Raw genomic sequence first — 56,896 nt, 5'->3', positions numbered from 1 at the left:
CGGCGGCGCGGGCACGGGCCAGCATGTCGCGGCGGATGTCCTCGTCTTTCGGGGGATACATCTGAAACCAGGCTTGCGCGCCAAGATGCCGGGCGATGTCTTCGGGGCTCTGCGTCGCCACCGTACTCATCGAATAGGGGATGCCGGCGGTGGCGGCGGCCCGGGCCAGATGCCCCTCAGCATCCGGCCAGACCAGTCCGGACATGCCCACCGGAGCGATACCGAAGGGCAGGGGATAGTTCTGCCCCAGAAACCGGCAACTCAGGTCGGGAGTCTGTGGGCCATGCAGGATCGAGGGCATGAAGCCGAGCCGATCCAGCGCGGCGCGGTTGCGGGCCTTTGTTGCTTCGACCCCGGTGCCGCTGTCCAGATATTCCCAGACGAATTTGGGCAGGCGCTTTTGCGCCCGCCACTTGAGGTCCATCACGCCGGGATATGTGCTGTGCAGATCCATTCCGGTATGTGGCGGAGTGCCCGGCATCTTGTCCAGCCCGGTTGCCCGTCAGGCCGGTTCGGGACGTGCGATTCCGGACAAGGGTATCTCTTTCAGCAGGAACGAGAAGCAGAGACCGACAAACCCAAGCGCCGCGGCGATCCAGAAGATCGGATGAAGGGCGGCCGTGACCTTGGAGCCAAAGGCGAGCCGCGCCGACTCGGGCAGAGTGGTAATGGTTTCGGGGGAAAGTGTGCCATGGCCGGCCGCCTCCATCCCCAGTCCGGCGGCGAAAAGCGCGCCGAACACCGCAACCGCCAGCGCGCCGCCGACCTGGCGAAACATGATGCCGCTGGCGGTAGCGGTTCCGAGCTGCGGCCGCGGCACGGCGTTCTGAACCGAGGTCGTGACGACGGGAAAAATGCACCCCATTCCAAGTCCGACTGTAGCGATGGAGGCAAAGACATAGAGCGCCGGCGAGTCCGCCTCGATCTGGGTCAGCAACAGCATTCCCAGCGTCAGCAGCGCGGTGCCGATACGCGGCAGAATGCCGTATCGGCCGGTACGGCGCATATATTGGCCCGAAAAGGTGGAAGCCGTCAGGATTCCCAAGGTCATCGGGATCAGCATCAGGCCCGATTCGGTGGGCGTGGCGCCTCGGGCGATCTGAAGGTAGACTGGCAGGAAGGTGATGGTACCGAACATTGCTGCCCCGGCGATGAAGCCGACTACGCTGGTGACCCAGAAAACGTTCAGGCGAAACAGGCTCAGTGGCAGGATTGGCTCGGCTGCGCGGGTTTCGGCGCGCAGGAAGGCCAGCGTCGCCAGCAGTGATAGCGCCGCGAGGCCGATCGCCTGGGGCGAAGCCCAGGAGAAACTGCGTCCGCCAAGGCTTGTCACCAGCGTCAGCGCTGCCAGCGCGATGGTAAGGAAGGCCGCTCCGGCCCAGTCGATCTTGTGGCTGACCCGCCGGCCTGTCGGTTTGAAGGAGATGGCGAATGTCACCAAGGCGATCAGCCCGACCGGCAGGTTGATGTAAAAGATCCAGTGCCACGAGAAGACATCGACGAACCAGCCGCCGATCAGGGGACCAATCACCGATGAGAGCGAGAAGACCGCGGCGAAGACGCCCTGCACCTTGCCGCGTTCGCGTGGCGGGATCACCTCGCCCACGACCGAAAGCGCCAGCACGAACAGCCCGCCGCCGCCCAGCCCCTGAAGCGCGCGCGCCAGGATAAGGCCCATCATGCTTTGGGCTAGCCCGCAGAGGGCCGAGCCGAGCAGGAACATCGTAACCGACACGAAGATGGTGTTCCGACGGCCGTAGAGATCGCCCAGTTTGCCATAGATCGGCGCCACGACGGTGGAGGCGAGGAAATAGGCCGTCACGACCCAGCTCAGGTGTTCCACCCCGCCGAGATCAGACACGATGGTCGGCAACGCGGTCGAAACGATGGTCTGGTCCAGCGAAGCGAGCAGCAGGAGCAGGGCGATCGAGAACAGGATCAGGCGAACCGAGTGAATATCGACGTGGGGATGGTGCGGTTCTGGGTCTGGATGAGTCATCTGCGGATCCTGGAATCGGGTTGGGATCTCAATGGCGCAAAATATGTGCCAATGTCAATAATGTGGGTTTATCAACTTATTGACGAAGTCATTATCCGGGCATAGTCTTGGGGGCATGACAGAACCGCGCCCAAAAAAGAACTTTCGAGGAAAGACCTACTTCGACGTCTTCGAGGAAAACCTGCGGGCGTCGCGGGTGCCGTCCGGCGCTGCCGATGCGTTGCTGTCGCTCGACATGACCCTGTTCCAGTTGATGCGGCATACGGTGAAAGCAGATCTTGTCGTGGCCTTTCTCAAGCAGGGAAATACTGGTCTGGAACCGGCGGTCTTTCAGGGGCTTGCCGCCGTTCTGCGGATCGGCAACGGGGTTGGGCGGCCCGCGCCCGGCGAGCCGACAGTCGGTGCGGTTGCGGAAGAGTTGAACATTGACCCCTCGCGCGCCTCGCGCATCACTGCCGCACTGATCGAACAGGGGTATATCAGGCGCGTGGCGGCGCAGAAGGACGGACGCAAATCCTTGCTTGAGGTGACTGAAACCGGCTGGGAACTTCTGTTCGACTTCTTCCAGTTCAAATGGCTGCGGATGGTGCGGATCTTCGAGGACTGGAGCGAAGAGGAAATCGTCACCTTCTCGCGACTTCTCGGCCGTTATGGTAGCCAGATCGCCAACCTGGGCAGCGAAGGAACATAGCGCGAACTCTCTTTCCCTTGGTCAGGGGCGCTGTTAAGGTGCCGACATGAGCAGTTTCGACGATATCGACGCCCCTGCGGCGGAACCGCTGTCCCGTCGCGCGATGGCGGCGCGGCCTGCCCCCTATCTTGACGGCCTGAACGACGAACAGCGTGCTGCGGTCCTGCAACTGGATGGGCCGGTGCTGATGTTGGCCGGGGCGGGCACGGGCAAGACGCGGGCGCTGACGGCGCGGATCGTGCACCTGCTGGCCACGGGCAAGGCGCGGCCGAACGAGATTCTGGCCGTCACCTTTACCAACAAGGCCGCGCGCGAGATGAAGAATCGCGTCGGCTCGATGCTGGGCGAGGCGGTCGAGGGGATGCCATGGCTTGGCACCTTCCACGCGATCTGTGTGAAGCTCTTGCGGCGACACGCGGAATTGGTCGGGCTCAAGTCGAACTTTACCATCCTCGATACGGACGACCAGATTCGCCTGCTCAAACAGCTGGTTCTGGCCAACAACATTGACGAGAAGCGTTGGCCGGCGCGGATGATCGCCTCGCTGATCGACGGCTGGAAGAACCGCGCGCTCGTACCCGAGAAAGTGCCGGTGTCGGACGCCAGCGCCTTCAATCATCGCGGCACAGAGATATACGCGCAGTATCAGGCGCGGCTGAAAGAGCTGAACGCCACCGATTTCGGCGATCTTCTGTTGCATATGGTGACGATCTTCCAGACCCACCCGGACGTGCTGGAGCAATACCAGCGCTGGTTCCGCTACATTCTCGTGGACGAATATCAGGACACCAACGTCGCGCAATATCTTTGGCTGCGCCTGCTGGCCGGGGCGCACAAGAACATCTGCTGCGTCGGTGATGACGACCAGTCGATTTATGGCTGGCGCGGTGCCGAAGTCGGCAACATCCTGCGGTTCGAAAAGGATTTTCCGGGCGCACATGTGGTGAGGCTCGAGCAGAACTATCGCTCGACCCCGCATATCCTTGCGGCCGCTTCCGGCGTGATTCGGGGCAATCTCGGGCGGCTGGGCAAGGAACTGTGGACCGAAGCCGCGGAGGGCGAAAAGGTTCGCTTGATTGGTCATTGGGACGGCGAGGAAGAGGCGCGCTGGATCGGAGAAGAGATCGAGGCGATGCAGAGAGGCGCGCGCGGCATGCGTCCCTTCGACCTCGATGCCGTGGCGATCCTGGTGCGCGCCAGCCATCAGATGCGCGCCTTCGAGGACAGGTTCCTGACCATCGGACTGCCCTACAAGGTCATCGGCGGTCCGCGTTTCTACGAGAGGCTCGAGATCCGCGATGCGATGGCCTATTTCCGGCTGGTGGTTTCTCCCGAGGACGATCTGGCCTTCGAACGGATCGTGAATACGCCCAAGCGCGGACTGGGCGACAAGGCACAACAGAAACTTCAGGTGAAGGCACGCGAGCACGGGGTGTCCCTTATAGATGGTGCCCGCCTGGCGCTGCAGGATGGCGACATCGGCGGAAAAGGCGCGGGCGAACTGCGCTATCTGGTCGAAAGCCTGGACCGCTGGGGCCGTATGGCCGGCGACAGGAACATCCCCCATACGGAACTGGCCGAGATCATTCTGGACGAATCCGGCTACACGGCCATGTGGCAGAACGAAAAGACACCGGAGGCGCCGGGGCGGCTGGAAAACCTCAAGGAACTGGTCAAGGCGCTGGAAAATTTCGACAATCTCCAGGGATTCCTTGAGCATGTCGCGCTGATCATGGACAACGATCAGGCCGAGGATGGCGCCAAGGTATCGATCATGACGCTGCACGCGGCCAAGGGGCTCGAATTTCCGGCGGTCTTCCTGCCAGGCTGGGAAGATGGGTTGTTTCCGTCACAGCGCTCCATGGACGAGAGCGGAATCAAGGGGTTGGAAGAAGAGCGGCGATTGGCCTATGTGGGAATCACCCGTGCAGAAGAACTGTGCACGATCTCTTTCGCCGGAAACCGGCGGGTGTTCGGGCAGTGGCAGTCGGCCTTGCCCTCCCGGTTCATCGATGAGCTGCCGAGCGAACATGTCGAGGTGCTGACTCCGCCGGGTCTTTACGGCGGTGGTTTCGGTGCGGCGGCGCCCCGTGCCTCGGACGGGATGGCCGACCGGGTGGCCGCGGCGGACGGCTACAACTCGCCGGGCTGGAAACGGTTGCAGTCCCGGGCCGGGCAACGTGGGATGTCGCAGCCGTCGGAGAGCCGGAATACGGTGATCGATCTCGATGCCGTGAGCGCCTTCAGTACGGGCGAGCGGGTCTTCCACCAGAAGTTCGGCTATGGCGCGGTTGTGGCAATCGAGGGTGACAAGCTGGAAATCGACTTCGAAAAAGCCGGCACCAAGAAAGTCGTAGCCCGTTTCGTCAGCGCGGCTGACAATATTCCCTTCTAGTTCGTCCGTTTCGATCCGCAGTGCCATGCCGTCCCATGCGAGCCGTGCGTTGCGCAGGGGGCTGTGTTGATCCATGACGGGTCACGTTTCCGGCGATACCATGCACGGCCCTGGCGCATGCTGCCACGCAGCATGATTTCGCATATTGTTTGACTGGAAAAAAGAAAACGGCGGCACCAGGGAGGAGGAGGGGTGCCGCCGTCTCTGTCGGCAACCGGTCGCGAGGGAGGAGGAGCGAACCGGAAGCGTCGTTCCCACGGCTTTCGCCGGTGGTATGGGGTGCGGCGGCATCGGGGAGGAGGATGATGCCGCCGCTGGTTACAGACGCCTCAGGGAGGAGGAGAGAGACGCCTGATCTCTGAATTCTCGGTCTTTACGACCAGTTAGCACTTTTTCGGGCCGCCGAGCAGATGCCCATACGGTCCAGACCGATGTCCGCCAGCTCCCGGTCGTCCAACTGCGACAGCGCGTCCACCGTTTCATGGTAGCGCCGCGTCGCGGCCAGTTTGGCAGCAAACCTGTCGATAACTTCGACGATTTGCATCGCCATACCGGCGCGGGGTTGAATGAAGGCACTGTAGGTCGTCATGGTCTTCTCGGTTCTTCCGGAGGCTTGCGTTAGCGCCTCAACTTGATCCTCAACATAATCGAATGCTGCACCTGCACAATACAGAAATGCTCAATGCTGCTATGCAGAAAGTGCATGGCCGGAGAAAGATGTGGCTGGGACGCAGGAAATCGATGAGGGGCTGGGCGGTTCGGATCCTCCACGCCCAAAATCCAGGCGCTTCCGAGATGCGGGGCGGGGAAAGTGGGAAATCATGGCACTGCTCTCTCTGATGCGCGGGTGAGGCGTCGGGTTTCCTTGATTCGTCACGATTCGCGCCCCTGTCGCGCCAAATCTGCGCCTAAGAACGAGAACAAATTATGAACGATCGCGAAGACCTCACGGCCCGGTGAAATTTTACGGGAAATTATGGGAGAAAGTGGCCTTGCTCCCACTGTTCTACATGTAGTGGTTGGCGCGGCCGAGGAAACAATTTGTGTGCCGTTGTTGAGGGGTTTGTCCCGGTATTGCGGCTTGTTTAAGTGGAGGAAGGGCGCCCTGAAGCCCGATTGGCAAAATTTCCCGTTGATTTCCATAAATTCCCATGGCATCCCTTGTTCATCGGATGAGGACGACACCGGGGTCACCCCAAGGCCCCGATAACAAAAAGAAAAACCTAAGGTTTCATACAGGCAAATCGACTTCATCAGACAACAGAGATCCGGCGTGTGTGCGAGCAGCATCCCCCCAGGTGGCACGCGCAGCTGGACACCCCGCGAAGCGGGACGAGGGCGGCGGGTTGATCAGTGGCAGCAGATCAACTCGCCGTTTTCCATTCTGGGGACCGGTTAACTGGACGCGGGGGCGCGGACAAAAGGGCAGGCGAACGTGAGCCGCAGCTTCAGGGGCGAAGCCCATAACAAGATCGACGGCAAGGGGCGGGTATCCATTCCGGCCTCGTTTCGCCGTGTGATCGAAGCCTGCGATCCGAACTGGCAGACCGGACAGAACCCCGAGTTTGTCATTGTCTATGGCGACCACCGTCGCAAATACCTCGAATGCTACACGATGGAGGCGATCGAAGAGGTCGACGCCAAGATCAAGGCCAAGCCGCGCGGCTCGAAAGAGCGCAAGTTGCTGGAGCGGCTGTTCAACGGCCAGAGCCTCAACGCCACCGTCGATGACACCGGCCGCATCGTGATTCCGCAGCGCCAGCGCGAAAAGATCGGCCTGGAAGGCGAGGCCTTCTTCATCGCCGCCGGCGACACCTTCCAGATCTGGAACCCGGTGACCTATGACACCGAGGAAAATCCGCTGATCGAGGAAACCCTCGACGATCTGCCCGAAGATTTCGATCCGCTGAGCCTGCTCGACGAGCCCATCCCGCAAGAGGGTGGCTGAAGGCAATGGATGACAAGGGAGACCGCCATGATACTGATCCTCACATCCCTGTTCTGCTACGTCCTCTGCTGGCGGCAGTCGCGCCGGTTTCGGGCACGTGGCTTGACGGCACCTTTGGTGCTGGAGGCTATACCCGGGCGCTGCTCGACGCGGGCGCAGAGCGGGTCATCGCGGTGGATCGCGACCCGCTTGCCTTCGAAATGGCGGCGTCCTGGGCCGACCGCTATGGCGAGCGGCTGGTAAAACAGCCGGGAGTCTTTTCGCAGATGGACTCTTATGCGCAGGATCTCGACGGCGTGGTGCTGGACCTCGGGGTTTCTTCGATGCAGCTCGACCAGGCCGAACGCGGATTCTCCTTTCTGCGCGACGGCCCTCTCGACATGCGCATGTCGCAGGATGGCATATCTGCCGCCGATATCGTGAATACCGCGTCCGAAGCGGATCTGGCCGACATCCTGTTCCAGTTCGGCGAGGAACGCGCCAGCCGCCGCATCGCGCGCGCGATCGTGCGCGCCCGGGCAGAGGCGCCAATCACCCGAACGCTGGAATTGGCAAAGCTGGTCGAATCCTGCCTGCCGCGTGCCAAGCCCGGCCAGTCACACCCGGCGACACGCAGCTTCCAGGCGCTGCGGATTGCCGTGAACGCTGAATACGACGAATTGCACCAGGGTCTCATGGCCGCCGAGCGGGCGTTGAAGCCCGGGGGAATGCTGGCCGTGGTCACCTTCCATTCCATCGAGGATCGCATGGTCAAGCGCTTCTTCGCTGCACGCGCCGGCCAGACCGGGCGGGCCAACCGCTATGCGCCCGAACTGGTCGAAGAGGCGCCACGCTTCACCGATGTGACCCGCAAGGCAATCGGTGCGGACGATGAGGAACTGGCCAGCAATCCCCGCTCGCGCTCGGCGCGGCTGCGTGTAGGCCGTCGCACGGATGCGCCGGCGGGACCCATCGCCGCCCGTGACATCGGCATGCCCGAAATCGAAAGGAGACCGTCTTGAAGAGCCTGATCTACATGCTGACAGCCCTGTCGGTCTTTGGTCTGGCCTTCTGGGCCTATCGAGAGAATTATGCGACCCAGCAGGTGCTGCGAGACACTCAGCAGCTGCGGCGCGAGATCGGCACCGCGCAATTGCGCCTGGGCGTGTTGCGGGCCGAATGGGCCTATCTCAACCGGCCGGAGCGGCTGATGCAGCTGGCCGAACTGAACTTCGACCGGCTTGGTCTGCTGCCGCTGCGCGCCGACCAATTCGGCCGGATCGACGAGGTGGCCTATCCGCCCGAGCCCGAATCCGCCTTGCCGCTCGAGATCGTCAACGGGGTCGACGTGTCGAATATCGGACAGGAGCAGAACCCATGATCCGCACGCCGCTTCGCCCCCTAGCGCGAATCCTGCCCGCACGGGACCGGGGCGAGAACCCCGAGGAGATCGAACGCGAGAACCTGCGCCACCGCCACGCCGAGATGCGCGATCGGGCCCGGGTGCGGGCCGAAGGTCGGCTTCTCATGCTGGGTGCCTTCTTCACCGTGGCCTTTGCTGTGGTGGGGATTCGCATGGGTGTGCTGGCGACGACCGTTCCTGTCGAGCCTCTGGCCAGTGCAGGCGGCAGCGCGATTGCGGCGCAACGCGCCGACATCGTCGATCGCCAGGGCCGGATTCTGGCAACCAATTTCGAGACCAACTCGCTTTATGCGCAGCCGCCCATGCTGATCGATCCGGTCGATTCCGCCAAGGCGCTGGCCAAGATTTTCCCCGATCTGGATGAAGGTCGCCTGATAAAGCAGTTCACCGGCAAACGGAAATTCGTCTGGATCAAGAAACGCATCAGCCCCGAGCAGAAGCAGGCGGTGCATGATATCGGCGATCCGGGCCTCCTGTTTGGCGGCCGTGAGATGCGGCTTTATCCAAACGGAAAGCTGGCCTCACATGTGCTGGGCGGCGCGCGGTTTGGCGAAGAGGATGTCACCACCGCGCAGCTGGTGGGCGTCGCCGGCGTGGAAAAGCAGTTCGACGGCTATCTCGCCGATCCGTCGAATGCGGGCAAGCCGCTGACGCTCTCGCTGGACCTGACGGTTCAAGCCGCATCCGAACGCGTTCTTTACGGCGGGATGCGTCTGATGAACGCCAAGGGCGCGACATCGATCCTGATGGACGTGCACACGGGAGAGATCGTCTCGATGGTCAGCCTGCCCGATTTCGATCCGAACGATCGCCCGGCGCCACCGACGTCGGGATTCGACCCGTCGGTCAGCCCGTTGTTCAACCGGGCCGTGCAGGGCCTTTACGAGCTGGGCTCGACTTTCAAGATCTTTGCAGTGGCGCAGGCCATGGACCTGGGCCTCGTGCAACCCGACACTCTGATCGACATTCGCGGCCCGCTGCGCTGGGGCAAGTTCCGGATCACCGACTTTCACAACTATGGGCGCGAGTTGACGGTCTCGAAAATCATCGTCAAGTCTTCCAACATCGGTACCGCCCGTATTGCACAGATGATCGGCGCCGACCGTCAAAAGGACTTCCTGGGCGGTCTCGGCCTTCTTGAGCCAACTCCGCTGGAACTGGTCGAATCGCGCGGCGGGCAGCCGCTGACGCCGAAGAATTGGTCGGAACTCAGCGCGATGACGATTTCCTATGGGCACGGCCTGTCTGCCAGCCCGATGCACCTGGCCGCCGCCTATGCGGCAATTGCCAACGGCGGTCACTATGTCAGCCCGACGATTCTCAAGCAGTCCGGTCCCCAATACGGTCCGCGCGTAATGTCCGAAGCCAGCGCCGCGGCCTCGCGCACCATGCTTCGCCAGGTGGTGACCGAAGGAACGGCCAGCTTTGGCGATGTGCCGGGCTATCAGGTGGCCGGAAAAACTGGATCCGCCGACAAGCCCAAGCCGCAGGGCGGATATTATGAAGACAAGGTTATTGCCACTTTTGCGACAATGTTCCCGGTGAGCGATCCGAAATATGTCCTGATCGTTACTCTGGACGAAGCGGTCGAGACCTCGGGCACCGAGGCGCGGCGCACCGCCGGCTGGACCGCGGTGCCCGTCGCCGCCGAGATGATCGCCCGGATCGCGCCGCTGCTGGGTCTGCGACCAGAGATTGAACCCGCCCGTCTCGCTGAGGTAAAGCTGACGTCGAACTGAACGGGGGGCGGGCATGGCGTCGGACGGAACTTCCAAGCGGCTGCGTCAGCTGGCCCTTACCGCTATCGGCGGCCGGGATCCGCTGATCACCGGCCTGTCGGTGGACAGCCGCGACACCCGGCCTGGGCACCTCTTCGCGGCTCTGCCCGGCACGAAGGTCCACGGCGGCGAATTCATATCCTTTGCACTCGGCAAGGGCGCGGCGGCAATCCTGACAGACGCCCAGGGCGCCAAAATCGCTGCCGAGGCGCTGGCCGACTCGCAGGCCGCGTTGATCGTGAGCGACGATCCGCGCCAGACGCTGGCCTACACTGCGGCTCTCTGGTTCGGCGCGCAGCCGGCCACCATGGTTGCCGTGACCGGCACCAACGGCAAGACCTCGGTGGCCACCTTCACCCGGCAGATCTGGGCGGAACTGGGTCATAGCGCGGTCAATGTCGGCACCACCGGCGTCGAGGGCGCCTGGAGCGCGCCGCTCAAGCATACGACGCCCGAACCGATCACCCTGCATCGCGTTCTGGCGCAGGCCGCCGCTGCGGGGGTCACCCATGCGGCAATGGAGGCGTCGTCCCACGGGTTGGAACAGCGTCGCCTTGATGGCGTCAGTCTGACGGCCGCCGGGTTTACGAATTTCTCCCAGGACCACCTCGACTATCACACGAGCTTCGAGGCCTACTTTGCAGCAAAGGCGGGACTTTTTCGACGGGTTCTGCCCGAGGAAGGCACCGCTGTCATCAATATCGACGACCCGCGCGGTGCCGAAATGCGCGCCATCGCGGCCGCACGCGGGCAGCGGGTGATCACCGTGGGCCATGGCGTCGGCGATCTGAGCCTGCTGGCGCAGCGGTTTGACGCGACCGGGCAGGATCTGAGATTTTCCTTTGGCGGCAAGACGTTTCAGAGCCGACTTGATCTGATCGGCGGTTTCCAGGCGTCGAACGTGCTGACGGCCTGCGCTCTGGCCATCGCCTGCGGCGACGAGCCGGCGGATGTGTTCAATACCCTGCCGCATCTGACGACGGTGCGGGGCCGGATGCAATTGGCCGGGAGGCGTCAGAATGGTGCCGCTGTCTTCGTGGATTTCGCCCATACCCCCGACGCCATCGCCACCGCTCTCGCTGCGGCGCGTCCGCATGTTATGGGACGGCTCATCGCGATCATCGGCGCCGGGGGCGACCGAGACAGGGCCAAGCGCCCGCTGATGGGCAAGGCCGCGACGGAATACGCCGATGTCGTGATCGTCACCGACGACAATCCCCGCTCCGAAGTGCCGGCGACGATCCGCGCCGCCGTGATGGACGGCGCGCCCCACGCAACCGAGGTGGGCGACCGGGCCGAGGCGATCCTGCGCGGGGTCGACATGCTGGAGCCCGGCGACGCGCTTATGATCTGCGGGAAGGGTCATGAGACAGGTCAGATCGTTGGCGACGACGTGCTGCCCTTCGATGATGTGGAGCAGGCCAGCATGGCCCTTAGCGTTCTGGACGGGGGGCTGCCATGACACTCTGGACCGCGGCCGAGGCCGCTGCCGCCACCGGCGGGAAGACTAAGGCAGATTGGACGGCAAGCGGTGTATCCATTGACACGCGGACGCTGCAGCCCGGCGATCTCTTCGTCGCGCTCAAAGCCGCACGCGATGGACATGACTTCGTGGCCCAGGCGCTCGACAGCGGCGCGGCGGCGGCACTTGTGACACATGTGCCCGAAGGCGTGGCGGCAGATGCGCCTTTGCTGATCGTCAAGGACGTGCAGGCGGGGCTGGAAGCGCTGGGCCGTGCGGGTCGGGCGCGCACCGGAGCCAAGGTGGTCGCGATCACCGGCAGCGTGGGCAAGACCTCGACCAAGGAGATGCTGGCGCAAATCCTGTCCGACCAGGGCCGCACCCATGCCTCGGTCGCCAGTTACAACAATCACTGGGGTGTGCCGCTGACTCTGGCGCGTATGCCCGCGGATACCGAATTCGCGGTGATCGAGATCGGCATGAACCATCCGGGCGAGATTGCACCGCTGGCGCGTATGGCACGGCCGCATGTCGCCATGGTCACCAATGTCGCTGCGGTGCATCTCGAAGCCTTCCCGAACGTGCCGGCCATCGCGGTGGAGAAAGCTGCGATCTTCGAAGGCCTCGAGCCGGGCGGCGTCGCGGTGATCAACCACGATATCGAAACCGCTGCGATTCTCGCCGCCAAGGCAGTTGACCTGCGGATGCGCGACATCGGCTTTGGCTGGCATGGACACGACTACGTGCTGAAAGACGTGCAACTGGCCGGGGACACCACAGTGGTTCAAGCCACGGCTCGGGGCGAACCGGTGCTGTTCAAGCTGGCGACACCGGGCAAGCACTTTGCCATGAATGCGCTGGGCGCCCTGGCCGCGGCCGAGGCGCTGGGCGCCGACCTGGCGCTGGCCCTTCAGGCGATCGGACGATGGCGGCCGGTCTCGGGCCGGGGCACTCGCGAAGTGATCCGTCTCGACCCGGTCGAGACCGATCTGACGCTGGAGCTTTATGACGACGCCTACAACGCCAACCCCACTTCGACGGGCGCCTCGCTCGAGGTGCTGGCTGCGGCGCGTGTGCGCCACGATACGGGGCGGGTTTCGCAGGGGCGCAGGATCGCCTTTCTGGGCGACATGAAGGAACTCGGCCCCGATGCGGCCGCGTTGCATTCCGCGCTGGCCGATCATCCCGCGATGGTCTCCATCGACACGGTGCATTGCATCGGCCCCCTGATGCGGCACCTCTACGACGCGCTGCCGGAAGCGCGGCGCGGGGGCTGGTGCGCCACGTCCGAGGAGATGGCCAAGGGCGTGCGCCACAAGCTCGACAGCGGCGATGTTGTGCTGGTCAAGGGCTCGTTATCGATGCAGATGGCGCGGATCGTTGACGCGATCCGGAAAATGGGTCATGGGGCGCCCGGCGATTCCGGGGCCGGTGGCCCTGACGATGATGAGTAGGATCTCTTCAACATGCTCTATTGGCTCACCGCGCTCAGCGATGGCGGGGACTTTTTCAACCTCTTCCGCTACATCACGTTCCGCGCGGGTGGAGCCTTTCTGACGGCGCTGCTGTTCGGCTTTGTCTTTGGCCGCCCGCTGATCGCGGTGCTGCGCCGCCGGCAGGGCAAGGGCCAGCCGATCCGCGACGATGGTCCGGCGGGGCACTTCGTCAAGGCGGGCACGCCGACAATGGGCGGGCTGCTGATCGTCGGCGCGCTGACAACGGCGACACTGCTCTGGGCGCGGCTTGACAATCCCTTCATCTGGCTCGTCCTTTTCGTGACGCTGGCCTATGCGCTGATCGGCTTCGCAGACGACTATGCGAAGGTCTCGAAACAGAACACCAAGGGCGTGCCCGCCAAGGTCCGGATGCTGCTCGGTATCCTGATCGCGGGTATCGCGACCTTCTGGGCCGCGCAATATCACCCGGCCGCGCTGCAGGGCCAACTGGCCCTGCCGGTGTTCAAGAACACGCTGATCAACCTGGGTCTGCTCTACATTCCCTTCGGGATCTGCGTGATCGTGGGAGCCGCCAATTCGGTGAACCTGACCGACGGGCTGGACGGGCTGGCCATCATGCCGGTGATGATCGCTTCGACCACGCTTGGGGTGATCTCCTACGCCGTCGGCCATGCGGTGTTTTCGGAATATCTGGACGTTCACTATGTTCCCGGCACGGGCGAAATCCTGATCTTCACCGCGGCGCTCTTCGGCGGGGGGCTGGGGTTCCTGTGGTACAACGCCCCGCCCGCGGCGGTCTTCATGGGCGATACCGGCAGCCTCGCGCTGGGTGGGGCGCTGGGTGCCATCGCGGTGTCGACCAAGCACGAGATCGTGCTGGCCATCGTTGGCGGTCTGTTCGTGGTCGAGGCTCTGTCGGTGATCATTCAGGTTCTCTACTTCAAGCGGACCGGCAAGCGGGTGTTCCTGATGGCGCCGATCCACCATCACTATGAAAAGAAGGGCTGGGCCGAGCCGACCATCGTGATCCGCTTCTGGATCATTTCGCTGATCCTCGCGATGATCGGGCTGGCGACGCTAAAGGTCCGCTAGGGCGTCCCAGCTAGGACGGGGGGTCAAGTGGCTGAAAATGCTTGATTTTTCTGGGGTGGGGTTGTTCTGCCGCATTTTCTGGCCCTGCGGCTGCCCTTTCACGCCGCCACATCAGGGCACTGTCAGCGCATAGACGTTGTTCAGATAGCTCCGGTCCTGAATGCGAAAATGCGTCTCGCCAACCTTTTCGAAACCGAGGGCGAGATAGAAGGCGATGGCCGGATCGTTCTCCGCATTGGTGGTCAGCCAGACCGAATCGGCGCTCATCTTGGCGCAATGCTCCAGCGCTGCGGCCAGCAGGCGCTTTCCGATCCCTTTGCCGTGATGGCGCGGCTGCACGTAGAAGGTCGCGATTTCCACGTCCGAGCAACCGGGAACCGGGGCCGGGCTAGCGCGTGACACCCGGATGAACCCGTCAATGCCTTCGTCGTTCTCCGAAACCAGAATGAACTGTCCGGGGTCGCGCAGCAGCGCCCGCATCTTTGCCGGTGTGAAGTTCTCCAGCGCATAATCGGCAAAAAAGGCGCTGACGCCCTTCTTGAGATAGGTGCCGATCCAGACCTCGATCGCGATGGCGGCAAGGCTGGAAGCGTCGGACTGGGTCGCTCTGCGAAGGGTCATGGCCGATAGACGTCCATCGCCGGAGCGAGGTCAATGCCGAACCGTTGGCCGCTCAGAACACCGACCAGTCCATCCGCGCCGCGACGCGCTCCATCGCCTCGGTGCCCAGCTTGGAGTTGCCATTGGCGTTCAGTCCCGGCGACCAGACCGCGACAGAGGCCTGTCCGGGCACGATGGCGAGGATCCCGCCGCCGACCCCGCTCTTGCCGGGCAGACCGACGCGAAAGGCGAAATCGCCCGAGGCGTCGTAGTGGCCGCAGGTCAGCATCACCGCGCAAAGCCGGCGCAGGCGCGCCTTCGAAACCAGGCGCGGCATTCCTGGCGCGGCGATCAGGAAGCGGCCGGCGAGGGCCAGTTGTTTTGCTGTCATCTCGATGGCGCATTGGTGGAAATAGGTGCCCAGCGTCATCTCGGGCGGATTCTTGAGGTTCCCGCAGGCGTAGAGGAAATTCGCCAGCGCGGCGTTGCGGTGACCATGCGCCTTTTCCGAGGTGGCGACCGCCTCGTTGATGTAGATCGCGTCGTCGCCGGCGGCGGTGCGCACGAAGGTCAGCAACTCGGCCAGCGCCTCGCGCGGGGGGCGGCCGCCGAGGATCTCGTCGGTGGTAACGATGGCGCCAGCGTTGATGAAGGGATTGCGCGGGATACCGCGCTCGTATTCCAGCTGAACGATCGAGTTGAAGGCGCTGCCCGAGGGTTCGCGCCCGACTCGAGTCCAGAGCTGGTCGCCCGACCGGCCCAGCGCCAGCGCAAGGGCAAAGACCTTGCTGACCGACTGGATCGAAAAGCGGGTATCGGCGTCGCCCGCCGTGATCAGGCGGCCGTCGGCAGTGGCGACGGCGATGGCGAGCTGATGCAGCGGAACGCGGGCAAGTTCGGGGATATAGGTGGCGACATGGCCCCAGTCCGCGCTTTCGCGCAGTTCGGCGTCGACGTCAGTCAATACCTCTTGCAGTCGGTCGGTCATGGTGCGGCTCCTCGTGGTGCGCTTGTTCCACGGGCGGGTGAGGCACGCAACCGGGCACCTTGTGGCGGCCCGCGCTTGCCCGCATTGTGCGGCCGGGCGCAAGGCAGGAGACGGGCATGATTCCGGTACAGGGTGTCAACGGGCAAAAAGTGGCGGTGCTGGGTCTTGGCCGGTCGGGCCTGGCTACGGCGCGCGCGCTGGTCGCGGGCGGGGCCGAGGCCATCTGCTGGGACGACAGTCCGGCCGCGCGCGAGAAGGCCGAGGCCGAGGGCTTCGCCTGCACCGATCTTCTGCGCGCCGGCGCCTTCGATGCCATCGCCTCCCTGATCGTTTCGCCTGGCATCCCGCATCTCTACCCCGCGCCGAATCCGGTGGTGGCGGCGGCGCTGGCCGCCGGCGTGCCGGTCGACAATGACATCGGGCTGTTCTTCCGCTCCTTCGCGGTGGAGGACTGGGAGGGCTTCGATGTTGCGCCGCGTGTGGTGGCGGTCACCGGCTCGAACGGCAAGTCGACGACCTCGGCGCTGATCCATCACATCCTGGACTCGTCCGGGCGGCCAACACAGCTGGCGGGCAACATCGGACGCGGCGTGCTCGACCTCGAGCCGGCGGCGGATGGCGAGGTGGTGGTGCTGGAGCTGTCGTCCTATCAGACCGATCTGGCCCGCTCGCTGACACCCGATATCGCGGTCTTCACCAATCTCTCGCCAGATCACCTGGACCGCCACGCCGGCATGGGCGGGTATTTCGCGGCCAAGCGGAGGCTGTTCGCCGAGGGCGGACCGGACCGGGCTGTGATCGGCGTGGACGAGGTGGAAGGGCGGTTCCTGGCCAACCAGATGGCCGAGGGTGCGGCGGACGACCGGGTGATCCGGGTCTCCTCCGGGCAGAAGCTGAGCGGACCGGGGTGGACCGTCTTCGCGCGCAAGGGGTTCCTGGCGGAATGGCGCAAGGGCCGGCAGGTCGCGGCGATCGACCTGCGCGGCATCCCCGGCCTGCCGGGTGCGCACAACCACCAGAACGCCTGCGCCGCCTATGCGGTGGCGCGTGCGCTGGGCCTGCCGCCCAAGGTGATCGAGGGGGCGATGCACAGCTATCCGGGCCTGCCGCACCGCAGCCAGATCGTCGCCGCGGCGGGGGGCGTCACCTTTGTCAACGATTCCAAGGCCACCAATGTGGACAGCGCGATCAAGGCGCTGGCGGCCTTCCCGCGCATCCGCTGGATCTGCGGCGGGCTCGAGAAGGAAGGCGGCCTGGGCGCCCTGAAGGGCCAGACCGGCGCGGTGGCCAAGGCCTATGTCATCGGGCGCGAGGCCGCGGCCTTCGCGCTGCAACTCGACGTCGACTACGAGGTCTGCACCACCATGGCGCGGGCGGTCGAACGCGCGATGGCCGAAGCCCAGCCAGGCGATACGGTCCTGCTGGCCCCGGCGGCCGCAAGTTTCGACCAATACGACAACTTCGAGAAGCGCGGCGAGGATTTCATGGCCGAAGTCCGCGCCCGGCTGCCCGCCTGACGGGGCGCCTGCACCTTCCTCTTGCCTGAAATATCCCGGGGAGTCGCGCCGCAGGCGCGGCGGGGGCAGAGCCCCCGATTGTCCGTCGCAATGCCGCGCACGGCGGGGCGTTGCACATCCGCGGTTTCGGGCAGAAGATGCCGGCGACGTCAGAACCCCGAAAGGACCGATCATGCCCGTCAAGAACCGCTTTGCCGAACTCCAGCCCGAAATCGCCGCCTGGCGTCAGGACATTCACGCCCATCCCGAGATCCTGTTCGAGACGCACCGCACCTCGGCGCTGGTGGCCGAGAAGCTGAAGGAGTTCGGCTGCGAGGAAGTTGTGACGGGCATCGGACGGACCGGGGTCGTCGGCGTGATCCGGGGCAAGAGCAATACCTCGGGCAAGGTGATCGGCCTGCGCGCCGACATGGATGCGCTGCCGATCCACGAACAGACCGGCGTGGCCTATGCCAGCAAGACCGCCAATGCGATGCATGCCTGCGGTCATGACGGGCATACCGCGATGCTGCTCGGCGCGGCCAAATACCTGGCGGAGACGCGCAATTTCGATGGTACCGTCGTGGTGATCTTCCAGCCCGCCGAAGAGGGCGGCGGTGGCGGCAAGGAGATGTGCGACGACGGGATGATGGAGCGCTGGGGCATCCAGGAGGTCTATGGGATGCACAACTGGCCAGGCCGCCCGGCGGGCAGCTTCTCGATCCGCCCCGGCGCCTTCTTTGCCGCGACCGACCAGTTCGACATCGCCTGGGAAGGCCGGGGCGGCCACGCCGCCAAGCCGCACGAGACGGTGGACACCACGGTGATGGCGGCGCAGGCGGTGCTGGCGCTGCAGACCATCGCCAGCCGCAACGCCGATCCGATCGACAAGGTGGTGGTCTCGGTGACTTCATTCGAGACCTCCTCGAAAGCCTTCAACGTGATCCCGCAGAAGGTGCAGATGAAGGGCACGGTGCGCACGATGAGCAAGGAGATGCGCGACCTGGCCGAGCGTCGGATCAAGGAGATCTGCGCCGGCATCGCCGCGACCTTCGGCGGATCGGTCGAGGTGAAATACAATCGCGGCTATCCGGTCATGGTGAACCACGAGGAACAGACCGCATTCGCCGCCGAGGTGGCCCGCGCCGTTTCAGGCGGCTGTGACGAGGCGCCGCTGGTCATGGGGGGCGAGGATTTCGCCTTCATGCTCGAGGAGCGGCCCGGGGCTTATATCCTGGTCGGCAACGGCGACACGGCGATGGTGCACCACCCGAAATACAACTTCAACGACGAGGCGATTCCGGCGGGCTGTTCCTGGTGGGCCGAGATCGTCGAGCGGCGGATGCCGGCGGCGTAACGGCGTTCCTGCGCGCGCAGATCGCCCCGCCTGGAGTCCCCTCAGCCCCAGAGCTGGTCGTAGACCGCGCCGATGCCATCGGCCTCGGCGCGGGCACTGAACTGCGCCTCGGCCACCTCGCGCGCGGCGCGGGCGGCGGCGCCGTAGCGGGCGGGGTCGCCCAGCAGGGCGCGGGCGGCCTCGGCGGCCGCGGTGGCGGCCTCCTGCGGAACCACAGTGCCGGTGCGGCCCTGCGCCGAGAAGGCGGTGTAATAGCCCGCCTCCGAGGCGACGAAGGGGGTCCCGGCGGCCATTCCCTCCAGCGGCACCATTCCGTAGCCCTCGTATCGCGGCAGCTGCATCACCAGCGACAGCGCCGGCATCAGCGCGGCCAACCGCTCGGGCGGCAGTTCGCCGACAAAGCGGATGCGGTCGGCCAGACCGGCGCGCTGCACCCGGTCCTTCAGGGTGAGGTCGAATTTCTGATGCTCGCGCCCGGCGCGTCCGACCACCAGGGCAGTGACGCCGGGCAGGTCGGGCAGCAGGCGCAGCATCGCCTCGACAAAGAGGTCGGTGCCCTTTTCCGGGCGCACGCGACCCACGGTGGCTATGCCCATCGTGCCGCCGTATCCCAGCGCAGCCCAGGCGGCGGCGCGGTCGGACGCCGGGCGGAACAGGTCGGTATCGACGCCATGCGGAACCACGGCGCGGACATGCGGAACGAAGCGCGCCGCCGCCTCGGTCGTCGCGATCACCGCATCCATCCGCGAGATCAACCAGCGCGGGAAGGCCGAATGCCGCCGTTGCGCAGCCGATGTGAAGACCAGCCGGATCGGCAGGCGCAGCACGTCGCGCGCCCAGATCCCGGCGCGCATCTCGGGGTTGCGGCGGACATGCCAGATAGCGAAGGGCCGCCCCGGAGGCGGTAGACGGCTGTTTCTCCGCGCCTCGGCGACCGAGATCGGCGCGGGACAGCCGGGCAGGGGATAGCCCACCAGCGACAGGTCATGGCGCGCGGTCTGCTGACGAATGACATTGGCCGCGGTTGCCGAAACGCCTGTGAAATTGGGATTGAGGTTGGTGACAAACAGCTCGGTCATTGCGCGAGTTCCAGCGCCGCGCAAAGTCGGTCGGCCAGACCGTCGAGCGACGCACGACTGTCGGCCGCAAACCGACGCGCGGCGTCGCGGGCCTGCGCCAGCTTATCGGGCTCGTCCAGCCACGCGGCGACGGCCCCGGCCAGGCTGGCGGCATCCTGCACCTCGCGCGCGGCACCCGACGCCACCAGCGGCGTGAAGGTCTCGGTGAAGTTCGTCACATGTGGCCCGGTCAATACCGCGGCGCCAGCCTGGGCAGGCTCGAAGGGATTGTGCCCGCCGATCGGCTGCAGCGAGCCGCCGAGAAAGACGATGGGCGCGGCGGCATACCAGGTACCCGTCTCTCCCAGCGTGTCGGCGAGAAACACCTGCGCCGTGTCGGGCCATTCGCCAAGGCTGCGCCGGGCGACGGTTAGCCCGCTCTCGCGGATCAGCCGCGCCACCTCGCCGCCGCGGGAGGGGTGGCGGGGGATGAGGATCAGGCAGAGGTCGGGCCAGCGGGCGAGCAGCGTCGAGTGGGCGGCAAGCGCGACCGCCTCTTCGCCCGGGTGGGTCGAACTCGCGGCCCAGACCGGGCGGGTCCCAAGCGCATCGCGCAACTGCGCCAAAGTTCCCGAGTCGACCGGCGGCGGAGGGGAGAAGGACTTGAGATTGCCGCCCGTACTGACGCGGGCCGGGTCTGCGCCCAAGGCGCGCAGGTTCTGGGCGGCTTCGTCGTTCTGGGCGATCATCAGGCGAAATACGGAGAGCACACGCGCCGCAGCGGCGGGAAAGCGGGCCCAGCCCTTGACCGATTTCGCCGAAAGCCGCGCGTTCAGCAGCGCCATGGGGATCGCGCGCCGGCCCGCCTCTGTCAGCAGCAGCGGCCAGAGCTCGCTTTCCACAAATATCCCCGCGTCTGGGCGCCAGTGGTCGAGAAAGCGGGCGACCGGACCCGGCGCATCGAGCGGCGCAAACTGATGGCGGCACCGTTGCGGCATCCGGCGGGCCAGCATCTCGGCCGAGGTGGCGGTGCCCGAGGTGATGAGGAACTCGTGACCGGGCAACCGGGCGGCCAGCTTGGCGAGCAGGGTCAGCACCAGCAGGCTTTCCCCGACGCTGGCGGCATGGAACCAGACCAGCGGTGCAGCCGGACGGGGCAGGCTGGCGCGGCCGTCCTTTTCGCCGAGACGAACTTCGTCCACATGGGCCTCGCGCAGCTTGGCGGTGGTCGAGCGCAGGAAGAATGGCAGTGCGGCGGAGGTAAGCCAGCGGTAGCCGCGCAGCGACAGCGGCTCGCCGGCCAAGGGCGCCGACATCAGCCGCCCGTATGGCTCATGTGGCGCGACATCTGCCCGTCGAGCCGCTGACGCGAATAGTCGAAGTCGTGGCCCTTGGGCTTGTGCGAAATCGCTGCGCGGATCGCCTCCTGCAGCGGGATGTCGCTGTCGGGATGGGCGCGCAGCGGGGCGCGCAGGTCAGCCATGTCTTCCTGCCCGAGGCACATGTAGAGTTTACCCGTGCAGGTCAGCCGCACACGGTTACAGCTTTCACAGAAATTGTGGGACAGGGGCGTGATGAAGCCGATCTTCTGCCCGGTCTCTTCCAGCCGCACATAGCGCGCCGGGCCGCCGGTGCGTTCGGCGAGATCGGTGACGGTGTAATTCTGCGCGTAGGCCGCGCGCACGTCCTTCAGCGACCAGAACTGGCCAAGCCGGTTCTCGTTGCCGATGTCGCCCATCGGCATGACCTCGATCCAGGTCAGGTCCATGCCGCGCTCGGCGCACCATTCGGTCATGCGCGGCAGCTCGTCCTCGTTGAAGCCCTTGAGCGCCACGGCGTTGATCTTGATCCGCAGGCCCGCCGCCTGGGCCGCGTCGATCCCGCGCAGCACCTGGGGCAGGCGGCCCCAGCGTGTGATGTCGGCGAACTTCTTCTCGTCCAGCGTGTCGAGCGAGATGTTTATACGCCGCACCCCGGCATCAAAGAGATCGGTCGCGTATTTCTCGAGCTGCGAACCGTTGGTCGTCAGCGTCAGCTCTTTCAGGGCGCCCGATTCCAGATGGCGGGTCATGGCGCGGAAATAGGTCATGATGCCCTTGCGCACCAGCGGCTCGCCGCCGGTGATGCGCAGCTTCTGCACGCCGAGACCGATGAAGGTCGTGCACATGCGGTCCAGCTCTTCCAGCGTCAGGAGGTCCTTCTTGGGCAGGAAGGTCATGTTCTCGGACATGCAGTAGACGCAGCGGAAGTCGCAGCGGTCGGTGACCGAGACGCGCAGATAGGTGATCGCGCGGGCAAACGGGTCGATGAGCGGTGCAGGGGTCATGCCGCTATACGTAAAGCGCGCCGGTGTGGGCGACAAGGGGGAACGGCGTCAGCGCAGGTGGCGCAGGGCTTCCTTGCGGGCAAAGGGCTTCATCCGCTCGCCATAGGTCGCGATGAAGGCGCGGGTCCGATCTGGGTCGTGCTTGGACAGTTCGCGCAGCCACCAGCCGACGGCCTTCTGGATGAACCAGTCGCGGTCGTCGACATAGGTGGCGGCCCAGCCCAGAACCCGGTCGCGGGTGGCAAGATCCTCGGGCGAGGGGTGGTTCTGCTTGGTCCAGGGCAGGGTGATGACAAGCGCGGCCCGGCGCGACCACATGTGGTCGGAGCTTGTCCAGGTCTCGACCTCGTCCAGCCGCGACGGGTCGGCGACAACCCGGCGCTGGCCGGCGTCGCAGGCGTGATCGGCGATGGCCCAGGCGTCGAAAGTCGGGACCCAGGAGGCGATCAGCCGCCAGACGCCCTCGTCGGGCCGGATGCGGGCCTGGGCCAGAAGCTTGGCTGCCAGCAGGCGCGCCTCGTGGATATCGGTCTGCCAGAGGCCGTCGGCCAGCGCGATACGCCGATCGACATCGGCGTCGAGGTTCAGCTCGCTGCGCAGGTCTTTCGCAAGGTCCGTCAGCACTGGCACCGCAACCCCCAGATACACCCGCGGGGCCTTGTGATAGTCGGCATTGTGGGCCGCGCGCTCGGGGTCGGCGAGGGCCTGCAGGCGAGCGAGGGTGGTTTCCAGCATCCGGGCGGTCTCCGATGGCCGTCGAGTCGGCGCAATCTGCCTGTCTTCCGGGCGGGGGTCGAGTGCGGATCGACCGGTTTTCGCCAGATATTGTGCCCCCCTTTTCCCCGGTGACAAACCGTGCGATAGGGTTGCCGCCAACGGGACACTGCTTGAGGATTCGGGTATGCAGATTCGTGAGGCGCTCACATTCGACGACGTTCTTCTGGTGCCGGCGGCAAGCTCTGTCCTGCCATCGACAGCCGACACGCGCACCCGCGTGACGCGCAGCATCAGCATGAACATTCCGCTGCTTTCCAGCGCGATGGATACGGTGACCGAGGCGCGGATGGCCATTGCCATGGCGCAGGCCGGCGGCATCGGGGTCGTGCACCGCAACCTCGACATCCTGAAACAGGCCGAGGAAATCCGCCGGGTAAAGCGGTTCGAATCCGGCATCGTCTATAACCCGATCACCCTGCGCGCGGATCAGACGCTGGCCGATGCTAAGGCCCTGCAGGAACGCTACAACGTTACAGGCTTCCCGGTGGTCGATGAAAGCGGCCGCGTGGTCGGGATCGTTACCAACCGCGACATGCGCTTTGCCAGCGACGACCGCACGCCGGTGCGGGTGATGATGACCAGCGACAATCTGGCGGTCCTGACCGAACCGGCGGACCGCGACGAAGCGATCAGCCTGATGAAAGCGCGGCGGATCGAAAAGCTGCTGGTCACCGACAAGAATGGCAAGTTGACCGGCCTGCTGACGCTGAAGGACACCGAACAGGCCGTGCTGAACCCGACCGCCTGCAAGGACCAATTGGGGCGGCTGCGGGTCGCCGCCGCCTCGACCGTGGGAGACGCGGGATTCGAGCGGGCCGAGGCGCTGGTGGACGCGGGCGTGGACATGATCGTGATCGACACCGCCCACGGCCACAGCGAAGGCGTCGCCAAGGCGGTGGAGCGCGCCAAGAAGCTGTCGAATGAGGTGCAGGTGGTGGCCGGCAACGTCGCCACGGGCGAAGCCACGCGCGCTCTGATCGGTGCAGGGGCTGATGCGATCAAGGTGGGGATCGGCCCCGGCTCGATCTGCACCACGCGGATCGTCGCCGGTGTCGGTGTGCCGCAGCTGACGGCGATCATGGATTGTGCCGCCGCGGCGGGCGATGTGCCCGTCATCGCGGACGGGGGCATCAAGTTCTCGGGTGACTTCGCCAAGGCGATCGCGGCGGGGGCCTCCTGCGCGATGGTCGGCAGCATGATCGCCGGAACGGATGAATCTCCGGGGGAAGTCATTCTGTATCAAGGACGTAGCTTCAAGAGTTACCGTGGCATGGGAAGTCTCGGCGCGATGGCACGCGGATCGGCTGACCGCTATTTCCAGAAGGATGCGGCCAGCGACAAACTGGTCCCGGAAGGGATCGAAGGCCAGGTGCCCTACAAGGGTTCGGCAGCAGCGGTCATTCACCAGCTGGTTGGCGGCCTGCGCGCGGCGATGGGCTATACCGGCTGCGCCACGGTCGACGAGATGCGCCAGAACTGTCAGTTCGTGAAGATCACCGGCGCCGGGCTGAAGGAAAGCCACGTGCACGACGTGACGATCACGCGCGAAAGCCCGAACTACCGGGTGATGTAATGACGCCTGCCGCGCGGGTGCAGGCGGCGATCGACTGCCTGGACCGCATTCTGGACGGCGCGCCCGCCGAGAAGGTTCTGACCTCCTGGGCCCGCGCCAGCCGCTTCGCCGGGTCTGGTGACCGGGCGGCGGTGCGTGATCTGGTCTTCGACGGGCTGCGCGCGCGGCGTTCGCTTGCGGCGCTGGGCGGCGCCGAGACCGGACGCGGCATTCTGCTGGGGCTGCTGCGGCGCAGAGGGCAGGACCCCGATTCCCTTTTCACCGGAGGCGGTTACGGGCCAGAGGTGATGTCGGACATCGAGCGGGCGGCGGGACACGACCCGGAACCGGGGGCGGAGGCGGCGGATGTACCCGACTGGCTCTGGCCCCGGTTCGTTTCCAGTCTGGGCCATCAGGCCGTCGCCGCTGCCGAAGCGCTGAGACATCGTGCGCCGGTGCATCTGCGGGTGAACATCGCCCGCACCGACCGAGACGGCGCCATCGCGGCGCTGGCACGGGACGGCGTCGAAGCGCGACCGCATCCGGCCGCCGCGACAGCCCTTGAGGTCACGGACGGCGCGCGCAGGCTGCGCAATGCGGCGGCCTATATCGACGGTCTGGTTGAATTGCAGGACGCCGCTTCGCAGGCGGTGGTCGAGGCGCTGCCGCTGCGGCGGGGGATGCGCGTTCTGGACTACTGCGCCGGAGGGGGCGGCAAGACGCTGGCGATCGCGGCGCGCGGCGGCGTGTCGGTTTTTGCGCATGACGCCGCGCCGCAACGGCTTGCGGATCTGCCGGCGCGGGCCGACAGGGCCGGCGCACAGGTTGCACTTCTGGACGGTGCTGCGTTGAAACGGGCGAGTCGGTTCGATCTGATCCTGTGCGACGTGCCCTGTTCAGGCAGCGGATCGTGGCGGCGGGCTCCGGATGGCAAGTGGCGCCTGACCGCCGAGCGGCTTGATGCGCTTCGGGAAGTTCAGCGCGATATTCTCGACGCGGCGGCAGGCTTGTTGACGCCGGGCGGTGTGCTGGCCTATGCGACTTGCTCTGTGCTGACCGAGGAAAATGAGTCGCAGGTTCAGGCGTTTATGGCGGGTCATTCATCTTTCGCGCTGGTGTATGAACAGCGTTGGCCGCTGACGGGTGATACCGATGGGTTCTACACGGCCCAGCTCACCTGACCGCACGGTCGGAGCGACCTCTTTACACCGTTAAGGGGGCGTTAATCACTATTTAACCAATTTGGCCGGAAGGTGTCATCGAACGAATCCCTTTTCGGGAGATCTGTCCTAGTGAGCCCTCGACTAACCCTGTGGCCATCAGCGTTCAGAGCGCCGATGCCCCTGGCCCTGCGGGGCGTCTGGCTGGTCGCGTTGGCTGCGGCGCTGGGTCTGGCCGTGGTCGGGCTGAATCCGCCCGAACCCTGGGCGCGCCTTGGCACGACGGTCGCGCTGACGCTGGGTCTGGTGGCAGGCGGCCTGGCCCTATGGCGCGGAGTGTTGGCGTGCCGGCGGCGGAATGCGGCACGCGTGCTGCGCAGCCTGATCGTCCATGACCCGGTGCCCTGCCTGATCGTGGACCCGAAGGGAGCGATTGTCGCCCGCAATCCTGCTGCGGAAGAGCGCTTTTGCGACAGCGGCGGCGCTGCACTTGCCGACACCCTGCGCGGCCTTTTCGCCAATCCCGCCGCCGCGATCTATCGGTTGCAGGCCGTGGCCGAGCGCCATGGCGGGGCGCGCGAGGAGGTGGCGGCCGGCGCCGGCCAGGCGCGGATCGCGGTGCAGCGCGCAGACCTGGGATTTCTCTGGCGCATCGAAGAAATTGCCGACCGTCCCGGCGCGGCCTACACCCCGCAGACGCTGCCGGTGCCCATGCTGACGGTGGGCCGATCCGGCGCGGTCCTTTTCATGAACGACGCGGCGCGCAGCCTCGCGGGCGGGCGGGTCAAATCGCTCGAGGCGCTGTTCACCCGCCTGCCGGTGATGCCGCGGAGGGTGAACAGGATTCGCACTGCCGGGGGCACCTGCGACGCGGTGGTGACCGAAATCCCCACCCGCTCCGGAAGGCGCGAGATCTTCCTCGTCCCGATCGAAGGCGGCAGCGGAACGGACCACAGCGCGGTCTTCGAAACCCTGCCGGTGCCGATGCTCAAGATCGCGCCGTCCGGGCAGGTTCTGGCGGCGAACCTGCTTGCGCAGGCATTGATCGGGGCCGAGATCGGTGCAAGCACGCATCTGAACGAGGTCATGGAAGGCCTGGGCCGGCCCATCGACGACTGGCTGGAAGCCACGTTGCAGGGGACAGTGACCAAGAATTCTGAATTCCTGCGGCTTCGGCGGGCCGACAAGGAAGTCTTCGTGCAGGTCGCCCTGAGCTGCGTCAGCGAACAGGGCGAGCCGCTGCTGATCGCCGTGCTGAACGACGCGACCGAGCTGAAGACGCTGGAGGCGCAGTTCGTGCAGAGCCAGAAGATGCAGGCCATCGGTCAGCTGGCGGGCGGTGTCGCGCATGACTTCAACAACCTTCTTACCGCGATTTCAGGACATTGCGACCTGTTGTTGCTGCGACACGATCAGGGTGATCAGGATTATGGCGACCTTGTGCAGATCAACCAGAACGCCAATCGCGCGGCGGCTTTGGTCAGTCAGCTTCTGGCCTTTTCGCGCAAGCAGACCCTGCGCCCCGAGGTGATCGACCTGCGGGACACCCTGTCCGATCTGACGCATCTGCTGAACCGGCTGGTGGGAGAACGGGTAACGCTGACGCTGAAACACGATGCCGTGCTCAGTCCGATCCGTGCCGACAAGCGGCAGCTGGAACAGGTGCTGATGAACCTGGTGGTCAACGCGCGGGACGCCATGCCCGAGGGCGGCGAAATCTGTATCGAGACCGAGATCGCCACGCTGGTCGAGCCGCTTCAGCGTGACCGCGCGACGGTGCCGCCGGGTGATTATGTCTGCGTGCGTGTCAGTGACGAGGGAATCGGCATCGCGGCGGACAAGTTGTCGAAGGTGTTCGAGCCGTTCTATACGACCAAACGGACGGGCGAGGGGACGGGGCTGGGCCTGTCGACGGCCTATGGCATCGTCAAGCAGACCGGCGGATATATCTTCGTCGACAGCGTGCCGGATCAGGGGTCTGTTTTCACGATGTATTTCCCGGCGCATGCCGGGCAGGCAGAGCAACCGCAGCCCGAGGCCAGGATACGGGAACCGATGGCCCCGAAGCATGGGGAAGGGGTGGTGTTGCTGGTCGAGGACGAGGCACCGGTGCGCGCCTTCGCCAGCCGTGCCTTGCGGCTGCGCGGCTACACGGTGCTCGAGGCGGAATCGGCCGAGGATGCGCTGCGCACGCTGGAAGATCCCACCCTGGCCGTCGATATCTTTGTCACCGATGTGGTGATGCCCGGCATGGACGGACCGAGCTGGGTGCGCGAGGCGCTGAAGGCGCGGCCGAATGTCCGGGTGGTCTTTGTCTCGGGCTATGCCGAAGGGGCTTTTGACGGCGGGGAGGTGGCGGTGCCGAATTCAGTGTTCCTGTCCAAGCCCTTCTCGCTGAGCCAGCTGACGGAGACGGTGCATCAACAGCTGCACTGACCTCAGGGGATCGAGTCGTAGAGAGCGAATTCCGCGGCGCATTTGCGGCGCAGCTTGGATTCGGTCCGCGGCGACAGTGTCAGGTCCATGACCGGTGAGACATTCTCGCGCCGGGTTTCGGGGCGAACGCCGAGGCGGTCTTCCAGAAAGGCATCCAGACGCTCGGGCGTCTCGTAGCGGAACAGATGGGTGACGCCGGTGCCATTCGGCCGGCTCTCCAGAAAGCGGGCCTGGCTGCCGACATCGGCGAAACCGGGCGGCATGCCCTGGGCATAGGCCGAGACGAAATCGTCGAAGCTGACCGCATCGGTGGAATTCGGCTTGCCCTGCATGAAGGGCCGGCGGCGATAGCGGTACCAGCTGCCCAGCCAGCTGATCGGTTCGCGCATCACCGCCAGGGTCTCCATCTCGACCTTGCAGGCCTTCTCGAACATCGGGCGGAAGAAGCGGTTGTAGCGGTAGACGGGCGCGTGCTTGAGTTCGGGCGGGTTCGTCACAGCGATGTCGGCGCGCGCCTTCAACGCGTTCTCATAGGCGGTGGTGCCGGTCTTGGGCACCGACAAGAACACCAGCCGTTCGGCAAAAAAAACCAGCAATTCGGCCATCCTTCCGCATTTTTCCGCTGACCCGCGGATGTACACCACTTCTTAACCTCGACGCGCAAGAGTGGCGACGGGAAGATTTCGATTGAAATGTTCTCCTTTTGGTCCTAATTGGAACAAGAGGCGAACAAAGCAGCGATTGCCGCCCCGCGCGGGGTATGACAATAAGGACGGAACAGGACATGGCGGATCTACTCTCGATGGACAACCGGAAGAATTCCGACAAGCAGAAGGCTCTCGACAGCGCTCTGGCGCAGATCGAACGGCAGTTCGGCAAGGGCTCGATCATGAAGCTGGGCGCGCCGGGCGCAATCCAGGAGATCGAGGCCAGTTCGACGGGCTCGCTGGGGCTCGACATCGCGCTGGGGATTGGCGGCCTGCCGATGGGGCGGATCATCGAAATCTACGGTCCGGAGAGTTCGGGCAAGACGACGCTGACGCTGCACTGCATCGCGGAACAGCAGAAAAAGGGTGGCGTCTGCGCTTTCGTCGATGCCGAGCACGCGCTCGATCCGCAATATGCCAAGAGGCTGGGCGTCGATATCGACGAATTGCTGATTTCTCAGCCCGATACGGGCGAGCAGGCGCTGGAGATCACCGATACGCTGGTGCGCTCGGGCGCGGTCAACATGGTGATCGTCGATTCCGTTGCCGCGCTCACGCCGAAGTCCGAACTCGAGGGCGACATGGCCGATTCGAGCGTCGGCGTGCAGGCGCGTCTGATGAGCAAGGCGATGCGCAAGCTGACCGGCTCGATCAGCAAGTCGCATTGCATGGTGATCTTCATCAACCAGATCCGGATGAAGATCGGCGTCATGTTCGGCAGCCCCGAAACGACCACGGGCGGCAACGCGCTCAAGTTCTATTCCTCCGTGCGGCTTGACATCCGCCGCATCGGCTCGGTCAAGGACCGCGACGAGGTTGTCGGAAACGCAACCCGCGTGCGGGTGGTCAAGAACAAGGTTGCCGCGCCGTTCAAGCAGGTCGATTTCGACATCATGTATGGCGATGGCATCTCCAAGACCGGTGAACTGCTCGACCTCGGCGTGATCGCCGGCGTGGTCAACAAATCCGGCGCCTGGTATTCCTATGGCGATGAACGCATTGGCCAGGGCCGGGAGAACGCCAAGCAGTTCCTGCGCGACAATCCGGCGATCGCAAACGAGATCGAGGACAAGATCCGTGCCAGCCACGGGCTCGACTTCGACATGATGGGCGGGCCCGAGGATGCGGACGAAGACGTGATGGAGGCCTGACAGGCTCCGCACATGCCGGCGTGACGCGAAGGGCAGGCCTCGGGGCCTGCCCGCTGCGTTTTGCGAGGTTGCCGCGCCTGCCTGTGGACAGGGCCGGGGCGGGGGGATAAACCACACCAACCCGCAATCCAGAGCCCGAGCCAAATGATCACCCTGAACGACATCCGGTCCACCTTCCTTGGCTATTTTGAACGCCAGGGTCACCGGGTCGTGGCCAGCAGCCCGCTGGTGCCGCGCAACGACCCGACGCTGATGTTCACCAACTCCGGCATGGTGCAGTTCAAGAACCTGTTCACCGGGGTGGAGACACGCGACTACAAGCGTGCGACCACGGCGCAGAAGTGCGTGCGCGCCGGGGGCAAGCACAATGACCTCGACAACGTCGGCTATACCGCGCGCCATCACACCTTCTTCGAGATGCTCGGGAACTTCTCGTTCGGGGATTATTTCAAGTCCGAAGCGATCCCCTTCGCCTGGGAGCTGATCACCAAGGATTTCGGCATCGACAAGAGCCGGCTTTATGTCACCGTCTATCACACCGATGACGAGGCGGCCGAGATCTGGAAGAAGGTTGGCGTGCCCGAAAGCCGGATCATCCGCATCGCCACCAATGACAACTTCTGGATGATGGGGCCGACCGGTCCCTGCGGCCCCTGCACCGAAATCTTCTATGACCACGGCGACAAATACTGGGGCGGCCCTCCGGGGACGCCGGAAGAGGACGGTGACCGCTTTGTCGAGATCTGGAACCTGGTCTTCATGCAATACGAGCAGTTCGAGGATGGCAGCCGCCGCGAACTGGCGGCGCAGAGCATCGACACCGGCATGGGGATCGAACGGGTGGCCGCGCTGTTGCAGGGCACGAACGACAACTATGCCACCGACCTGATCCGCTCGCTGATCGAGGCCAGCGCAAATGCCACATCGACCGATCCGGACGGGCCGGGCAAGGTGCACCACCGGGTGATTGCCGACCACCTGCGGTCGACCTCTTTCCTGATGGCCGATGGTGTCATGCCAAGCAACGACGGGCGCGGCTATGTGCTGCGCCGGATCATGCGGCGTGCGATGCGTCACGCGCACCTGCTGGGCGCCAAGGATCCGCTGATGTACCGGCTGGTCCCCGCGCTCGTGCGCCAGATGGGGGCCGCCTATCCGGAACTCAGCCGCGCCCAGGCGCTGATCGAGGAAACGCTGAAGCTGGAGGAAACCCGTTTCAAGGCGACGCTCGACCGCGGGCTTAAGCTGCTTGATGACGAGGTCGCGGCGCTGGATGGCAAGGAGCTTCCGGGCGAAACGGCGTTCAAGCTGTATGACACCTATGGTTTCCCGCTCGACCTCACGCAGGATGCGCTGCGCGAGAAGGGCATGACCGTGGCGACCGCCGGTTTTGATGCCGCGATGGCAGCCCAGAAAGCGCAGGCGCGCGCGGCCTGGGCTGGGTCGGGCGAGGCGGCGGAATCGACCGTCTGGTACGACGTGGCCGAGACCGCCGGCACCACCGATTTCCTGGGCTATGACACCGAGACGGCCGAGGGCCAGATCGTGGCGCTGGTTTCAGGCGGCGAGCGTATCGAAAAGGCGGGCGAGGGGCAGTCGGTGATGATCGCGCTGAACCAGACGCCCTTCTACGCCGAGAGCGGGGGGCAGGTCGGCGACACCGGTCTGATCCGCACGGAAACCGGTCTGGCTCGGGTGAGCGACACCAAGAAGGCGGCGGGCGTCTTCGTGCACATCGCGGAAGTGACCGAGGGCCAGATCACGAAGGGCCAGGCGGCAACGCTGGAGGTCGATCACGCCCGGCGAACGGCGATCCGGGCCAACCATTCGGCCACGCACCTGCTGCACGAGGCGCTGCGGCAGGCGTTGGGCGAACACGTCGCACAACGCGGCTCGCTCAACGCGGCCGACCGTCTGCGCTTTGACTTCAGCCACAACAAGGCGCTCAGCCGTGAAGAGCTGGACGGGGTCGAGCGCGAGGTGAACACCTATATCCGCCAGAATTCGCCGGTCGAAACCCGGATCATGTCGCCCGACGACGCACGGGCGCTTGGCGCTCAGGCGCTGTTCGGCGAGAAATACGGCGACGAGGTGCGCGTGGTCTCGATGGGTCGCGCCGATACCGGCAAGGGCGCCAACCGCGACACCTATTCGCTGGAGCTTTGCGGCGGCACTCACGTTGTCCGAACGGGCGACATCGGCGCTTTTGTCCTGACCTCCGAATCGGCCTCTTCCGCCGGCGTGCGGCGGATCGAGGCGCTGACCGGCGAGGCGGCCCTGGGCGAGCTGCGCGCACGCGATGCGCGTCTGGCCGAGGTCGAGTCGCTGCTGAAGGTCGGTCGCGACGAGGTGCTGAGCCGTCTCAAGGCGTTGATGGACGAACGGCGCGCGCTGACGAACGAAGTGGCGCAGCTGCGCCGCGAGCTGGCCATGGGCGGCAGCGCGACCGGCCCCGAAGCGAAAACGGTCAACGGCGTGGCCTTCCATGCCCAAGTGCTGAGTGGCGTCTCGGGCAAGGACCTGCCGGCCCTGATCGACGAGCACAAGGCGCGGCTGGGGTCGGGCGCGGTTCTGTTGATCGCCGATACCGGCGGCAAGGCCGCCGTGGCGGCGGGTGTCACTGGCGACCTGACCGACAAGGTCTCGGCCGTCGACCTGGTGCGTGCCGCGGTCGAGAAGCTGGGCGGCAAAGGTGGCGGCGGGCGGCCCGACATGGCGCAAGGTGGCGGCGCAGATGCCGCGAACGCCGACGCAGCGATCAAGGCCGCCGAAGCGGTCATCGGAGGATAGGATGCCGGCACTCTGGATCGCCCATGTCACCGTGACGGATGACGAGGCATATTCGAAATACGCCAAACTCGCGACCGAGGCGATTGCGGCCCACGGCGGCAAGTTCATCGCGCGGGGCGGGCGTTTTGTTCAGCTCGAAGGCCGAGCGCGGCCGCGTAACGTCGTGGCGACCTTCCCGTCGGTCGAGGCGGCGGAAGCCTGTTACAAGTCAGAGACGTATCAGGCGGCGTTGAACCATGCCCGCGGCGCGTCCGAGCGTGAACTGATGATCGTCGAGACCAGCGAGTAAATAGCCGCAGGCGGGCTAAAGAGAAAGGCCGGGGTCGATGCCCCGGCCTGTTGTCTTGTCAGGACGCTGCCTTGGACGCCCGCTTGCGTTCGTGCGGGTCCAGGTGACGCTTGCGCAGCCGGATCGAGTTCGGCGTGACCTCGACCAGTTCGTCGTCGTCGATATAGGCGATGGCCTGTTCCAGCGTCATGGTGATCGGCGTCGTCAGGCGCACTGCCTCGTCCGTGCCCGAGGCGCGGATGTTGGTCAGCTTCTTGCCCTTGAGCGGGTTCACTTCCAGATCGTTGTCGCGCGAATGCTCGCCGATGATCATGCCCTCGTAGATCTGTTCCTGCGCGCCGATGAACAGCCGGCCACGCTCTTCCAGGTTCCAGAGCGCATAGGCCACCGAAACGCCGTTCTCCATCGAGATCAGCACGCCCGCACGGCGGCCCGGGATGGCGCCCTTGTAGGGCGCCCAGCTGTGGAAGACGCGGTTCAGAACGCCGGTGCCACGCGTGTCGGTCAGGAATTCGCCGTGATAGCCGATCAGTCCACGGGACGGGACCAGCGCGATGATCCGCGTCTTGCCGACGCCCGCGGGCTTCATCTCGACCAGTTCGCCCTTGCGGGTGCCGGTGATCTTTTCGATCACCACGCCCGAATAGTCGTCGTCGACGTCAATGGTGACTTCCTCGATGGGCTCCATCCGCTGGCCGCCCTCGTCGCGAAGGATCACCTGCGGGCGCGAGATCGACAACTCGAAGCCTTCGCGGCGCATGTTTTCGATCAACACGCCCATCTGAAGTTCGCCGCGGCCCGAAACTTCGAACGCCTCGCCGCCGGGGGTGTCGGCGACGTGGATGGCGACGTTGCTTTCCGATTCCTTCATCAGCCGGTCGCGGATCACCCGCGACTGCACCTTCTTGCCGTCCCGTCCCGCCAGCGGCGAATCATTGATGCCGAAGGTCACGGTGATGGTCGGCGGGTCGATCGGCTGGGCCGGGATCGGCACGGTGATCTCGGGGGCGGCGATGGTATCGGCCACGGTCGCCTTGCTCATGCCGGCAAGAGTGACGATATCGCCGGCCTCGGCGACGTCGATGGCGCTTTGCGACAAGCCGCGGAAGGCGAGGATCTTGGAGACCCGGAAGGTCTCGATGATCTCGCCGTCCCGGCCGAGCGCCTTGACGCTGGCGCCAGCGCGCAGCGTGCCGGTCTCGACACGTCCGGTCAGGATCCGACCGATGAAGGGGTCGGCGGCCAGCGTGGTCGCCAGCATCGAGAAGGGCTCGTCCCGTCGGGCGACCTGCGACGGTGCAGGCACATGTTCAAGGATCAGGTCGAACAGGGCCGACAGGTCCTTGCGCGCACCTTCCAGCGAGTCATCGGCCCAGCCGGCACGGCCGGAGGCGTAGAGATGCGGAAAATCAAGCTGCTGGTCGTTGGCGCCGAGGTTGGCGAAAAGGTCGAAACATTCGTCCAGCGCCCGGTCGGGCTCGGCATCGGGCTTGTCGACCTTGTTCAGCACGACGATGGGGCGCAGGCCCAGGGCCAGTGCCTTGGAGGTGACGAATTTGGTCTGGGGCATCGGGCCTTCGGCCGCGTCCACCAGAAGGACGACGCCATCGACCATCGACAGGATGCGCTCCACCTCGCCGCCGAAATCGGCGTGGCCGGGCGTGTCGACGATATTGATGCGCACACCCTTCCATTCGACCGAGGTCGCCTTGGCCAGAATGGTGATGCCGCGTTCACGTTCGAGGTCGTTGGAATCCATCGCCCGTTCGGCGACGGCCTGGTTTTCCCGGAACGCGCCGGATTGCTTGAGCATGGCATCGACCAGGGTGGTCTTGCCGTGGTCGACGTGTGCGATGATCGCGATGTTGCGCAGATCCATGGTTCGGCCTTTTGTGGGATGTGTTGCGCGGCGCATACAGTGCAGGCGCAGAAAACGCCAGCCCCCTAGGCCGTAAAGGTGACCGAGATGGGGTCACCACGAAATCCTGCAAGGATTTTGGTAAGTTTTGCGTGCCGGGAAAACCCGTCCCTTGTCACTCGGTAAAGCGCACCTTGCCGATATGGGCGAGGTTGCGGTTGCGCTGCGCGAAGTCGATGCCATAGCCGACGACGAATTCGTCGGGGATTTCGAAGCCGATCCAGTCAGCCCGAACGTCGGCCTCGCGCCGCGACGGCTTGTCGAGCAGGGCGATGGATTTCAGTTTGCGCGGTTTGCGGCTTTTCAGCAGCGCCAGCACATGCTTGAGGGTATGTCCCGTATCCACGATATCCTCGACGACCAGCACGTCGCGTCCTTCGATCGCGCCGCGCAGGTCCTTGAGGATACGCACCTCGCGGCTGCTTTCCGTCGCGTTGCCGTAAGACGAGGCCTCGAGAAAATCGACCTCGATCGGAAGATCCAGCTCGCGCACGAGGTCGGCAATGAAGACGAAACTGCCGCGCAGCAGGCCCACCACGACCAGCTTGTCGGTGCCGGCGAATTCCGCCTTGATGTCCCGGCTCAGCGCCTCGATCCGTGCGGCAATCGCCTTTGCCGAGATCATCTCGTCGATCACATAAGCCCTGTCCGGCATATCGTCCCCTTGATCTTTTGGCGCGATCATAGGAGATGACGCGCCACTGTCACGGAAAGAAAACGCTGCCGCCCATGACCCGCCACGCCGAAACCCGCCATCTGCCCTATACGCCGGAACAGATGTACGACCTGGTGGCTGATGTCGCGAAATACCCTGAATTCCTGCCCTGGTGCGCCGCCGCGCGCATCCGCTCGACCCGCGCGGAAGAGGAGCGCGAGGTGATGGAGGCGGACCTGGTGATTTCCTTCAAGGTGTTCCGCGAGCGGTTCGGCAGCCGGGTGACGCTCTGGCCCAAGGATCTGCGGATCGATACGGAATATCTCGACGGGCCGTTCAAGTATCTGAAGTCGCGGTGGGATTTCGCGCCCGAGACGGGCGGCTGCAGGGTTGCCTTCGATGTCGATTTCGAATTCCGCAACGCCATCCTGCAAAAGGTGATCGGCGTCGTTTTCAACGAGGCGATGACGCGCATCGTGCGGGCCTTCGAGACCCGCGCAGCGCAACTGTACGGTAACGCTTGACGCAAGCGCGCGGCGTGGCAACACTTTGGCCATGCGCTTGCTTGCCTTGACCCTGCTGTTTCTGCCCGGCCCGCTGATGGCCGAGTCGGGCTGTGAAGACATCTGGTTTACCCGCAACCTGATCATGGACCGGGCCGGCTATTGCTTTTCCTCGCCGCTCGGCGCGGCGCTGTTCGACAATTCGGACTGCACTGGCACCCAGATCTCGCTCGATCCGGCGGCCCAGGCGCAGGTTGCGCGCATCCGCGCGCTCGAGGCGCAGCACGGCTGCCAGGTCGATACGAACCGCACCTGGATGGACATGCCGGACATGGCTTTTCGCAAGGCGCTGACCGTTCTGCCGATCCGCACCGAAGGGGAATGGGGCTGTCTCGGATGGACGGGCGCGGCGGCGCCGCTTTACGCCGGTTATTACGAGCCGTTCCACGCCATCGGCCAGGTCGGACCGGGCGATTATGTCAGCTTTGCCTACGAGAATGTGGGCGACTGGATCTATGTCACGACCTATGCGCCGGTCTGGGGCGCCTTTCGCAGCGCGGGCTGGCTCTATTGGCCGGGCGAGAAGCCCTGCGCCGACGCTGCCGGATGACCCCTTGTCGCCGCGCACGGCGGCGGTAGTGTGGCGCCATGACACTTACCGATGCCCTGTCCCGCTTCGCCGCCCTGCCGGTTTCTCCTACGTCGTCCGCGCGCCATGTCGCCCGGCTGTCGGCGCTCGACTGGCTGGCCGTCGGCCGCGCGGGCAGCACAGAGCCGGTGGCGCGCATCACCCGTGAGATGGTGCTCGAAGAGGGAGGCGCATCGCAGGCGGCGGTCTTTGGCACCATGACGCGGCTGCCCGCGCGGGCGGCGGCGCTGGTCAACGGCGCGACTTCGCATGCGCTCGATTACGACGACACCCATTTCGCCCATATCGGCCACCCGTCGGTTGGCGTCTTTCCGGCGGCGCTGGCGGCGGCCGAGCTGCGCGGGGCGACACTGGCCGAAATGCTGGACGTGGCGCTGGTCGGCATGGAGTTGTCGGTTCGCGTGGGCATGTGGCTGGGGCGGAGCCACTATCAGACCGGATTCCATCAGACCGCGACGGCCGGCGCCTTTGGCGCGGCGGCGGCGGCGGGGCGTCTGCTGGGCCTGACGCCCGATCGCATGGCCCATGCCCTAGGGCTGACGGCAACCCGCGCGGCAGGTCTGAAGGCGCAGTTCGGCACGATGGGCAAACCCTATAACGCCGGGATCGCAGCCGCGAGCGGGCTTGAATGCGCGCTGCTGGCGGCGCGGGGGTTTGTGGCAAATCCCGGCGCACTGGAAGGCCCCTACGGCTTCGGCGCGACGCACCATGGCTCGGCCGACGATGAGGCCCTGGACGGTCTCGGCGACGAATGGCTGTTCGAAACGGTCAGCCACAAGTTTCATGCCTGCTGTCACGGGCTGCACGCCGCGCTCGAGGCGGCGCGCGATCTGGATATCGCCGCGCCCGAAATCTCCGAACTGGAGGTGACAACCCATCCGCGCTGGATGAGCGTCTGCAACCAGCCCGCGCCCACCACCGGTCTGGGCGCCAAGTTCAGCTATACGACTGTCATGGCAATGAGCGCTCTGGGCATCGATACCGCGAATCTATCCTCCTACGCCGACGCCACCTGTGCCGATCCGCGCCTGATTGAGACGCGGAGGAAGGTCAGCGTGCGCGAGGATGAGGGCCTGGGCGAGACCGAATCCGTGGTGCGCGTGCTGCGCCGCGATGGCCAGAGGCTTGAGGCGCGCCACGATCTGGACGCCCCGATGAGCCTTGCCGACCGAGAGGCGCGTATCCGGGCGAAAGCCGCAGCGCTGATCGGCCCATCCCATGCGGAAGAAGCCTGGCTTCGGTTGAACGGCGGTGGGCAAGCCTCGGACTTCGCTGACTTTCTGGCCTAAGGGCGCGTCAGTGCCTTCACGAGAAGGTCCAGCGCGTGGTCTCGCGCTGCGGCCCGCACCTGGGCCCGGCCGATGGCCCCGAACTCCACCGTTTCCACCTGCGTGGGCCGGCCACGCGCGGCAAGGCCGAAGCAAACCCGCCCTTCGGGCTTGAACTCCGACCCGCCCGGGCCGGCGATGCCGGTGATCGACACGGCGAGCTGCACCGGGGCATGGGCCAGCGCCCCCTCGGCCATTTCGCGGGCGACCTCTTCCGACACGGCGCCATGGGCGTCGAGCGTCGCCTTCATTACGCCCAGCAGGTCCATCTTCGCGGCGTTGGAATAGGTAACGAACCCGCGCTCGACCACATCGGAGGAACCGGGGATATCGGTCAGAGCGGCGGCAACCATGCCGCCGGTGCAGCTTTCGGCGGTGGCGATGCGGATTCCCTTCGCGCGGGCGGCCTCCAGGAGGGAGGCGACGTTCATCGGCCCATCACTCCGTGCCAGAGGCCGGCGAGCAGCATCATCCCGGCCGCCGCCAGTGCCCCTGCGATCACGTCGTCCAGCATCACGCCCGTCGCGTCGTTGCGCCGGTCGGCCCAGCCCACCGGGCCCGGCTTCCAGATGTCGAACAGGCGGAACAGCACGAAGGCGGCGACCCAGCCGGGCCAGAGCGTGGTGACCGGCAACCCCATTCGCCAAGCCGCCCAGGACACCGGCAGCAGCGCAATGAACTGGCCCGCGACCTCGTCCACGACGATCTCGGAGGGGTCGTGATTGCCGCTGCCCCGCGTCATGACCGCAGTCGCCCAGATGCCAAGCACAAGAATTACGGCCGTCGCGGCCAGCAGCGCGGGGAACCCGCCCAAAGTATGCAGCGCCCAGACCAGCGGCAGCGCGGCGAGCGCCCCCCAGGTGCCGGGGGCAGGCCGCAGATAGCCGATGCCAAAGACAGTCGCGATGGCCTGCGCGAGGCCGTTCATGCCGCCACCAGCGTGGCGGTGGCGATGGCGGCGATGCCCTCGCCCCGGCCGGTAAAGCCCAACCGCTCGGAGGTCGTCGCCTTGACCGAGACGCGCGCCGGCTCGATTCCCAGCCCGGCGGCCATCGCTTCCCGCATCGCCTCGGCATGGGGGGCGATCTTGGGGGCTTCGCAGATCAGGGTGCAATCAACGTTGCTGAGCGTGAAACCCATCTCGCGGGCAAGCTCGGCGGCATGTCGCAGGAAGACCCGGCTGTCCGCTCCTTTCCACTGCGGATCGCTGGGCGGAAAGTGGCGGCCGATATCCCCCTGCGCCAGCGCGCCATAGATCGCATCGGTCACCGCATGCATTCCAACATCGGCGTCGGAATGGCCCACCAGCCCTTGGCCATGGGGGACGGTCACGCCGCACAGCGTCACGTGGTCGCCCGGGCCGAAGGCGTGCACGTCGTATCCATTGCCCAGCCTGATATCCATTTTGCCTCGCAATATGTTCTCGGCACGGGAAAAATCCTGCGCCAGCGTCACTTTCAGATTGTCTTCTTCGCCCGGCAGAATCGCCACGTCCAGGCCGTGGGCCCGTGCCACCTCCACATCGTCGGCGGCACCGCCCGGATGGGCATCATGCGCGGCGCGGATCGCGGCCAGATCGAATCCCTGCGGGGTCTGCGCGCGGAACAATCCGTCACGGTCGCGCGTGCCGGTGACCCGCCCCTCGGCGCCGGTCCAGAGCGCATCGCTCACCGCCAGCGCCGGGGCCGCCGCCGCCGCACCGCCTTCCAGCGCCGCAATCACCGTGGCGATCAGCGTCTGGCTGACACAGGGCCGCGCGGCGTCGTGAATCAGCACCCGTGTCGCGCCGGCCGCGGCCAGCGCGTCCAGCCCGGCCCGCACCGATGCGGCGCGTTCGGCACCGCCGGCGGCCACGATCAGGCCGCGCGCCTCGAATGCGGCGCGACGCTCGGCCATGTCGTCGGGGTGGAGCACCAGGGCGATCCGCGCGATGCCGGGCGCGGCCTCGAAGGCGGCGATGGTATGCTCGGCCAGCGGTCGCCCGGCCAGCATCCGCCACTGTTTCGGCTGACCGCCGCCGGCACGCAGACCGCGTCCCGCGGCGACGATCAGGGCGGCGGTGGTCATCGGCGGTCTGGTCCCTTGCAACGGCCTGTCTCTGCGCATCTCTCTAAGGGCTGCCACCACGCGAGGCAATTGCCCGTTGCGGCCTGCCCAAAAAACAGGCAGTTGCCTATTCGGCGTCCGCGAATCCGGTGGCTGACATTGTGCCCGACCGATGCGCTGGATAGGGATCACTCATGCACAAGGTTTAGGCAGTTGAACGTCACCATCGGAAGCCATCAGCTCGATCCGCCGGTCTTCCTCGCTCCCATGGCCGGGATCACCGACCGTCCGTTCCGGGATCTCGTCTCGCGGTTCTGGGCCGGTCTGGTCGTCTCCGAGATGGTGGCGAGCCAAGAGATGGTCCAGGCGCGCCCCGGCACCCGCGAAAAGGCCGAGCTGGGCGCGCAGGTGGCGAATACAGCGGTCCAACTCGCCGGGCGCGAGGCGCACTGGATGGCCGAGGCCGCGCGGCTGGTCGAGGACAGCGGCGCGGCGATCATCGACATCAACATGGGATGCCCGGCCAAGAAGGTAACCAACGGATATTCCGGATCGGCGCTGATGAAGACGCCGGACCACGCGCTGCGGCTGATCGAGGCAGTGGTCGGCGCGGTCTCGGTGCCGGTGACGCTGAAGATGCGGCTGGGCTGGGACCACGACGCGCTGAATGCGCCTGCGATCGCAGCGCGGGCCGAGTCTGCCGGCGTGCGGATGATCACCGTGCACGGGCGCACCCGCTGCCAGTTCTACACCGGCCGCGCCGACTGGGCGGCCATCCGGGGCGTGGTCGAGGCGGTGTCGGTGCCGGTCATTGCGAATGGCGACATCACGGGGACCGAGTCGGCCCGCGCGGCACTGGCCGCCTCGGGAGCGGCGGGCGTGATGATAGGGCGGGGCGCGCAAGGTCGGCCCTGGCAACTGGCGCGCATCGCTGCCGATCTCTTTGGCGCGCCGTTGCCGGACGTGCCGGAAGGCGCTGCGCTGGCGGCGATGGTGAGCGCGCATTACGAGGCGATGCTTGGGTTTTACGGCGCCGATCTGGGGGTGCGCGTCGCGCGCAAACACCTCGGCTGGTATATGGACGCCGCCGGAACGCCCGCCGGTCTGCGCCGCGCGGTTCTGACGGCGCGGGCACCGGCAGATGTTCTGCGCCTGATCGCCGAAGCGCTGAACGCGCCCGTCACCCAAACCCCGTCGGTGGCGGCATGACCGAGGATTCGACAATTTGGGCCTCGCTTCCGGTTCCGGCCCTGCTGGTGGATCAGGACGACCATGTGATCAGCCTCAACCCGGCGGCCGAGGGGTTCGTGAACACCTCGATGCGCAGCGCGGCGGGGCGGCTGGTCTGGCATCTGATCGACGTCGATCTGGCCACCCAGGGCGCTTTTGCCCGTGCGCGGGACAGCAGCACGCCGCTCTTCGTGAATGACGTCAACGTCACGGCAGGCGGGCGCGAGCCGCTGCAATGCGCGCTTCAGGTCGCGCCGCTCAGTGGCGCCGAGGGGCAGATGATCCTGCTGGTCACGCCGCGTGAACTGGCAGGGCGAATGACCCAGAGCCATTCGGTGAAATCCGCCGCGCAGTCCGCCATCGGCATGGCCGAGATGCTGGCGCATGAAATCAAGAATCCGCTCGCAGGGATCACCGGCGCGGCGCAACTGCTCAGCATGAACCTCGGACCCGAAGATCTTGAACTCACGGATCTCATCGTCGCCGAAAGTCGCCGGATCGTGAAGCTGCTGGAGCAGGTCGAGCAGTTCGGCAATCTGCTGACGCCCGACCTGAAACCGGTCAACATCCACGACGTTCTCGACCGCGCGCGCCGGTCGGCGCTGTTGGGTTTCGGTGCCCATATGAAGATCATCGAGGATTACGACCCCTCGCTGCCGCTTGCCCATGGCGATCCCGACCAGCTGTTGCAGGTGGTGCTGAACCTGCTGAAGAACGCCTCCGAAGCCGCTGACCCAAAGGGCGGAACGATCCGGATTCATACCTTCTTCGAACATTCCTTCAGCCTGCGCCGGGCCGATGGGACGGGCCAGTCTCTGCCGCTCCAGATCGAGATCATCGACGACGGCCCCGGGATTCCCGAGACCATCCGTGAAGAGATTTTCGACCCCTTCGTGTCGGGGCGCGAAAACGGCACCGGGCTGGGCCTGGCGCTGGTCAGCAAGATCGTCTCGGACCACGGGGGATGGATTTCCGTCACCTCGCAGCCCGGACGCACCGTATTTCGTCTGTCCCTTCCGCGTGTGCCGCGGGGGACGATTACCGAGGAGGCCCCCTGATGGACGGCACTGTTCTGGTCGCTGATGACGACCGCACGATCCGCACGGTTCTGACCCAGGCGCTCACCCGCGCGGGATGCAAGGTGCATGCGACCAGTTCGCTGACCACGCTGATGCGCTGGGTCGGCGAGGGGAAGGGCGACGTGGTCATTTCTGACGTCATGATGCCGGACGGCAACGGCCTGGAAATGCTGCCGAAAATCGCAAAGGACCGTCCCGGCCTGCCGGTGATCGTGATTTCGGCTCAGAACACCATCATGACCGCTATTCAGGCGGCCGAGGCCGAGGCCTATGACTATCTGCCCAAGCCCTTCGACCTGCCCGACCTGATGAAACGCACGGCGCGCGCGCTGGAACTGAAACGCCACCGCCCGGCCGAAAAGCGGGTCGAGGTGGACGAACGCCCGGACGATCTGCCGCTGGTTGGCCGCACGCCCGTGATGCAAGCGCTCTACCGGTTGGTGGCGCGGGTGATGAACACCGACCTGCCGGTCCTGATCTCGGGTGAAAGCGGGACGGGCAAGTCCCTGATCGCACGCGCGATTCACGATTTCTCGGACCGCCGGACCTTGCCCTATGTGACCGTCACGGCGGCCGATCTGCGCGAGCTCGAAGGACCGGCCCGCGTGTTGGCGCGGGTCAAGGGCGGCTCGCTTCTCATCGACGAGATTTCCGACATCGACGACGAAATCCAGGCCCGTATCGTGCGCATGATGGATGTGCCGGGGGACCACGTCCCGCGCTTCATGGCAACCAGCCAGACCAACCTTGCCCAGGCGATGGAGGCGGGGCATGTGCGCCGCGATCTCTATTACCGCCTCAGCGGCGCAACGCTGCATGTGCCGGCCCTGCGGGAACGGGTCGATGACGTTCCGCTGCTCGCGCAGCACTTCCTGGCCCGCGCCGAACGCGAAGGCGCGCCCAAGCGGCGCCTCGGCGCGCAGGCCGAGGAGCTGTTCCGCGTCTACAGCTGGCCCGGCAACGTCCGTCAGCTGGAAAACGCCATCCGTCGGCTGGTCCTGACCAGCCGCGCCGAAGAAATCACCCGTGCCGAGGTAGAGCAGGTGCTGGGGAACCAGCCCGAGGTCGAGCCGGTGCTGGGCAAGGGCGAGGGCGAAAAGCTGTCGGCCTCGGTCGCGCGCCATCTTCAGCGCTATTTCGACCTGCACGGAAATATGCTTCCTCCGCCAGGGCTTTACGGACGGATCCTCAAGGAAATGGAGATCCCGCTCATCGAAATCGCGCTTGAGGCCACGGGCGGAAATCAGGCGAAATGCGCCGATCTGCTTGGCATCAACCGCAATACTTTGCGCAAGAAGATCACTGATCTCGATATTCAGGTGACACGGCGCCGTAAATTGATGTAAAAAGGCCACAGAAGCGTGGCGGCCGGGTGATTTGCCGGTGCCGACCACGACGTTTTGGCGGTCTCGCTGCTCGAGCAGCACATCAGGATGAGGACGGCGGGTGGTATCCCGGTCGCATAATCGCATGATTCCGGCGTTCAATCGGTGGCGCCGGACGCGCCGTGTCCAGAACGCGGCAACCCTCGGGCTGGTCGTCCTGGGGCCGGTGCTGGCCTTTGTCACTTTCCTTGCCATCGGCGTGTTCGACCGGGGCCCCTCGGCGATGGGCCTCCGCTTCGTCCTGCTGGCCGATCTTGTCTATATCCTTGTCGTTGCGACGTTGGTCCTGGGCCATCTCGGCCGGATCATCGCGGCCCGGCGGGCCAAGTCTGCCGGCAGTCGCCTGCACCTGCGTCTTATTGGCGTTTTTGCGCTGCTGGCATTGATCCCGACAGTCACGGTCGCTGTCTTCGCCGGGATGACCGTCAACATCGGTCTCGAAGGCTGGTTCTCGGATCGGGTGAGCCGGGTGGTCGGTTCCTCGCTCGCGGCGGCGCAGGCCTATGAAGCGGAACAGCAACACGATCTGGTCGAGGATGCGACCGCGCTGGCCCGTTTTCTCGATTCCGCGCGGCGTTCCACGGTCTTCATGTCGGATGCCGAACTGCGCGTGGTGCTGACCCAGGCCCAGCCGCAAATCCAGCGAGGCTTGAAAGAGGCCTATGTGATCGACGGTACCGGCGAAATCCGGGCGCGGGGCGAGGGGTCGTATCTCTTCGACTTTGAGCACCCCTCGCCGGAGCAGATCGCCGAGGCCAACGATCAGGGCGTCTCGATCATCCAGGACTGGGGCAACAACGAATTCCGCGCTTTGGTGCGGCTTGATGCCTTCGTCGACCGCTTTCTTTATGTCAGCCGCCTGGTCGATGGGCAGATCCTGAGCCTGCTGGACGAGACCAAGGAAACCATTCGCCTTTACCAGCAGCTGGAAAGCGAACGGGGCCGCGTCGTCTTTGAATTCGGCCTCTTGTACCTCGGTTTCGCGGTGATCCTCATCCTGGCCGCGATCTGGCTGGGCCTCTGGTTCGCCGAACGTCTGTCGCGCCCGGTCGGGCAGCTGACGATGGCGGCGCAAAGGGTCGGCGGCGGCGATCTGGACGTGCAGGTCATCGAGGAAGAGGGCGACGACGAGATTTCCATGCTCGGGCGCTACTTCAATCAGATGACCCGGCAACTGAAAGGCCAGCGCGAGACGCTGCTGGACAACACCCGCCAGATCGAGCGTCGGCGGCGGCTGTTCGATTCCGTGCTGTCCTCGGTCACGTCGGGGGTTGTCGGTCTCGATCCCGAGGGCCGCGTGACCTTCGTCAATCGCTCGGCCGAACGGTTGCTGGACTGGTCGGGCGAGGGCCAGTTGCTGGCGCTGTCCGTGGCGATCCCGGAATTCGGGCCGCTGTTCCAGTCTCTGCGCGCGGGGGGCACGGAGGTGGCGCAGGGCGAGGTCAAGGTGTCGCGCAATGGACGGCTGGAAAACCTGCTGGTGCGCATGGCGACCCGGCGCAACGAGGACGGGCGGCTGGAAGGCTATGTGGTGGCCTTTGACGACGTGACCGATCTGGTCAGCGCCCAGCGGATGGCGGCCTGGGGCGACGTGGCCCGGCGGATCGCGCATGAGATCAAGAACCCGCTGACGCCGATCCAGCTCTCGGCCGAGCGGATCCGGCGCAAGTTCGGTCCGATGGTAGGTGACGACAGCGACCGGCTGGAAGCGATGACCGATGTCATCATCCGCCAGACCGGCGACTTGCGCCGCATCGTTGACGAGTTCTCCAAGTTCGCCCGGATGCCCGAACCCGACCGGCGCAGCGAAGATCTGGCCCGGCTGGTGCGGGATGCCGTGCTTTTGCAGCAGACCGGCCAGCCCGATGTCGTCTTCCGCTCTGATCTGCCCGAAGGGCCGCTGGTCGCCGATCTTGACGCCACGATGATCGGTCAGGCGCTGACCAACCTGATCAAGAACGCGGGCGAGGCCATCGGCACCCTGCGCGAGAAGGGTGCGCCCGAGGGCTTTGTGCCCGAGATTCGGGTGACCCTGAAGCCGCGTGCGAGCGATTGCGAGATCACGATCGCGGACAACGGCATCGGCCTTCCCGAAGACCGGGCGCGGCTGTTCGAACCCTATGTGACCACACGCAACGAGGGGACGGGCCTGGGCCTGCCCATCGTAAAGAAGATCATCGAGGAACATGGCGGCAGCCTCGCCCTCGAGGATGCTCCGGTATTTGATGGCAACCATCATCACGGCGCGATGGCCGTGATCCGGCTGCCGACCGGACCCGCCCGGGACGCCAAATCGCCCGGGGCCGTCAAAGACGAGGCAAATAAACTAGAAAAAGAAGCAGGATTGACATGAGTGATATACTGATCGTTGACGACGAACGCGACATCCGCGAACTGGTCTCGGACATCCTGGAAGACGAGGGATACGCCACCCGGCTTGCGGGCAATTCTGACGAGTGCATGGCGGCGATCAATACCGAGCCGCCCGCGCTGATGATCCTGGACATCTGGCTGAAGGACAGCCGGATGGATGGTATCGATATCCTCAAGGCGGTGAAACGCGACAACCCGGATGTGCCGGTGGTCATCATTTCAGGCCACGGCAACATCGAGATCGCGGTGGCCGCGATCAAGCAGGGCGCCTACGACTTCATCGAAAAACCCTTCAACATCGACCAGCTCATGGTGGTGATCCGCCGCGCGATGGAGGCCTCGCGCCTGCGCCGCGAAAACTCTTCACTGAAGCGGCGCGAGGTCACGACCGCCGAAATGATCGGGCAGAGCGCGGCCTTCCGCACGCTGATCGGCCAGCTCGACAAGGTGACCAAGTCGAACGGGCGGGTCATGCTGTCGGGGCCGGCGGGGTCGGGCAAGGAGATCGCGGCACGCTATATCCACGCCCATTCGAACCGCGCCAATGCGCCTTTCGTCACTGTGAATTGCGCCGGCGTCGAACCGGCGCGGATGGAAGAAGTGCTGTTCGGCAGGGAATCGCCCGAGCGCGGCGTCGAGCCGGGCCTGCTGGAACAGGCGCATGGCGGTGTGGTCTATTTCGACGAGGTGGCCGACATGCCGACCGGCACCCAGTCCAAGATCCTGCGGGTGCTGGTCGACCAGCAGTTCCAGCGCGTCGGCGGCAATGACAAGGTGCGCGTCGATCTGCGGGTGATTTCGTCGACCAACCGCGATCTGGAAGAGGAAATCCGCGCCGGCCGGTTCCGGCAGGAACTGTTCCACCGCCTGAACGTGGTCCCGATCGCGGTGCCCTCTCTGGAAGAACGGCGCGACGATATCCCGTTGCTGGCCGAGGCTTTCATCGCCCAGTGCAACGCGTCGCAGGGCCTGCCGATCCGGCCGCTGAGCGACGAGGCGGTGGCGCTGATGCAGACGATGGCCTGGCCCGGCAACGTGCGCCAGCTCAAGAATCTGGTCGAGCGCGTTCTGATCCTGGGCGAGGGCCACGGCCCCATCGAGGCGCGCGAACTGCCGGCCGATCACGAGGGCGGCAGCGAGGAGGGGCGTGTTGTCCTCTCGGGCGCGCTGGCGACCCTGCCGCTGCGCGAAGCGCGCGAGGCCTTCGAGCGGGAGTATCTGCTGACCCAGATCAACCGCTTTGGCGGCAACATCAGCCGCACGGCCAGCTTTGTCGGGATGGAGCGGTCTGCGTTGCATCGCAAGCTGAAGTCGCTGGGGGTGGTGACCACGACGAAATCGGGCGCGCGCATCGCCTATCTGGACGAGATGAGCCCGGAAGCCGCGGAATAATCGGATTAAGGCGGATTCCTTCAGGGAATTCGCCCCGGATATGCTTCGATCACACACGAGCCGAATTCCTGCGAGGAATTCGGACCCTTTCCTTAGCAAAAAAACCTGCGTTTAGCGGGTGGTGACGATCTGCCAGGTTCCGTCGCGGTTCATGACCGCGCAGGACTTTTCGTCGAGTTTCGGCAGTACCCGGGTCGTCCCTTGGGGCGCCGCCTGGGCGACGGCGCCTTCGCAGCGCGGGATGGTCACGGGCTGATAGCCCTTCTGCGCCATGCAATGGTCCATCACCCGCGCGCGCAGGCCCTTGTTGACGTCGACGGTATAGATGCTGCCCTGGCGCCAGTGTCCTGGCTGCGTGACGCAGCCGCGGTTGGGTACGCAGACCTGGCGCCCTGGAACGAAGATCGGAGGTTCCTGCCGGATCTGGTTCGCAACCGGCGCATCGCGAAGCGCCGAGACCTCACAGGCGGTGCGGTCAGTCTCGAGCTTGGCGACGCTGACCCCGGGACGATAATACAGCGACAGAGGCGCGCAGGCGGCCAGTGCAAACAGAAGAACAAGGGATTTAGCGGCTTTCATGATCGCAGTCTGCACCCTTCCCGGCGCTCTGACAATTGAATTGACCCTGTTCAACCCATCTGTCATTCAAAGGTTCCGGCGGAGGACACCACAACCGGAGCCACGAGGCGGGACGGCATGAAGGTCATCATTTGCGGCGCGGGGCAGGTGGGATGGCAGATCGCCAGGCACCTGTCGGGCGAAAGAAACGACGTCACCGTCGTGGACAGCAACGCCGATCTGGTCCGCCGCGCCACCGAAACGCTGGACGTGCAGGGGATTGCCGGCTTTGCCTCCTATCCGAATGTGCTGGAGCGGGCCGGGGCGCGCGACGCCGACATGATCATCGCCGCCACCCATTCGGACGAGGTCAATATGGTGACCTGCCAGGTGGCGCACTCGGTGTTCTCGGTGAACCGCAAGATTGCCCGCCTGCGCAGCCAGTCCTATCTCGACGCGATCTATTCCGACCTGTACCGCCGCGATCACCTGCCGATCGATGTGGTGATCTCGCCCGAGCGTGAAGTCGCCGCGGCCGCGATGCGCCGGCTCGCCGCGCCGGCGGCCTTCGACACCGAGGTCTTCATGGATGGCAAGGCCCAGCTGCTGGGCATTACCATCGACGAAAGCTGCCCGGTGGTGAACACCGCCCTGCGCCAGCTGACCGATCTGTTCTCGACCCTGCGCTCGATTGTCGTGGGCATCCGCCGCGACGGCACGCTGTTCGCGCCGGAACCCGATGACCAGATCTTCGTGGGCGACAACTGCTATATCTTCTGCCAGTCCGATGACGTGGCCCGCACACTGGAGATCTTCGGCAAGACCCAGAAGAAGCAGGACCGCGTGGTGATCGTCGGCGGCGGCAATGTCGGGCTGACTGTGGCCCGCGCGTTGGAGCAGCGGCAGGGCCGGACCCGGACGAAGATCATCGAGATGAACCGCGCCATCGCCGAACGCGCGGCCGAAGCGCTGGAACGCACCATCGTGCTGAACGGCGACGGTCTGGACAGCGCGCTGCTGAACGAGGCGGGTGTCGCGCGGGCGGACGCCATGCTGGCGGTGACCGACGACGACAAGACCAACATGCTGGCCGCCGTGCGCGCCAAGGCCGAGGGCTGCCCCTTTGCCATCGCTCTTATCAACGATCCCACGCTGGTGCCGCTGATGGCGCCGCTGGGCATCGACGCCTATATCAACCCGCGCGCCACCACGGTCAGTTCGATCCTGCGCCACATCCGCCACGGTCGCGTGCGTCAGGTCTATTCCATCGGCGACGCCGAGGCCGAGATGATCGAGGCCGAGGTGATGTCGACCTCGCCGCTGGCGGGTCAGACCATGCGCGACATCGACTTTCCCGAGGGCGTGCTGATCGGCGCCGTGATGAAGAACGGCGAGGTGATGCGTCCGCTTGGCACGCTCAAGATCGAGGCGGGCGACGTGATCGCGCTGTTTGCGATGGCCGACGACGTGCGCGAGGTCGAGCGCCTGTTGCAGGTCTCGATCGACTTCTTCTAGGGATGCGGCGGCAGTACATACCCGGACCCCTGCTGCGGATGCCGCTGTTTCTGCAGGTTTGCGCCGTATCCTCGCTTGCCATGTGGCTGCCGGCGGTGCATGCGCTGGTCCAGCGCAATCACGACACCGCGCGCTCGTTCTTCTATGGCGGGCTGATGGGCCTTATCGTGGTGACTCTGATCGCGCTGGCCATGGCCAGCCGCCCGTCGCGGCACAGCCCGCTCAGCCAGTTGCTGTCGCTCTTTGCCACCTTCGTGCTGCTGCCGGCGTTTCTGGCCGTGCCCTTTCATGACGCGCTGAAGACCACCACCTTCTTCAACGCCTATGTCGAGATGGTGAGCGCCGTGACCACCACGGGGGCCACCCTGTTCGAGCCTTCGCGCCTGAACGACTCGCTGCACCTGTGGCGGGCCGAGGTCGGCTGGCTGGGTGGGTTCCTGATGTGGGTCGCGGCCTCGGCGGTTCTGGCACCGCTCAGCCTTGGCGGCTTCGAGGTGACCTCGCAGGGTGCGCCGGGGCGGGCGGTTTCGGGCCCGATGCGCGGGCCGGGGGCCGATCCGAGACATCGCCTGGCGCGCACGACGCTGACGCTGGCGCCGATCTACATCGGCCTGACCGCGACGGTCTGGGTCCTGCTGCTGATCGCTGGCGAACGATCGCTGGTGGCGCTCTGCCATGCGATGTCGGTGATGGCCACCTCGGGCATATCGCCGGTCGACGGGATGGAAGGCGCCCGTGCCGGCATGACGGGCGAGTCGATCCTGTTCCTGTTCATGTTCTTCGCGCTATCGCGGCTGACCTTCTCCAGCGATACGGTGGCGCGCGGCCATGCCCGGCTGGACCGCGACCCTGAATTCCGCATCGGTCTTCTGCTGGTGCTGGTCTTGCCGATCCTGCTGTTCCTGCGTCACTGGATCGGCGCGCTGGAGGCGAATGAGGCGGAAGACGCCGTGTCGGCGCTGCGCGCCTATTGGGGGGCCACCTTCACCGTGCTGTCCTTCCTGACCACCACGGGATTTGCCAGCGCCGACTGGACCGAGGCGCAGCAATGGTCGGGGCTGGCGACCCCGGGCATGATCCTGCTCGGGCTGGCGGTGATCGGGGGCGGGGTGGCGACCACGGCAGGCGGCGTCAAGCTGCTGCGGGTCTTCGCGCTCTATCTGAACGGAACGCGCGAGATGCAGCGCCTGGTACATCCGTCGTCGGTCGCGGCCGAAGGGATGGAGTCGAGCCGCATCCAGAGGCATGGCGCGCTGAACGCCTTTATCTTCTTCATGCTCTTCGCGATTTCCCTGGCGGTCATTGCCGCGGCCCTGGCGGCACTCGGTTCGGATTTCGAAAGCGCGCTGGTGCTGGCCGTCGCCGCGCTGTCGACGACAGGGCCGCTGACCGAATTCGGCGCTGCCGACCCGATCTCGCTGATCGAGCTGAACGCGATGGCCAAGGCGGTCTTCGCGGGCGCGATGGTGCTGGGGCGGCTTGAAATGCTTGCCATCATCGCGCTTCTGACGCCGGATCTGTGGCGGAACTGACCTCGGTCGCGATGCAGCTGAGTAACAGTCTGATTTTTTTGGGTGGAATCTCCCAACGCCACGCTTCATACTTGTTGCAAGAGGCGCGCTGCCGCAAAGCGCTCGGCAAGAACATAGCGAGATTACGCAAAAATGGCTTCAGACAGACAAAACCTTCAGGATGCCTTCCTGAATCATGTGCGCAAGACGAAGGTTCCGGTGACGATCTTCCTGATCAACGGCGTCAAGCTGCAGGGCGTCATCACCTGGTTTGATAACTTCTGTGTCCTTCTGCGCCGCGACGGTCAATCGCAGCTGGTCTACAAGCATGCGATCTCGACCATCATGCCGGCCCAGCCAATCAACCTGTACGAGGGTGAAGACGCCTCCTGATGGATCACGACCGGTTGCCCACCCGGGCATGGGTGCTGCATCCTGACCTCAAGTCCGACGACCACCGCCGCGCGCCGAAGCCCGCGCTGGAGGAGGCTGTCTCGCTTGCGGCAGCCTTGCCGAATCTCGAGGTCGTCGGTTCTGCCGTCGTCCCTCTGCCCAAGGCCCACGCCGGACTTCTGTTCGGCTCGGGCAAGATTGCCGAGCTGAAGGCGACCTTCGCCGCCCAGGAGGTCGAGCTGGTGCTGATCGACGGGCCGGTTTCGCCCGTGCAGCAGCGCAATCTGGAAAAGGAATGGGGCGTCAAGATCCTCGACCGGACGGGTCTCATTCTCGAGATCTTCTCGGACCGCGCGCGCACGCGGGAAGGCGTGCTGCAGGTCGAGATGGCGGCGCTGTCCTACCAGCGCACGCGCCTGGTGCGGGCCTGGACCCACCTGGAACGTCAGCGCGGCGGGCTCGGTTTTGTCGGTGGCCCCGGCGAGACGCAGATGGAAGCGGACCGCCGCGCCATCGACACCCAGCTTCTGGCGCTGAAAAAGCAGCTCGACAAGGTGGCCAAGACGCGCGGGCTGCACCGCGCGGCGCGGGCCAAGGTTCCATACCCCATCGTCGCGCTGGTGGGTTACACCAACGCGGGCAAGTCGACGCTGTTCAATCGCCTGACCGGCGCCGAGGTGCTGGCCAAGGACATGCTTTTCGCGACGCTCGATCCCACCATGCGCCGCCTGCGCCTGCCCGAGGGCACCGAGGTGATCCTGTCGGATACGGTGGGCTTCATCTCGAACCTGCCGACGCAGCTGGTCGCCGCCTTCCGCGCGACGCTGGAAGAGGTGCTGTCGGCCGACCTGATCCTGCATGTTCGTGACATATCGCATGTCGATTCGGCGGCGCAGGCCCGGGATGTGGAAACCATCCTCGCCTCGCTGGGGGTCGACCAGTCGACGCCGCGGCTGGAGGTCTGGAACAAGATCGATGCCCTGCCCGAGGACGAGCGCGACGCCATGCGCGCCCGCGCCGACCGCAAGGCCGGCATCTTCGCCATCTCCGCGCTGACGGGCGAGGGGCTGGATACATTGTGCGCGGCCGTGGCGCAGCAGGTGCAGGACGCGCGCAGCGAAGAGGTGCTGCATCTGCCCTTCGGCGAGGGCCGCCGCCGCGCCTGGCTGTTCGAGCAGGAGCTGGTGCAGGCCGAGACCCAGGGCGAGGACGGCTACGACATCACTGTCAACTGGACCCAGCGCCAGAAGGCGCAGTTCGCCGCCCTGTGATGCGCGGGTCATGGGGGCTTTGCCCCCGCCGCCCTTCGGGCGACTCCCCCAAGGTATTTGAAAACCAGAGAAAGGGCGGGCGGTTTCAACCGGGCGGGGTCAGCAGCCGGCGATAGAGCGTTTCGAGAAAGTCGGGGGCGTGTTCGAACGGATCCTCGGCGCCCAGGACGGCGCGGACCTGAACGTCGAAATCGGCGTAATGCTGGGTCAGCGACCAGATCGAGAAGATCAGGTGATAGGGATGCACGGGGGCGATATGCCCCTCGGCCACCCAGCGCGCGATCACCTTCGACTTGGCATCGACCAGCGCCTTGAGATCGGTTGAGAGCACCGCCGCGATCCGGGGCGCGCCCTGGACGATCTCGTTGGCGAAGAGCCGGCTTTCGCGCGGCATCTCGCGGCTCATCTCCAGCTTGCGACGCATGTAGGCGAGCAGTTCCTCGAGTGGCACGCCGCCGGCATTGAGCGCCTTCAGCGGGTCGAGCCATGTGTCGAGCAGACCAGCCAGCAGCGCCTCGTGGATCGCCTCCTTGGAGGGGAAGTAGTAGAGCAAGTTGGGCTTGGACAGCCCGGCCGCGGCGGCGATCTCGTCCACGGTGGCGCCGCGGAAGCCCTGGGCGGAGAAGACGTCCAGCGCTGCCTCGAGTATCGCGGCGCGGTTGCGGGCCTGGATCCGGGTCGGGGTGGGCTTGCTGTCCACTTTGCGGGCATCTCCTGCGGCGGCGGTCGAAGGTGCGGTGAAATCCTTGACTGCCCTCCGTCCTCTGCTAGCGTGATCTTGACCAGATGGTCAAAAGATAATTGCCAGTCCGGAACGATGCAGCGACCCGCCGCCTTGGCCAGCCAGATGATCGACGACGCGCGGGTGCGCGTCACCCGGTTCGATTTCGATCCGGGCGCCGAAACCGGCTGGCACCGACATGGGCTGGATTATGTCATCGTCGCGGTGACCGACTGCCACATGACCCTTGCGGAAGCGGGCGGGGCGACGCGCAGCGTCACGATCCCGGCCGGGGAAAGCTATGCGCGGCAGGCCGGGGTGGAGCATAACGTGGTCAATGGCGGCACGGGGCCGATGGCCTTTGTCGAAGTCGAGCTGAAATAGGGGGCGCGAGATGGCCGAACCGGGGCAGAACCTGAAGATCAACGGCGAACGGCTTTGGGACAGCCTGATGGAGATGGCGAAGATCGGCCCGGGCGTGGCGGGCGGCAACAATCGCCAGACCCTGACCGACGCCGACGGCGAGGGGCGGGCGCTGTTCCAGAAGTGGTGCGAGGCGGCGGGCTGCACCATGGGCCTCGACACCATGGGCAACATGTTCGCGCGCCGTGAGGGGACGGACCCCGAGGCGCTGCCGGTCTATGTCGGCAGCCATCTCGATACCCAGCCGACGGGCGGCAAGTATGACGGTGTGTTGGGCGTGCTGGGCGGGCTGGAGGTGATCCGGTCGCTGAACGACCTGGGCATTCGCACGAAACATCCGATCGTCGTGACCAACTGGACCAACGAGGAGGGCACGCGTTTTGCCCCGGCCATGCTGTCCTCGGGCGTCTTTGCCGGCATCCACACGCAGGACTGGGCCTATGCCCGCACCGATGCCGACGGCAAGTCCTTTGGGGATGAGCTCAAGCGGATCGGTTGGCGTGGCGAGGAGCCGGTGGGCGAACGCCGGATGAAGGCCTTTTTCGAACTGCATATCGAGCAGGGGCCGATCCTGGAGGCCGAGGGCAAGGATATTGGCGTGGTCACCCATGGGCAGGGTCTCTGGTGGCTGCAGGTGACGCTGACGGGCAAGGACGCGCACACCGGTTCGACCCCCATGGACATGCGGGTGAACGCGGGGCTTGGCATGGCCCGGATCATCGAGCTGGTGCATACCATCGCGATGGATAACCAGCCGGGCGCCGTGGGGGCGGTGGGGCAGGCCAATGTCTATCCGAACTCGCGCAACGTGATCCCGGGGCGCGCCGTCTTCACCATAGATTTCCGCTCGCCCGACCTCGCCAAGCTGGACGGGATGCGCGCACGGCTGGAGGCCGAGGCGCCGAAGATCGCCGCCGATCTCGGCCTTGGCATCGAGATCGAGGCGGTGGGGCATTTCGACCCGGTCACCTTCGACGAGGGCTGTGTCAGCGCGGTGCGCAACGCGGCCGATCGGCTGGGCTATTCGCATCTGAACATCATCTCGGGTGCGGGGCACGATGCCTGCTGGATCAACAGGTTGTATCCCACGGCCATGGTGATGTGCCCCTGCGTCGACGGGCTGTCGCATAACGAGGCCGAGGAGATTTCGCCGGAATGGGCGGCGGCGGGGGCGAATGTGCTCTTCCACGCGGTGGTCGAGACGGCGGAGATCGTGGCCTGACATGGGGGCTCTGCCCCCATACCCCCGGGATATTTCCGGCAAGAGGAAACAGGGGGCGCGGCGCATGGGAGATGACCTGAGCGCGACCATCCATGCGCTGATCGCCGCGGAGCTGCGCGACCCCGCCGATCCGGTGGCAGCGGAGGAATTGCGCGCGGCGCTGGTGGAGCCGGAAGAGGTCGAGGTGCAGTTCGCGGGCGGGATCATGATGACCTGCTGGACCGTGACGGCGCGCAAGGGGCCTTACCGGGTGATCTACCTGCCGAGCGCGGGGTATTTCTCGCTCTGTGTCGAGGGACCGTTCGGGCCTCTGGATATTGGGGTGCATGGCAATGCGATCGGGTGTTTCGACTCGGTCTGATATGGGAGACAAGGACATGTCCACAGTCATCAAGAACGGCACCATCGTCACCGCCGACCTGACCTACAAAGCCGATGTGCTGATCGAGGGCGGGGTGATCGCGCAGATCGGCCCCGGTCTGAAGGGGGACACGGAGCTGGATGCGACCGGTTGCTATGTCATGCCCGGCGGGATCGATCCGCATACCCATCTGGAGATGCCCTTCATGGGCACCTATTCCAGCGATGATTTCGAGAGCGGCACGCGGGCGGCGCTGGCGGGAGGGACAACGATGGTGATCGACTTTGCCCTGCCCAATCCGCAGCAGGGGCTGCTGGACGCGCTGCAGATGTGGGACAACAAGTCGACGCGGGCCAACTGCGACTATTCCTTCCACATGGCGGTGACCTGGTGGGGCGAGCAGGTCTTCAACGAGATGAAGACCGTAATCGAGGAGCGCGGGATCACCACCTTCAAGCACTTCATGGCCTACAAGGGCGCGCTGATGGTGAATGACGACGAAATGTATGCGTCGTTTCAACGGCTTGCGGAGCTTGGTGGCATTGCCATGGTGCATGCCGAGAATGGCGACGTGGTGGCGGAGCTTTCGGCCAAGCTGTTGGCGCAGGGCAATACCGGGCCCGAGGCGCATGCCTATTCTCGTCCGCCTCAGGTGGAGGGCGAAGCGACCAACCGGGCGATCATGATCGCCGACATGGCCGGCGTGCCGCTGTATGTCGTGCATACCTCCTGCGAGGAGAGCCACGAGGCGATCCGGCGGGCGCGGATGCAGGGCAAGCGGGTCTGGGGCGAGCCGCTGATCCAGCATCTGACGCTGGACGAGAGCGAGTATTTCAACCCCGACTGGGATCATGCCGCGCGGCGGGTGATGTCGCCGCCGTTCCGCAACAAGCAGCATCAGGAGTCGCTCTGGGCCGGGTTGCAGTCGGGGTCGCTGAGCGTGGTGGCGACGGACCATTGCGCCTTTACCACCGAGCAGAAGCGCTATGGCGTCGGCGACTTCACCAAGATCCCGAATGGCACCGGCGGGCTGGAGGACCGGATGCCGATGCTCTGGACCCATGGAGTGGCGACGGGGCGGCTGACGCCGAATGAATTTGTGGCCGTAACCTCAACCAATATCGCAAAAATCCTGAACTGTTATCCAAAGAAGGGGGCGGTGCTGGTGGGGGCGGATGCGGACCTTGTCGTCTGGGATCCGGCGAAGGAGAAGACGATCAGCGCCAAGTCGCAGCAGTCTGCCATCGATTACAACGTCTTCGAGGGGCAGAAGGTGAAGGGTCTGCCGCGGTTCACCCTGACGCGGGGCAAGGTGGCGGTGCATGACGGCGAAATCCGCACCGAGGAGGGCCATGGCAAGTTCGTCAAGCGCGAGCCCAACATGGCGGTGAACAAGGCGCTGTCGTCCTGGAAGGAACTGACCGCGCCGCGCCCGGTGCAGCGCAGCGGCAT

At 65.4% G+C, this 56,896-nt stretch carries 50 protein-coding genes (2 of these 50 running past the window's edge); 33 read left to right on the top strand and 17 right to left on the bottom strand.

The genetic code is table 11. The features are described from left to right. Positions 1-454 carry the start of an alpha-hydroxy acid oxidase gene (locus ACFO5X_RS10010; protein WP_380717250.1) on the bottom strand. 710 nt of this gene lie to the left of the window's left edge, so only the first 454 of its 1,164 coding nucleotides appear in the window; the start codon lies at positions 452-454; its stop codon lies beyond the left edge, outside the window. A 48-nt stretch (positions 455-502) separates the two neighbouring features. Next, positions 503-1,999, bottom strand: a complete 1,497-nt coding sequence (locus ACFO5X_RS10005; RefSeq protein ID WP_380717249.1) for an MDR family MFS transporter — start codon at positions 1,997-1,999, stop codon at positions 503-505. A gap of 115 nt (positions 2,000-2,114) precedes the next feature. Here ACFO5X_RS10005 and ACFO5X_RS10000 point away from each other — a divergent pair, with 115 nt between their 5' ends. Together ACFO5X_RS10000 and ACFO5X_RS09995 are read left to right on the top strand one after the other, a co-directional pair. Continuing rightward, positions 2,115-2,690: a MarR family winged helix-turn-helix transcriptional regulator gene (locus ACFO5X_RS10000; protein WP_380717248.1), complete on the top strand. Its 576-nt coding sequence runs from the start codon at positions 2,115-2,117 to the stop codon at positions 2,688-2,690. A 46-nt stretch (positions 2,691-2,736) separates the two neighbouring features. Continuing rightward, positions 2,737-5,085 carry an ATP-dependent helicase gene (locus tag ACFO5X_RS09995; RefSeq protein ID WP_380717247.1) on the top strand — a complete coding sequence of 783 codons (2,349 nt, stop codon included), beginning with the start codon at positions 2,737-2,739 and terminating at the stop codon, positions 5,083-5,085. A gap of 373 nt (positions 5,086-5,458) precedes the next feature. On the opposite strand, the gene ACFO5X_RS09990 is transcribed toward ACFO5X_RS09995, so the two are convergent. Then, the gene (locus tag ACFO5X_RS09990) at positions 5,459-5,674 is read right to left on the bottom strand and encodes a DUF1127 domain-containing protein (protein WP_380717246.1); all 216 of its coding nucleotides are present in this window, start codon (positions 5,672-5,674) and stop codon (positions 5,459-5,461) included. Positions 5,675-6,520: 846 nt separating this feature from the next. Between ACFO5X_RS09990 and mraZ the strand changes: the two genes are divergently transcribed. The 7 genes from mraZ to mraY are packed head-to-tail and all read left to right on the top strand — an operon-like array spanning position 6,521 to position 14,224. Beyond that, complete coding sequence (mraZ, locus tag ACFO5X_RS09985) at positions 6,521-7,033, top strand: division/cell wall cluster transcriptional repressor MraZ (RefSeq protein ID WP_380717245.1); 513 nt, start codon at positions 6,521-6,523, stop codon at positions 7,031-7,033. Positions 7,034-7,038: 5 nt separating this feature from the next. Beyond that, positions 7,039-8,034 carry a 16S rRNA (cytosine(1402)-N(4))-methyltransferase RsmH gene (rsmH, locus tag ACFO5X_RS09980; protein ID WP_380717244.1) on the top strand — a complete coding sequence of 332 codons (996 nt, stop codon included), beginning with the start codon at positions 7,039-7,041 and terminating at the stop codon, positions 8,032-8,034. Further along, positions 8,031-8,393 (top strand): cell division protein FtsL, encoded by a 363-nt coding sequence (ftsL, locus tag ACFO5X_RS09975; protein ID WP_380717243.1) that lies wholly within the window; start codon positions 8,031-8,033, stop codon positions 8,391-8,393. The genes rsmH and ftsL overlap by 4 nt, the downstream gene beginning before the upstream one ends. Next, positions 8,390-10,174: a peptidoglycan D,D-transpeptidase FtsI family protein gene (locus ACFO5X_RS09970; RefSeq protein WP_380717242.1), complete on the top strand. Its 1,785-nt coding sequence runs from the start codon at positions 8,390-8,392 to the stop codon at positions 10,172-10,174. Before ftsL ends, ACFO5X_RS09970 begins: the two co-directional genes overlap by 4 nt. 13 nt (positions 10,175-10,187) lie before the next feature. Then, on the top strand, positions 10,188-11,675 hold the full coding sequence (locus ACFO5X_RS09965; protein WP_380717240.1) for a UDP-N-acetylmuramoyl-L-alanyl-D-glutamate--2,6-diaminopimelate ligase: 1,488 nt from the start codon (positions 10,188-10,190) through the stop codon (positions 11,673-11,675). Next, entirely contained in the window at positions 11,672-13,129 is a 1,458-nt protein-coding gene (locus tag ACFO5X_RS09960; RefSeq protein ID WP_380717239.1) for a UDP-N-acetylmuramoyl-tripeptide--D-alanyl-D-alanine ligase, read from the top strand. Before ACFO5X_RS09965 ends, ACFO5X_RS09960 begins: the two co-directional genes overlap by 4 nt. A 12-nt stretch (positions 13,130-13,141) precedes the next feature. Beyond that, the gene (mraY, locus tag ACFO5X_RS09955; protein ID WP_380717238.1) at positions 13,142-14,224 is read left to right on the top strand and encodes a phospho-N-acetylmuramoyl-pentapeptide-transferase; all 1,083 of its coding nucleotides are present in this window, start codon (positions 13,142-13,144) and stop codon (positions 14,222-14,224) included. Positions 14,225-14,335: 111 nt separating this feature from the next. Here the strand turns inward: mraY and ACFO5X_RS09950 are convergent, their stop codons facing one another. After that, positions 14,336-14,845 (bottom strand): GNAT family N-acetyltransferase, encoded by a 510-nt coding sequence (locus ACFO5X_RS09950; RefSeq protein WP_380717237.1) that lies wholly within the window; start codon positions 14,843-14,845, stop codon positions 14,336-14,338. A 52-nt stretch (positions 14,846-14,897) separates the two neighbouring features. Then, on the bottom strand, positions 14,898-15,812 hold the full coding sequence (locus ACFO5X_RS09945; RefSeq protein ID WP_380717236.1) for a glutaminase: 915 nt from the start codon (positions 15,810-15,812) through the stop codon (positions 14,898-14,900). 116 nt (positions 15,813-15,928) lie between these two features. On the opposite strand from ACFO5X_RS09945, the gene murD reads away from it, so the two are divergent. Together murD and ACFO5X_RS09935 are read left to right on the top strand one after the other, a co-directional pair. Further along, positions 15,929-17,329 carry a UDP-N-acetylmuramoyl-L-alanine--D-glutamate ligase gene (murD, locus tag ACFO5X_RS09940; protein ID WP_380717235.1) on the top strand — a complete coding sequence of 467 codons (1,401 nt, stop codon included), beginning with the start codon at positions 15,929-15,931 and terminating at the stop codon, positions 17,327-17,329. 172 nt (positions 17,330-17,501) lie between these two features. Continuing rightward, entirely contained in the window at positions 17,502-18,665 is a 1,164-nt protein-coding gene (locus tag ACFO5X_RS09935; RefSeq protein WP_380717233.1) for a M20 aminoacylase family protein, read from the top strand. Between the two features lie 41 nt (positions 18,666-18,706). On the opposite strand, the gene ACFO5X_RS09930 is transcribed toward ACFO5X_RS09935, so the two are convergent. The 4 genes from ACFO5X_RS09930 to ACFO5X_RS09915 are packed head-to-tail and all read right to left on the bottom strand — an operon-like array spanning position 18,707 to position 22,784. Beyond that, complete coding sequence (locus ACFO5X_RS09930; protein ID WP_380717232.1) at positions 18,707-19,744, bottom strand: glycosyltransferase family 4 protein; 1,038 nt, start codon at positions 19,742-19,744, stop codon at positions 18,707-18,709. After that, positions 19,741-21,039, bottom strand: a complete 1,299-nt coding sequence (locus ACFO5X_RS09925) for a 3-deoxy-D-manno-octulosonic acid transferase (RefSeq protein WP_380717231.1) — start codon at positions 21,037-21,039, stop codon at positions 19,741-19,743. Before ACFO5X_RS09925 ends, ACFO5X_RS09930 begins: the two co-directional genes overlap by 4 nt. Continuing rightward, positions 21,039-22,049, bottom strand: coding sequence for a GTP 3',8-cyclase MoaA (gene moaA, locus ACFO5X_RS09920; RefSeq protein ID WP_380717230.1), 1,011 nt, complete (start codon positions 22,047-22,049; stop codon positions 21,039-21,041). Before moaA ends, ACFO5X_RS09925 begins: the two co-directional genes overlap by 1 nt. A 48-nt stretch (positions 22,050-22,097) precedes the next feature. Further along, complete coding sequence (locus ACFO5X_RS09915) at positions 22,098-22,784, bottom strand: DNA alkylation repair protein (protein ID WP_380717229.1); 687 nt, start codon at positions 22,782-22,784, stop codon at positions 22,098-22,100. Positions 22,785-22,950: 166 nt separating this feature from the next. On the opposite strand from ACFO5X_RS09915, the gene guaB reads away from it, so the two are divergent. The 3 genes from guaB to ACFO5X_RS09900 all read left to right on the top strand — a co-directional run bounded on the left by guaB (position 22,951) and on the right by ACFO5X_RS09900 (position 27,974). Further along, positions 22,951-24,399 carry an IMP dehydrogenase gene (gene guaB / locus ACFO5X_RS09910; RefSeq protein ID WP_380717228.1) on the top strand — a complete coding sequence of 483 codons (1,449 nt, stop codon included), beginning with the start codon at positions 22,951-22,953 and terminating at the stop codon, positions 24,397-24,399. Next, positions 24,399-25,559, top strand: a complete 1,161-nt coding sequence (locus tag ACFO5X_RS09905) for an RsmB/NOP family class I SAM-dependent RNA methyltransferase (RefSeq protein ID WP_380717227.1) — start codon at positions 24,399-24,401, stop codon at positions 25,557-25,559. The genes guaB and ACFO5X_RS09905 overlap by 1 nt, the downstream gene beginning before the upstream one ends. Before the next feature lie 156 nt (positions 25,560-25,715). Then, positions 25,716-27,974 carry a hybrid sensor histidine kinase/response regulator gene (locus tag ACFO5X_RS09900; RefSeq protein ID WP_380717226.1) on the top strand — a complete coding sequence of 753 codons (2,259 nt, stop codon included), beginning with the start codon at positions 25,716-25,718 and terminating at the stop codon, positions 27,972-27,974. Between the two features lie 2 nt (positions 27,975-27,976). Here the strand turns inward: ACFO5X_RS09900 and ACFO5X_RS09895 are convergent, their stop codons facing one another. Next, on the bottom strand, positions 27,977-28,570 hold the full coding sequence (locus tag ACFO5X_RS09895; protein ID WP_380717225.1) for a gamma-glutamyl kinase: 594 nt from the start codon (positions 28,568-28,570) through the stop codon (positions 27,977-27,979). 188 nt (positions 28,571-28,758) lie between these two features. Here ACFO5X_RS09895 and recA point away from each other — a divergent pair, with 188 nt between their 5' ends. The 3 genes from recA to ACFO5X_RS09880 all read left to right on the top strand — a co-directional run bounded on the left by recA (position 28,759) and on the right by ACFO5X_RS09880 (position 32,911). After that, entirely contained in the window at positions 28,759-29,832 is a 1,074-nt protein-coding gene (recA, locus tag ACFO5X_RS09890) for a recombinase RecA (protein WP_380717224.1), read from the top strand. Positions 29,833-29,976: 144 nt separating this feature from the next. Next, positions 29,977-32,622 (top strand): alanine--tRNA ligase, encoded by a 2,646-nt coding sequence (gene alaS / locus ACFO5X_RS09885; protein WP_380717223.1) that lies wholly within the window; start codon positions 29,977-29,979, stop codon positions 32,620-32,622. 1 nt (position 32,623) lies between these two features. Continuing rightward, positions 32,624-32,911, top strand: a complete 288-nt coding sequence (locus tag ACFO5X_RS09880; protein WP_380717222.1) for a DUF1330 domain-containing protein — start codon at positions 32,624-32,626, stop codon at positions 32,909-32,911. Between the two features lie 58 nt (positions 32,912-32,969). Here the strand turns inward: ACFO5X_RS09880 and typA are convergent, their stop codons facing one another. Both typA and hpt read right to left on the bottom strand, forming a co-directional pair. Then, positions 32,970-34,790 carry a translational GTPase TypA gene (gene typA, locus ACFO5X_RS09875; protein WP_380717221.1) on the bottom strand — a complete coding sequence of 607 codons (1,821 nt, stop codon included), beginning with the start codon at positions 34,788-34,790 and terminating at the stop codon, positions 32,970-32,972. 154 nt (positions 34,791-34,944) lie between these two features. Beyond that, positions 34,945-35,484 (bottom strand): hypoxanthine phosphoribosyltransferase, encoded by a 540-nt coding sequence (gene hpt, locus ACFO5X_RS09870; RefSeq protein WP_380717220.1) that lies wholly within the window; start codon positions 35,482-35,484, stop codon positions 34,945-34,947. Between the two features lie 74 nt (positions 35,485-35,558). On the opposite strand from hpt, the gene ACFO5X_RS09865 reads away from it, so the two are divergent. Genes ACFO5X_RS09865 through ACFO5X_RS09855 form a run of 3 tightly spaced genes read left to right on the top strand, consistent with a single transcriptional unit; the run spans position 35,559 to position 37,925 of the window. After that, complete coding sequence (locus ACFO5X_RS09865) at positions 35,559-36,008, top strand: type II toxin-antitoxin system RatA family toxin (RefSeq protein WP_380717219.1); 450 nt, start codon at positions 35,559-35,561, stop codon at positions 36,006-36,008. A gap of 31 nt (positions 36,009-36,039) precedes the next feature. Next, positions 36,040-36,597: a DUF4453 domain-containing protein gene (locus ACFO5X_RS09860; RefSeq protein ID WP_380717218.1), complete on the top strand. Its 558-nt coding sequence runs from the start codon at positions 36,040-36,042 to the stop codon at positions 36,595-36,597. Positions 36,598-36,635: 38 nt separating this feature from the next. Further along, positions 36,636-37,925 carry an MmgE/PrpD family protein gene (locus tag ACFO5X_RS09855; protein WP_380717217.1) on the top strand — a complete coding sequence of 430 codons (1,290 nt, stop codon included), beginning with the start codon at positions 36,636-36,638 and terminating at the stop codon, positions 37,923-37,925. On the opposite strand, the gene ACFO5X_RS09850 is transcribed toward ACFO5X_RS09855, so the two are convergent. Genes ACFO5X_RS09850 through ACFO5X_RS09840 form a run of 3 tightly spaced genes read right to left on the bottom strand, consistent with a single transcriptional unit; the run spans position 37,922 to position 40,031 of the window. Next, positions 37,922-38,395: a CinA family protein gene (locus tag ACFO5X_RS09850; RefSeq protein WP_380717216.1), complete on the bottom strand. Its 474-nt coding sequence runs from the start codon at positions 38,393-38,395 to the stop codon at positions 37,922-37,924. The genes ACFO5X_RS09855 and ACFO5X_RS09850 overlap by 4 nt on opposite strands. Continuing rightward, complete coding sequence (locus tag ACFO5X_RS09845) at positions 38,392-38,892, bottom strand: phosphatidylglycerophosphatase A family protein (protein WP_380717215.1); 501 nt, start codon at positions 38,890-38,892, stop codon at positions 38,392-38,394. The genes ACFO5X_RS09850 and ACFO5X_RS09845 overlap by 4 nt, the downstream gene beginning before the upstream one ends. Continuing rightward, positions 38,889-40,031 carry a bifunctional 2-C-methyl-D-erythritol 4-phosphate cytidylyltransferase/2-C-methyl-D-erythritol 2,4-cyclodiphosphate synthase gene (locus ACFO5X_RS09840; RefSeq protein ID WP_380717214.1) on the bottom strand — a complete coding sequence of 381 codons (1,143 nt, stop codon included), beginning with the start codon at positions 40,029-40,031 and terminating at the stop codon, positions 38,889-38,891. The genes ACFO5X_RS09845 and ACFO5X_RS09840 overlap by 4 nt, the downstream gene beginning before the upstream one ends. Positions 40,032-40,223: 192 nt before the next feature. On the opposite strand from ACFO5X_RS09840, the gene dusB reads away from it, so the two are divergent. The 5 genes from dusB to ntrX all read left to right on the top strand — a co-directional run bounded on the left by dusB (position 40,224) and on the right by ntrX (position 47,469). Continuing rightward, entirely contained in the window at positions 40,224-41,219 is a 996-nt protein-coding gene (dusB, locus tag ACFO5X_RS09835) for a tRNA dihydrouridine synthase DusB (RefSeq protein WP_380717213.1), read from the top strand. Continuing rightward, entirely contained in the window at positions 41,216-42,298 is a 1,083-nt protein-coding gene (locus tag ACFO5X_RS09830) for a two-component system sensor histidine kinase NtrB (protein WP_380717212.1), read from the top strand. The genes dusB and ACFO5X_RS09830 overlap by 4 nt, the downstream gene beginning before the upstream one ends. After that, positions 42,298-43,665: a response regulator gene (locus tag ACFO5X_RS09825; RefSeq protein WP_380717210.1), complete on the top strand. Its 1,368-nt coding sequence runs from the start codon at positions 42,298-42,300 to the stop codon at positions 43,663-43,665. Before ACFO5X_RS09830 ends, ACFO5X_RS09825 begins: the two co-directional genes overlap by 1 nt. Before the next feature lie 100 nt (positions 43,666-43,765). Continuing rightward, the gene (locus ACFO5X_RS09820) at positions 43,766-46,057 is read left to right on the top strand and encodes a sensor histidine kinase NtrY-like (RefSeq protein ID WP_380717209.1); all 2,292 of its coding nucleotides are present in this window, start codon (positions 43,766-43,768) and stop codon (positions 46,055-46,057) included. Beyond that, positions 46,054-47,469, top strand: a complete 1,416-nt coding sequence (ntrX, locus tag ACFO5X_RS09815; RefSeq protein ID WP_380717208.1) for a nitrogen assimilation response regulator NtrX — start codon at positions 46,054-46,056, stop codon at positions 47,467-47,469. The genes ACFO5X_RS09820 and ntrX overlap by 4 nt, the downstream gene beginning before the upstream one ends. 111 nt (positions 47,470-47,580) lie before the next feature. Here ntrX and ACFO5X_RS09810 read toward each other — a convergent pair whose 3' ends face one another. Beyond that, the gene (locus ACFO5X_RS09810; RefSeq protein ID WP_380717207.1) at positions 47,581-48,048 is read right to left on the bottom strand and encodes a hypothetical protein; all 468 of its coding nucleotides are present in this window, start codon (positions 48,046-48,048) and stop codon (positions 47,581-47,583) included. A gap of 117 nt (positions 48,049-48,165) precedes the next feature. Here ACFO5X_RS09810 and trkA point away from each other — a divergent pair, with 117 nt between their 5' ends. The 4 genes from trkA (at position 48,166) to hflX (ending at position 52,717) form a co-directional block, all read left to right on the top strand. Beyond that, on the top strand, positions 48,166-49,542 hold the full coding sequence (gene trkA, locus ACFO5X_RS09805) for a Trk system potassium transporter TrkA (RefSeq protein WP_380717206.1): 1,377 nt from the start codon (positions 48,166-48,168) through the stop codon (positions 49,540-49,542). Positions 49,543-49,580: 38 nt separating this feature from the next. Then, complete coding sequence (locus tag ACFO5X_RS09800; RefSeq protein WP_380717205.1) at positions 49,581-51,074, top strand: TrkH family potassium uptake protein; 1,494 nt, start codon at positions 49,581-49,583, stop codon at positions 51,072-51,074. A 132-nt stretch (positions 51,075-51,206) separates the two neighbouring features. Continuing rightward, positions 51,207-51,446 (top strand): RNA chaperone Hfq, encoded by a 240-nt coding sequence (hfq, locus tag ACFO5X_RS09795; protein WP_088648030.1) that lies wholly within the window; start codon positions 51,207-51,209, stop codon positions 51,444-51,446. Further along, positions 51,446-52,717: a GTPase HflX gene (gene hflX / locus ACFO5X_RS09790; protein WP_380717204.1), complete on the top strand. Its 1,272-nt coding sequence runs from the start codon at positions 51,446-51,448 to the stop codon at positions 52,715-52,717. The genes hfq and hflX overlap by 1 nt, the downstream gene beginning before the upstream one ends. Before the next feature lie 85 nt (positions 52,718-52,802). Here the strand turns inward: hflX and ACFO5X_RS09785 are convergent, their stop codons facing one another. Next, positions 52,803-53,417 (bottom strand): TetR family transcriptional regulator C-terminal domain-containing protein, encoded by a 615-nt coding sequence (locus ACFO5X_RS09785; protein WP_380717203.1) that lies wholly within the window; start codon positions 53,415-53,417, stop codon positions 52,803-52,805. A 117-nt stretch (positions 53,418-53,534) separates the two neighbouring features. Here ACFO5X_RS09785 and ACFO5X_RS09780 point away from each other — a divergent pair, with 117 nt between their 5' ends. The 4 genes from ACFO5X_RS09780 to hydA form a co-directional block, all read left to right on the top strand. After that, entirely contained in the window at positions 53,535-53,822 is a 288-nt protein-coding gene (locus ACFO5X_RS09780; protein ID WP_380717202.1) for a cupin domain-containing protein, read from the top strand. Between the two features lie 10 nt (positions 53,823-53,832). Continuing rightward, a complete protein-coding gene (locus ACFO5X_RS09775; protein WP_380717201.1) occupies positions 53,833-55,083 on the top strand; it encodes a Zn-dependent hydrolase in 1,251 nt (416 codons plus the stop codon). Between the two features lie 64 nt (positions 55,084-55,147). Next, the gene (locus ACFO5X_RS09770; RefSeq protein WP_380717200.1) at positions 55,148-55,444 is read left to right on the top strand and encodes a hypothetical protein; all 297 of its coding nucleotides are present in this window, start codon (positions 55,148-55,150) and stop codon (positions 55,442-55,444) included. 16 nt (positions 55,445-55,460) lie between these two features. After that, positions 55,461-56,896, top strand: partial view of a dihydropyrimidinase gene (gene hydA / locus ACFO5X_RS09765; RefSeq protein WP_380717199.1) — the 5' portion only. The gene runs 19 nt beyond the window's last position; only the first 1,436 of its 1,455 coding nucleotides appear in the window; the start codon lies at positions 55,461-55,463; the stop codon falls past the right edge of the window.

The organism is Seohaeicola nanhaiensis, assembly GCF_042654245.1.
Classification (GTDB): Bacteria; Pseudomonadota; Alphaproteobacteria; order Rhodobacterales; family Rhodobacteraceae; genus Seohaeicola_A; species Seohaeicola_A nanhaiensis.
This window is presented reverse-complemented; position numbering and strand designations above follow the sequence as displayed.

Bases quoted from the DNA above. Each gene is read 5' to 3' on its own strand.
- ACFO5X_RS10005 (WP_380717249.1), bottom strand. From the start codon at position 1,999: ATGACTCATCCAGACCCAGAACCGCACCATCCCCACGTCGATATTCAC.
- ACFO5X_RS10000 (WP_380717248.1), top strand. From the start codon at position 2,115: ATGACAGAACCGCGCCCAAAAAAGAACTTTCGAGGAAAGACCTACTTC.
- ACFO5X_RS09995 (WP_380717247.1), top strand. From the start codon at position 2,737: ATGAGCAGTTTCGACGATATCGACGCCCCTGCGGCGGAACCGCTGTCC.
- ACFO5X_RS09990 (WP_380717246.1), bottom strand. From the start codon at position 5,674: ATGACGACCTACAGTGCCTTCATTCAACCCCGCGCCGGTATGGCGATG.
- rsmH (WP_380717244.1), top strand. From the start codon at position 7,039: ATGGATGACAAGGGAGACCGCCATGATACTGATCCTCACATCCCTGTT.
- ACFO5X_RS09970 (WP_380717242.1), top strand. From the start codon at position 8,390: ATGATCCGCACGCCGCTTCGCCCCCTAGCGCGAATCCTGCCCGCACGG.
- ACFO5X_RS09965 (WP_380717240.1), top strand. From the start codon at position 10,188: ATGGCGTCGGACGGAACTTCCAAGCGGCTGCGTCAGCTGGCCCTTACC.
- ACFO5X_RS09960 (WP_380717239.1), top strand. From the start codon at position 11,672: ATGACACTCTGGACCGCGGCCGAGGCCGCTGCCGCCACCGGCGGGAAG.
- mraY (WP_380717238.1), top strand. From the start codon at position 13,142: ATGCTCTATTGGCTCACCGCGCTCAGCGATGGCGGGGACTTTTTCAAC.
- ACFO5X_RS09950 (WP_380717237.1), bottom strand. From the start codon at position 14,845: ATGACCCTTCGCAGAGCGACCCAGTCCGACGCTTCCAGCCTTGCCGCC.
- ACFO5X_RS09945 (WP_380717236.1), bottom strand. From the start codon at position 15,812: ATGACCGACCGACTGCAAGAGGTATTGACTGACGTCGACGCCGAACTG.
- murD (WP_380717235.1), top strand. From the start codon at position 15,929: ATGATTCCGGTACAGGGTGTCAACGGGCAAAAAGTGGCGGTGCTGGGT.
- ACFO5X_RS09935 (WP_380717233.1), top strand. From the start codon at position 17,502: ATGCCCGTCAAGAACCGCTTTGCCGAACTCCAGCCCGAAATCGCCGCC.
- ACFO5X_RS09930 (WP_380717232.1), bottom strand. From the start codon at position 19,744: ATGACCGAGCTGTTTGTCACCAACCTCAATCCCAATTTCACAGGCGTT.
- ACFO5X_RS09925 (WP_380717231.1), bottom strand. From the start codon at position 21,039: ATGTCGGCGCCCTTGGCCGGCGAGCCGCTGTCGCTGCGCGGCTACCGC.
- moaA (WP_380717230.1), bottom strand. From the start codon at position 22,049: ATGACCCCTGCACCGCTCATCGACCCGTTTGCCCGCGCGATCACCTAT.
- ACFO5X_RS09915 (WP_380717229.1), bottom strand. From the start codon at position 22,784: ATGCTGGAAACCACCCTCGCTCGCCTGCAGGCCCTCGCCGACCCCGAG.
- guaB (WP_380717228.1), top strand. From the start codon at position 22,951: ATGCAGATTCGTGAGGCGCTCACATTCGACGACGTTCTTCTGGTGCCG.
- ACFO5X_RS09905 (WP_380717227.1), top strand. From the start codon at position 24,399: ATGACGCCTGCCGCGCGGGTGCAGGCGGCGATCGACTGCCTGGACCGC.
- ACFO5X_RS09900 (WP_380717226.1), top strand. From the start codon at position 25,716: ATGCCCCTGGCCCTGCGGGGCGTCTGGCTGGTCGCGTTGGCTGCGGCG.
- recA (WP_380717224.1), top strand. From the start codon at position 28,759: ATGGCGGATCTACTCTCGATGGACAACCGGAAGAATTCCGACAAGCAG.
- alaS (WP_380717223.1), top strand. From the start codon at position 29,977: ATGATCACCCTGAACGACATCCGGTCCACCTTCCTTGGCTATTTTGAA.
- ACFO5X_RS09880 (WP_380717222.1), top strand. From the start codon at position 32,624: ATGCCGGCACTCTGGATCGCCCATGTCACCGTGACGGATGACGAGGCA.
- typA (WP_380717221.1), bottom strand. From the start codon at position 34,790: ATGGATCTGCGCAACATCGCGATCATCGCACACGTCGACCACGGCAAG.
- hpt (WP_380717220.1), bottom strand. From the start codon at position 35,484: ATGCCGGACAGGGCTTATGTGATCGACGAGATGATCTCGGCAAAGGCG.
- ACFO5X_RS09865 (WP_380717219.1), top strand. From the start codon at position 35,559: ATGACCCGCCACGCCGAAACCCGCCATCTGCCCTATACGCCGGAACAG.
- ACFO5X_RS09860 (WP_380717218.1), top strand. From the start codon at position 36,040: ATGCGCTTGCTTGCCTTGACCCTGCTGTTTCTGCCCGGCCCGCTGATG.
- ACFO5X_RS09855 (WP_380717217.1), top strand. From the start codon at position 36,636: ATGACACTTACCGATGCCCTGTCCCGCTTCGCCGCCCTGCCGGTTTCT.
- ACFO5X_RS09850 (WP_380717216.1), bottom strand. From the start codon at position 38,395: ATGAACGTCGCCTCCCTCCTGGAGGCCGCCCGCGCGAAGGGAATCCGC.
- ACFO5X_RS09845 (WP_380717215.1), bottom strand. From the start codon at position 38,892: ATGAACGGCCTCGCGCAGGCCATCGCGACTGTCTTTGGCATCGGCTAT.
- ACFO5X_RS09840 (WP_380717214.1), bottom strand. From the start codon at position 40,031: ATGACCACCGCCGCCCTGATCGTCGCCGCGGGACGCGGTCTGCGTGCC.
- ACFO5X_RS09830 (WP_380717212.1), top strand. From the start codon at position 41,216: ATGACCGAGGATTCGACAATTTGGGCCTCGCTTCCGGTTCCGGCCCTG.
- ACFO5X_RS09825 (WP_380717210.1), top strand. From the start codon at position 42,298: ATGGACGGCACTGTTCTGGTCGCTGATGACGACCGCACGATCCGCACG.
- ntrX (WP_380717208.1), top strand. From the start codon at position 46,054: ATGAGTGATATACTGATCGTTGACGACGAACGCGACATCCGCGAACTG.
- ACFO5X_RS09810 (WP_380717207.1), bottom strand. From the start codon at position 48,048: ATGAAAGCCGCTAAATCCCTTGTTCTTCTGTTTGCACTGGCCGCCTGC.
- trkA (WP_380717206.1), top strand. From the start codon at position 48,166: ATGAAGGTCATCATTTGCGGCGCGGGGCAGGTGGGATGGCAGATCGCC.
- ACFO5X_RS09800 (WP_380717205.1), top strand. From the start codon at position 49,581: ATGCCGCTGTTTCTGCAGGTTTGCGCCGTATCCTCGCTTGCCATGTGG.
- hfq (WP_088648030.1), top strand. From the start codon at position 51,207: ATGGCTTCAGACAGACAAAACCTTCAGGATGCCTTCCTGAATCATGTG.
- hflX (WP_380717204.1), top strand. From the start codon at position 51,446: ATGGATCACGACCGGTTGCCCACCCGGGCATGGGTGCTGCATCCTGAC.
- ACFO5X_RS09780 (WP_380717202.1), top strand. From the start codon at position 53,535: ATGCAGCGACCCGCCGCCTTGGCCAGCCAGATGATCGACGACGCGCGG.
- ACFO5X_RS09775 (WP_380717201.1), top strand. From the start codon at position 53,833: ATGGCCGAACCGGGGCAGAACCTGAAGATCAACGGCGAACGGCTTTGG.
- ACFO5X_RS09770 (WP_380717200.1), top strand. From the start codon at position 55,148: ATGGGAGATGACCTGAGCGCGACCATCCATGCGCTGATCGCCGCGGAG.